Source organism: uncultured Algibacter sp. (genome assembly GCF_947487605.1).
Lineage (GTDB): Bacteria > Bacteroidota > Bacteroidia > Flavobacteriales > Flavobacteriaceae > Algibacter_D.
In genome coordinates this window covers 1-57671 of record NZ_CANKXK010000013.1, presented here as the reverse complement: position 1 = coordinate 57671, position 57671 = coordinate 1, and the positions used below count along the sequence as shown (strand labels likewise).

Here is a 57671-nt window from a genome sequence, read left to right as displayed (position 1 = left end):
GGTCCGCATGCACAGAAATAGCTTTATGGTATGGGTAATCGAATGTCATTCTTGAATACGATTCTAATGTGCTTGCTACTGCCTTAGTAGACCAATCTTCCCAAAGCGGATTACCTTCCTTAGGATACATTGATACAGCCATAATATCCTTACCGCCAATTTTAACCGCCATCATATCCCAAATGAATTTTCTAGAGGTTGCAAAACCAAAATCACGCACATTTTCAGCTTTAAGTTTCCATGTTTTAGTTTCGCTCGAAAACCCTTTTTCTGCAACTTCAGCTTCCTCTTGGGTAACAATTAACACAGGTTCAGTATAGGATTTTTTTGCCTTTAGGTAACGCTCCATCATAGTCTTGGAGAACACTTCTTTTCTATTTGTAAGTACACCTGTACCATCTAAAATATGATCGGCTGGAACTGTTATATTCACTTCATAATTCCCAAAGGGCAAAGCAAATTCGTCACGTCCCCAAAACTGTGAGTTTTGCCATCCTTCAACATCGCTATAAACAGCCATTCTAGGAAAAAATTGGGCAATTACATAAGCCCTATTTCCATCTTTTGGAAAAAATTCATACCCAGAACGTCCATCTTCAACAACATGATCATTGATGTTATACCACCATTTAATAGAAAATGAAAATTTTTCACCAGATTTTAATGCCTTAGGTAACTCGACACGCATCATAGTCCTATTAATCATGTGCTGCAATGGTTTCCCATTAGTATCTTTTACTTCTTGTATGTTAAAACCTCTTTCTAATGGTTGCTTTAAATATTCAGTAGCAAATTGACTTGGTTGAAAAACAGGAGCTATACCACTTCCTTCTATTAAAGGGGATTTAGAATCTTTTGCTCTCTTATTCTGTTCTAACTGAACCCATAAGTATTTTAATATATCGGGAGAATTGTTTGTATATGTAATAGTTTCGTAACCTGAAAGCTTTGCATTTTTATCGTCTAAAACAATATCCATTTTATAATCTGCTTGTTGCTGATAATAAGCAACACCAGGGGCACCAGAAGCAGCTCTATACATATTGGGTGTAGAGAACTCGTCGTAAAGTTGTTTAAATTTGTTGGTGTTTTTATGTCCAACTTTAGGTTTAGAAGCTTCTTCTTGAGAATGAGCGTTAACTCCAATTAATAACACAGAAAATAGGTAAAAGGCAATTTTTTTCATTTCAATTTTATATTATATACAATAAATGGTATTTGTTTTAGATAAGATTTTTTCATTCTCTCTAAAAGCGCTTGAAAATAAGTATTTAAACAGATTAAAGACTATATTTTAATTAAAATTTAACATGGCTGTATTATCCTGTGAAATGAGGATAAAACTTTTTTGTTTTGAATTAATATCTGTTTTAATTATGTTTTTTTGTTCTTCGAATACATCGAACAAAACTTGGTTGGAAATTTCAAAAGAATTTATTTTATCTACGTCTTCAATTTCTAGATAGCACCTTACAATATCTATATCGTACTCTTTACCAATAAATATAAGGTCTGTATCTTTATTGTTAATTTTAATTTTGATTTTCTCACTTAGGTATCTTTCTATGTACAAATCAACGGTTGCTGGTTCGTCTTTATCTGCAAGTGTTATAGATTCATCATAGCGTTCTCTTAGTAATTTTTCAAAATCATCAATAAAAATTCTCGTAATTAATTGTACAGATTGTTTATCCTCAATGTACTCTATTTGCGTAACGCTCATATAGTACTTATGGAAAACCGTAAATGCAAAAAGTGGTACTATAAGTAGGAATAAAAATGGTTTGAAAAATTTCATTTAATAATATTTTTGCTAAAGTAATTATTTAGATTATTCAAAAAGCATTCCAAAAAAATATTAATCTTGAGGTACTCTTTTGTTTTCTTGATACTGTCTGTATTTCATTCTTAAAAATATAAGTATTTGAAAATCTGTTTGGTTCTTACAATGCTTTATAAAATTTGCGTCATCTGTACAGAAATAAAAAAAATCTGCAACTTCATTGTCTTCTAAAGGGTTTGATGCTAAAAAATCCTTTCCTAATCGTGCTTTAATACTTTGCATTAAGCCTTCTTTCGTTTCAATTTCTACTCTGTTTTTTAGCATTTTTGTTCTTCCTGAAAGTCCATTTATTATGGGGTCTAGCGAACCTCCTCCTAATAATATACCAACCAACATTTTTGGTTTAAACTCTCCAGCTTCACTTAATCGCCTTTCACTTTGTGTAGCAATTTTACCTGTATACCCAGGAATACCAAGATCGTAGAAGTTTATTGGTGGATTACCTTCTACATTTTTAATGTCAGACATTAAATCGCCTGTAAGTATTTTGCCTACTAACACCTCATCTAGTTCGTTAACCTGGGCTTCAAGATTTACTAAAATATTTTTGTTTGCAATTATAAGTTCATTAATTGTTACTAAACGTGTTTTATGTTGAATTGATGAAAATTGTAATGTATCATTCAGACTCACATTAATTGTAAAATTACCTTCTTTATTGGAAGTAGTAAAAAGTTGTTTTGTTTTATTTATGACGTGAATGTTTTCAATATTAGATTCACTAATAATGCGCCCATTTATTTCAATTGATTGTGAGAAAACCATTTGAAAATTGAATACTAAAAATAGAATTGTTAAATATTTGAGCTTTTGCACGATTTACCAAAAGCACCAAAGAACGGATATGAAATCTTAAATAAAATGCAATTCTAAATTAAACTTTTGTTAAAGTATCCTACATTACTATTTACTTAAAAACTCTTTACTTTTAATATGAAGCACTTCTAAAAACTCCATTTCTTTTCCATAGTTAAGCAAAGTGAAATCAAAATTATTAGACTCTACAAATCTTATAAATTCTTCTACTCGATGTTCTGGAATATTAAAATTATCTATTAAGAATTCTGAGCCAAAGTAATATTTAATAGATTCAATAGGCACATCAGGTACATTAACATCTTTTTTGTTCTTTACTCCAGATCTGAACAAAGGCAGCAATAGTTGGTCTACCACGTTAACTATATTTAACCCATTAACCATTGGCAAATGCTGCCTGTCCATGGAGATATTTTGAATTTTGGTCTTATTATCGTCTTGAAATTCAAACTCGTCTTTATTTTCTATTCCAAAGTACAAGACGTCTAATTTTGGTTTAAATGGTTGTTTATCAATAATATCAGTATCTAAATTACCTGTTAAACCACCTGATAAAATTACAATCTCATCTAGTTGATTAATCTCTTCTATTAAAAAAATTTTCATCGATCTAGAGTTAATGATATCTTCATTTACTCGAAAGTTTATATTCTGATATTGTAACGCACTTACTTCTATTAAATCGTTCTGTCCAACTTCTAATTTAAATTCGCCATTATCGTCGGTAATAACACCCGTATTTGACGAAGCATTAAATATGGTAATTCCAGAAATATCGTTTCTTTCAACAATTACCTTTCCAATGACGCTTATGCGATCGAAATTTTGTGAAATTACGGGAAGACTAACAAGAAAACAACATAGGAATAACAGTTTATAATTCATTTCTTTTTTTACTAAAAATAACGTTTTAATTCCATGTTTGAAAATTCCAGAGAGATAAAATTTTATTAAATAGCATAAATAACTAGCTTTACATACTAAATAAAATTTAATGAAAAATATTATCATTGCAAGTACTTCTACACTCCATAATGGAGACTATCTAGAATATATTTTAGAAGATTTAGCATTTTTTTTTAAGAGTGCTAAAAAAATTCTATTTATTCCATTTGCTAGACCAAGCGGAATTTCTCATGATGACTATACAGAGAAAGCAAGTTTGGCTTTTTCTAAAATCAATAAAGACATAACTGGTATTCATACACTAGAAAATCCTATCGAGGCTATAGAGAATGCAGAGGCTATTTTTACTGGTGGTGGAAACACCTTTTTATTAATTAACCAGTTATATAAGAATGATTTATTTACGCCTCTAAAGACAGTTGTTGAAAAGGGAATTCCATATCTAGGTACAAGTGCTGGAAGCAATATATGTGGGCTTACTATAAAAACAACAAATGACATGCCTATAATATATCCCCCAAGTTTTAAAGCACTTGGTTTTGTGCCGTTTAATATTAATCCGCATTATTTGGATCCTGATTTAAATAGCAAGCATATGGGTGAAACCAGAGAAACCAGAATCAAAGAATTTCATAATTTTAATACTGAACCAGTAGTTGGACTTCGAGAAGGTAGTTGGTTACATGTTACTGGTAATTCAATTATCCTTAAAGGTGAATTAAGTGCTAGAATTTTTGAATATGATAAGCCTCCCTATGAAGTCAATCCAGAAACGCAATTAAATTATTTAAAATAGCAACAAGTAAAATTATAGTTTCTTTAAAAAATGAAATCCTAAAATATTAAACCCCTCATTATAATAAAATTTATGGGAGCTGGGGTTACTAACGTATGTATTTAACTCAACAGCTTCACAACCTTTTTCTTTTACATGTTTATAAATCCAATTGAAAAATAATTTCCCAATGCCTTTACCTCTATAACCACCATCTATATAAACATGATCTGGCTCAACACTTTTACCAGAATAATGCCTTGTGCAATACCAAAGACCTGTAACACCAATTATTTTATCTCCATCATAAACTACAGCACATTCGTAATTTTGAGTAGTCATTTCAATAAAACGCGTATTTAGAACCTCAGCTGGAATTTTATATTCGTTTAATTTTTCCACCAATGGAACTACTAAAAGGATATTTTCCTTTTCTATGATTTTAAACTCATAATTCATGGTTAAATAATTTTAGTTTATAAAATTAGGCTTGTGACCTTTAAAAATTAATTGTGTCAACAATATATGGATTAGCTAATACATAAATTATATTTTTTTGTAATTTTAGTTACTAAATTTTTTCAATTATGAGAGGAAGAAACCTTAAAGTAAGATTATTAATTGGAGCTGCAATTGCTCTTTTCTTTGTGTTTAAAAGATGTAGCCAGCAGGAAGTAAACCCATATACAGGAAGGACACAAACCATTTCTATGACACCTGATAAAGAAATTGCAATTGGACTTCAAAGTGCTCCGCAAATGGCTGAACAGCATGGTGGCTTACACCCAAATAATCAATACCAAGCATTAGTTGACAATGTTGGAAATAAATTAGTTAATAATAGTATTGCTAGAGAAACTCCATATAAATACGAATTTCATTTATTAGCAGATCCAAATACCATAAACGCCTTTGCGCTCCCTGGAGGTCAAATATTTATAACTCATGCTTTATTTTCAAAACTAGAAAATGAAGATCAATTGGCAGGAGTTTTAGGACACGAAGTTGGCCATGTTTTAGGTCGCCATAGTGCTGAGCGTATTGCAGAAAGCGAATACTGGCAAGGACTTACCACTGCTGGCTCTGTTGGTGCAGATATGGGTGGACTTGTTAGTGGTATTGGTCAAAACACTCTTCTAACTAATGGAAGGGATGACGAATTAGAAAGTGATGATTTAGGTGTAAGGTTTATGATTAAAGCTGGTTACAACCCAGAAGAAATGATTGGTGTTATGGAAATTTTAAAAGCTGCAGCTGGTCCTAACAGAGTTCCTGAATTTCAAAGTACACATCCAGACCCCGATAATAGAATAGAAAAAATTAGAGAAGCTATTAAAAAATATGAAGCCCTATAAAAAAAGCCCTAAATAGGGCTTTTTTAGAGTGACTAGCTCTTTTCTAATAAAAATAACACTCGCGTTATTAACTATTTTTTTTCTTCTTAGACATAGCTTCTTTTAAAACAGCGTATGCATCAGTTGCTTTATGAATTTCTGCATATTTTAAAGCTGTCATTCCTTTCTCTGAACGTACTTTTAATTTAGCGCCCTTAGATATTAAAAGCTTTAAAATATCTGTTCTATTAAATTTTGCAGCGTACATAACTGGTGTCATCCCGTTAGATTTTTCATTAACATCGGCTCCTAAATTAATAAGCTTTTTAACTGTTTCAATGTCTCCTTTTGCAATAGAAACACAAAATGGACTTACCTTAAAAACTGCAGTAGCCTCATAATTATCTACTGGAGTGTTAAATGAATTAGCATTAACTGTTACAATTGAGAAACATAACGCCATAGCGGAAATAATGATTGTTTTTTTCATGATGAAAGATTTTAATTTGATTAATGATTTCGTTTTTTGATATACTAAAGAGACGATAAATTTTGCAATCTGTTACATAAAAAATAAGAAATAACACATTTTTAACTTTTTCTTTATGTTTCTTTAATAGAATCTTAAAATTTTAACATACTCCTAAAATGAGTCAATTCAACTATAATTTAGACTTTATTTACCCTACTATCTTAGTTAACTTTTTTATCTTTGAAGTATCCAAAAATTCAACTTAAAATGAATAAAAAAGTCATCCTTATGATACTAGATGGCTGGGGAAAATCTCCAGATCCAAAAGTATCGGCAATCGACAATGCAAATACACCTTTTATAGATTCTTTATATACAAAATACCCAAGCGCATCACTTAGAACAGATGGTTTACACGTAGGTTTACCTGAAGGACAAATGGGTAACAGTGAAGTTGGGCATATGAACCTAGGAGCAGGACGAATTGTTTACCAAGATCTTGTGAAAGTAAATTTAGCGGTCGAAAATAAAACTCTTAATAATGAAAAAGTTTTAGTTGACGCTTTCAAATATGCTAAAGAAAACAACAAAGATGTTCATTTTTTAGGCCTTTTAAGCGATGGAGGTGTACACTCACATATCAATCACCTTTTTGGATTAATTGATGCAGCCAACGAATTAGGTTTAACAAATACATTTGTGCATGCATTTACAGATGGTCGGGATGTTGGCCCAAAAACAGGAAGCGGTTTTGTTACTAAATTAGAACATCATCTTAAAAAAGGCAGTACTAAACTAGCCTCTGTTACTGGACGCTATTATGCGATGGATAGAGACAAAAGATGGGAGCGTGTTAAATTAGCTTATGATGCTATTGTTAATAGCAAAGGTGATTTATCAACCAATGCCATAGCTTCTATTGAGGACAGTTATAGTGCTGATATTACAGATGAATTTATTAAACCAATAATCATGGTTGATGATAACAACAAACCAATAGCCAATGTAAAGGAAGGTGATGTTATTATTTTCTTCAATTTTAGAACAGATCGTGGTCGTGAACTTACCGAAGCTTTATCACAAAAAGATTTTCATGAGCAAAACATGCATAAATTAAATTTACATTATGTAACACTAACCAATTATGATGATAGTTACAATAATGTTAATGTGATATTCAATAAAGATAATTTAACTGAAACTTTAGGTGAGGTTTTAGAAAAATATGGCAAAAAACAAATACGAATTGCAGAAACAGAGAAATACCCACATGTAACATTCTTTTTCTCAGGAGGTCAAGAAGAACCTTTTAATGGCGAAACACGTATTTTAAGAAACTCCCCAAAGGTGGCTACCTATGACTTAAAACCAGAAATGAGTGCTTATGAACTTAGAGATGCTTTGGTTCCAGAATTACAAAAAGGAGAAGTTGACTTTGTATGTTTAAACTTTGCAAATGGCGATATGGTTGGACACACAGGTGTTATGGAAGCCGCTATTAAAGCCTGTGAAGCTGTCGATATTTGTGTAAAAGATGTTGTAACAACTGCTTTAGATAATGATTACACCACATTGCTAATCGCAGATCATGGAAACTGTGAGACCATGATGAACCCAGATGGTTCACCACACACTGCTCATACCACCAATCCTGTTCCTGTTATTTTAATTGATAAAGAATTAAAATCCATCAAAGATGGCATTTTAGGTGATATGGCACCAACTATTTTAAAACTTATGGGTATAGAACAACCAGAATCTATGACAAGACATTCATTAGTTTAAAAAATTGTAGCTTTACATCAATTGATGTTTTTCAGGTATGAATTTTAGCGAAACCCTAATAATAGCTGTAGATTTTGACGGTACTATTGTAGATGATGCCTACCCAAAAATTGGCAAACCGAAACTTTTTGCATTTGAAACATTAAAAAAACTTCAAGAAGAAGGTCATAGACTAATACTTTGGACTTATAGATCTGGTAATCGCTTGAATGAAGCAGTTAACTATTGTAAAGATCAAGGTATTTCATTTTATGCAGTTAATAAAAGTTTTCCCGAGGAGCAATTCATTAATGAAAATAGCAGAAAAATACATGCCGATTTATTTATAGATGACCGCAATATAGGTGGGTTTCCTGGTTGGGGTAAAATTTATCAAATAATCATAAAAACAACTCCAAATATTCCTAAAAAAAAGAAAGGCTTTTTTAGTTTTTTTAAGTGAATTACTTCAAATTAATTCAAAATACGCCTTATCAATTGTTTCTCTGTGGTCTGGATGTGCAATATCTACAAGTGCTTTTACACGATTTTTTATTGTTTTCCCATATAAATTTGCGATACCATATTCTGTAATAACGTATTGCACATGGGCTCTTGTTGTAACAACACCCGCCCCAGGTTTTAAACTTGGTACAATTCTACTTATTCCTTTTTTAGTTATTGATGGCAATGCTATAATTGCTTTTCCACCCTTACTCAATGATGCACCTCGAATAAAATCTATTTGTCCGCCTACACCAGAGTACATTTTAGACCCAATAGAATCGGCACATACCTGTCCTGTAACATCTATTTCAATGGCAGAATTTATAGCTACCATTTTTTTATTTTGCTTTATAATTGATACATCATTCACATAATCAGACTCACGTATTTCAACAAATGGGTTATCATCCACATAATCATATAATCGTTTTGAGCCTACCAAAAAAGTAGTTAGTGCACGTCCTGGGCTAATTGTTTTATAATTTCCATTTATAACATCATTTAAAATTAAATCGATTACGCCATCAGAAAACATTTCGGTATGAAGCCCAAGGTTTTTATGATTATTTAATCGCGATAATACCGCATTTGGAATATTTCCAACACCCATTTGTAAAGTACTTCCATCGTCAATTAAACTAGCAACATAATCACCTATTTTACTTTCAACTTGAGACGGCTGCCCTGGCGAAATACTTGGTATTTCATCATTACATTCTACAAATAAGTCAATCTCTGTATAGTGAATAATACCATCTCCATGGACTCGTGGCATTTTGGGGTTAACTTGTGCTATCACAATTTTCGCACTATCAATAGCTGCTAAACTAGCTTCCACAGATACTCCAAGAGAACAGTATCCGTGTTTGTCGGGTACAGACACATGTATTAATGCAACATCTATTGGCAATATATTTCGTTTAAAAAGTAATGGTAATTCACTTAAAAAAACTGGCGTGTACGATCCGTTTCCCGCAGCTAAAGTATGCCTAACATTCTTACCTATAAAAAAAGAATTAACATGAAAACTTTCTTTATACTTAACATTAGCATGGGGAGCCTCACCTTCTATATGCAAATGACAAACTTCGACACCTCTCAATTCCGCGTGGCGTTCTGTCATAGCTTTCAATAATCGCTGAGGAGCTGCTGCTGCAGCTTGAACATAAACTCTATCCTTCGATTTAATACTCTTTACAGCTTCTTCTGCACTTACTATTTTGTACATTTTACTATTTTTAGTATCACAAAATTAGTCTTTATTACTTTCAAAAAAACTGTCCAAAGTCATGTTTGGGTAGAAATAAATAAATTTTAATTTAAGTATCTTTGCACATATTTTTAAACAATGATTGTAGTAAAAACAAGGGAAGAAATTGAATTAATGCGCGAAAGTGCTTTAATAGTTTCTAAAACATTAGGTGTCTTAGCAAAAGAAATAAAACCAGGCGTAACTACGCTTCAATTGGACAAAATTGCAGAGGAATATATTAGAGATCATGGAGCTATACCTGGATTTTTAGGTCTTTACGATTTTCCAAATACTCTTTGCATGAGTCCTAACACGCAGGTGGTACATGGATTCCCTACAAATGAACCTTTAAAAGAAGGTGATATAATCTCGATTGATTGCGGTGCTTTAAAGAACGATTTTTATGGGGATCATGCTTATACGTTTGCTGTAGGTGAAATTGATCCTGAAATAGAAAAATTATTGCAAGTAACCAAAGAGTCTTTATATGTAGGTATTAGAGAATTTAAAGCGAATAACCGTGTTGGAGATGTAGGGTATGCCATCCAAAAATATTGTGAAAATCATGGTTACGGGGTTGTAAGAGAACTTGTTGGTCACGGATTAGGACGAAAAATGCACGAAGACCCAGAAATGCCAAATTATGGCAAACGCGGTCGTGGGAAAAAATTTGTTGAGGGTATGGTAGTCGCTATAGAACCTATGATAAATATGGGTACACATCTCATAAAACAACATAGAGATGGCTGGACAATTACAACTTTAGACAACAAACCATCAGCTCATTTTGAACACGATGTTGCCTTAATAAACGGCAAACCAGAGTTACTTTCTACCTTTGCCTATATTTACGAAGCTTTAGGAATTGAAAGTAATGAAGAAGATGAATTTCGTCAAGAAGCATTGGTTCTATAAATATGACTTTTTCATTCTCAAATATACCAATTAAGGAACTTGTTGAAGGTGTTACGGGTAGGTATGTCCATACTAAATCCTTTACAGTTGGATATGTAACCATTGAAAAAGGTGCCATAATGCCCTTACACTCTCATATCCATGAACAAACAACACAAGTTGTTTCTGGGAAATTAGAAATGACTATAGATGGAAAAACTGAAATTTTAGAACCTGGAACAATTACAGTAATTCCTTCAAACGCTTTACATAGTGCTTATGCATTAACAAACTGTGAAGTTATTGACACATTTTGTCCTATTCGAGAAGATTACAAATAATCTCAATTGAAAAAAATTTTCAAGCTCATACTTAACATTATTCCAAGACCTTTCCTTATAAGGTTAAGTTATGTTGTCCGTCCTATTTTAGCTTTTTTCTTAAAAGGTAACACATATACAGACCCAATAGACGGCAAAAGTTTTAAAAGCTTTTTACCTTATGGCTATGGCAAACAGAGAAACAATGTGTTATCGCCATCTACATTAAGTTTAGAACGCCATAGACTTTTGTGGCTATATTTAAAAAATGAAACCGATTTCTTTCTACCTGAACTTGTTTCAGGTTCTTCCGAAAGTGATACTAGAAGAATCATTTTAAGAGGTACCGAACCAAGTTCGGTACTGCGAGTATTACATTTTGCCCCTGAACAAGCGTTTTATAAACGTTTTAGGAAAATGGAAAATCTTGAGTATGTTACAACAGATTTAAATTCACCACTAGCAGATGTTAAAGCCGACATATGCAACCTTCCTTTTAAAGACAACGAATTTGATGTTATTCTTTGCAATCATGTATTAGAGCATATTCCAAATGACATTAAGGCTATGGAGGAATTATTTAGAATTTTAAAAATAGGAGGCATGGGAATATTTCAAATACCACAAGATTTGAATCGGGAGGTTACTTTTGAAGATGATTCCATTACTGATAAAAAAGAACGTGCAAAAATATTTGGCCAATACGACCATGTGCGGATTTATGGTTTGGATTATTTTGATAAATTAAGAAGTGTTGGCTTCAAAGTAAATGAAGTAGATTACACAAAAACACTTTCAGAAGAACAAATAACCAAATATTGCTTAGCAAAAGGAGAGATTATTCCTGTGGTTTATAAAAAATAGCTATTACATAAGAAATAAGTAATACGATTATTTTATTAATTTCTATTTTAAAAGATTCTCACGCTGCGCTCAGAATGACAATTACTTAGGAAAACCATTTAAAGCAAGTGTCTGCAACTCATTCGTTTCATTTTCAAAAATTAAATAAACCTTAAGTTCAGGATGTGCTTCAAGAAATGATTTAACCTTTTCAATTCCCATCGCTTTAAAAGCTGTAGCATAAGCATCTGCTGCCATACAGTTTTCAGTAATTACAGATATGCTTAATAAATTGGTTTTACTTGGATACCCCGTTTTGGTATCAATAATATGGGAATAGCGGTTACCGTTTTCATCAATCTTAAATTTTCTATAAGTTCCTGAAGTCGCCATTGCTTCATTCTTTAAATTAATGGCCTTTAAAATTACCTGCTTTTTATCAAAATTAGGTTCTTCTACTCCAACTTTCCAGAAGCTTCCTTTTGCTGCATTAATTCCTTTTACTCTAATCTCACCCCCTATTTCAACTAAGTAATTTTCAACGTTTTGCGATTCTAAAAACTCGCCTATAACATCGACTCCGTAACCCTTTGCAATAGCATTAAAATCTAAAAAAGTTCCTTTAGGTTTAGTAATGACATTATTTTGATGTAACACTTTATTAAACCCAACAAAGGTCATTAGGCTATCTATTTTTAAGCTATCTATATTTTCAATGACACCCTCTGGCCCAAAATCCCAAGCATTGACAACTGCTCCAATTGTAGGGTCGAATGCCCCTTTAGTTTCTTCAAAAATTTGCTTGGAAGCATTGAAAACTTTTATGAAATGTGTATCAACATTATTATCCTCATTTCTATTTAATTTTGAAATATTTGAGTTAACTTGATACGTGGACATCGATTTATTAATGACGTAAAACAAGCTATCAAATTGCTTTTGAAAGTCAACATCCGAATTATAAATAACTTTGTAAGAGGTCCCAAAAACTAGACCGTTAGCAATAGTATTCTCTACAGAAAGTGTTTTAGCTTGCTTGGTTTCATTTTTACATGAGAAAAAAATCAAACAAAAAAAGACAAATAAGATCTTGTTCATTTAATTCAAATTAGTTTCTAAAACCTGAATTCCGTTATATTCTAGTAGATATTCTTCATTCAAATAAATGGGTAACTTTTCTCCATTGGGATTTCCAATACCAACGCCAGCATACAAAACTTTAGCATCTTTCTCTCTAGCGTGTTTTTTAAAGGCTTCCATCCAAACTACATCATAATTATTAGGGTTATCTGGTAAAACAACCGCTCTTACAATTACAAAAAAATATTGTTTATTCTTATCGATGCAAACAAACTGAGGGTGTTTTTTAAGTTTACTATTTACCGCAATAAACTCAAAACCCCGCTCCTCTAAATCTTGTCCAACATGATTCATGGCTAAATTGTGTAATTCTTGATTGGTAAGTGGTTTACTCATACGGCTAAATTACTATTAATATCTATTTGATTAAAATTTTGATTACATTTAAAACAGATTTAAATTCACAAGCAAGCTATGGTGAAAAACCCAATTACAAAAAGATTAGGCCTCTTTTTAGGTCCGTTATTTTTCATCGTCGTTCAATTATTACCCTTTGATATTCTTTCTAATAATGCAGACACCGTTATTGCAACCTCCCTATGGATGGTAACTTGGTGGATTACTGAAGCTGTGTCTATATCGGTTACATCTTTACTCCCCTTACTACTATTTCCGTTATTTAAAATTATGCCTATAGCAGATGTAGGTTCTAATTATGGAAGTCCAATTGTGTTTCTATTTTTTGGTGGATTCGTTTTAGCATTGGCTCTTGAAAAAGTAAATCTTCATAAAAGAATTGCATTGAATATTATTAAAAAAACGGGAACAACTCCCAATAAAGTCGTTTTAGGATTTATGATTGCCACTGCTTTTATGAGCATGTGGATTAGTAATACGGTGAGTACCGTTGTAATGTTACCTATAGCCATGTCTGTAATTAAATTACTTATTGATGATGAAGACGGTTTTACAAAAAAAGATCAAAATTTTGCTTTAAGTGTGATGCTTGGTATTGCTTTTTCTGCCAACGCTGGAGGTATCGCTACTGTAATAGGCACTCCGCCTAATTCTGTTTTAATAGGCTTACTTGAAAATGAATATAACATAGAAGTATCATTTTTTAAATGGATGCTTATAGGTGTGCCGTTCTCATTCACCTTAATTACTATTATATATTTTGTTTTGGTTAAATGGATGTTTCCTAATGAGGGCTTAAAATTTAGTGCTTCAAAAGATATTATAAATGATGAACTTAAGAAGCTAGGAAAAACCTCTGGAAAAGAGAAACAAGTCCTTATTACCTTTGCAGTTATTGTGTTTCTGTGGGTCTTTAGAAGCTTAATCAACTCATTAATTCCAGGTTTAGGGTTATCTGATACCATGATAAGTATTTTTGGAGCTTTGGCTTTATTTACCATCCCTTTCAATATAAAACAAGGTGATTATATATTAAAATGGAACGATACTCAAAACCTTGCTTGGGGTATTTTAATATTATTTGGTGGTGGTTTAGCACTTGCTAAGGGAATGTCTGATAGCGGCATTGTAGATGTAGTAGCTACAACTATTTCAACCAGTTCGATAAGTATTTTACTAATGGCTAGTTTACTTATTTTATTAATGCTATTTATGACTGAACTTATGAGCAACGTCGCACTAACAGCTGTTTTAGCACCTGTTGTTGCAGGTATTGCCATAGGTTTAGAAATCCCAATACTTTATCTATTAATCCCAGTAACCATGGCAAGTAGTTGTGCATTTATGCTTCCTATGGCAACGCCTCCAAATGCTATAGTTTTTGCTAGTGGTTATGTAAAAGTAAGTCAAATGGCACGGGTTGGTATTGTTCTTAATTTAATATCTGTTGTGCTTTTAGTTTTAATGTTTCAGTTTTTTGTGCCTTTGGTGTTTTAGTGTAGTAAAAATTGTAACTTTAAATCTTTAATGGCATGTAACATCAAGAAGTGTTTACATGCATATTATTATAATCAACGAAAGCTACCCATAGTCAACTTATACTACTTGCAACATATTTTACGAGTACATGATTAAATTCTTTAGAAAAATTCGCCAGAAACTACTGGCTGAAAATCGTTTTAACAAATACGTTCTTTATGCCTTAGGCGAAATAGTTCTCGTCGTCATAGGTATTTTGATAGCACTTCAAATAAATAATCAAAATGAACTAAGAAAAGAGCAAGGGATTACTAATAAATACCTACAAGGCTTTGTTGATGACCTAACTGTAGATAGATCTGTGTTAGACACCTTACTTTATATTCGTAATAAACAACATGTTTGTGCCGATGCTTTAATTAAGTCTGTTGAGCGCAAAGAAATTCATTTAGATTCATTTTATAATAACTACTATTACCTATTTCCCTTTTACAAATTTAGTCCAAACACCAACACTCTTGAAGAAGTTTTAAACAGTTCACAACTAAGACTAATTACCGATGAAAATATAAAAACCAAACTCCTTGAATTACGAAGTTTATATTCAAGAATTAAGGTTGGTGAAGAGCATGTTTATGAAGACCGAACAGTTTATTTATACAACCATAGAACATTGGACCATATTGAATTTAACGGTCTGTATGTAAATGCCGAAAACAAATCGTTTTTAAAAAGTAAGGATGTTGAGCAATATAAAAAAGATGCCGAATATTTTATGAATGACAGGTATTTTAAAAATTTCATGAATCTTTTAAAATTCAATTTAGACTATCAAATCCCCATACTTGTTGAAGCTCGTAAAGAATGTAATTTAATTATAGAGTTAATAAATGCGAAACTAAAAGATGATTAAATTCTTCCGAAACATCCGTAAAAAGCTTTTAGCAGAAGGCAATACCAGCAAATATCTTAAATACGCTATTGGTGAAATTGTTTTGGTGGTTATTGGTATTTTGATTGCTTTACAGATTAATAATTGGAATGAGAATAGATTGGAACAAAATGAAGAAATTAAATTGCTTGAAAATCTAAAAATTGATTTCCAGCAAACCATTCTTGAATTTGAAGGAATGAACAACAATAGAAGAAGCATATTATCAGCAAACTATACTTTAACGGATATTATTTCTAATAGTAATTTTAGTAGTGAAATTAGCATCGATAGTTTATTAGCAACTACCTTTATTGTTCCTACTTTCAACGGAAAATCTGGATCACTTATGGTACTTCTTAATTCTGGAAAAATTAATCTATTAGAAAATGATAAGCTAAAAAGCTTACTTTTTTCTTGGCCATCTGAAGTTGAAGATATGACCGAAGGTGAGATAGATTCAAAATTATTAACGAATCAAAATTATATTCCAATTATACGAAAGTATGCTGATCTTTCATATATCATAAGAGCAAACACGATACTACCTATAGATGTTAAACTAAGAAAATCAAATATAGAAAAGGACTATAATGGTCTTTTTAACAATAAAGAATTTGAAAATCTTTTATATCATTTAGAATTATATACGCTCGATAATATTCAAGAAACCAAAAGCTTAATAGGAATTGCTGAAACGATAGTTGAAATAATTAATAAAGAAATCAAAAGTAAATAAAAACCCAACATTTTCGTGTTGGGTTTTTGTTTTATATTGAGACCTTTCGACTGCGCTCAAGGTGACATTAATTTTAAATTTCGCTTAGCGACCTATCCTCCAAAGTCATCAAATCTAATATGCTCATCTGGGATACCAAAATCCTCACCCATTTTTTGAACAGCTTTATTCATTAATGGAGGTCCACAGAAATACAATTCTATATCCTCAGGGGAGTCGTGCTTGCTTAAATAGTTATCAATAACACAATTGTGTATAAATCCAACAAAACCGTCTCCAGGCGCATCGATATCTTCTTTTACCTTCCAATTATCTTCCGGTAAAGGTTCAGATAAAGCCAAGTAGAAGTTAAAGTTAGGGAAATCCTTTTCTAATTGGTTGAAGTGATCTAAGTAGAATAACTCACGTTTTGAACGTCCACCATACCAATAGGTTACTTTTCTACCTGTTTTCAATGTTTTGAATAGGTGATACAAATGAGAACGCATTGGTGCCATACCAGCTCCACCACCTACATAAAGCATTTCGCTTTCAGACTCATTAATAAAGAATTCTCCATAAGGACCAGAAATCGTTACTTTATCACCTGGTTTTTGAGCGAAAATATAAGACGATGCCACACCTGGATTAACATCCATCCAGCCGTTTTTAGCACGATCCCATGGTGGTGTTGCAATACGAACATTAAGCATGATCTCACGTCCTTCAGCTGGGTAAGAAGCCATAGAGTAAGCACGTTCAACCGTTTCGCTATTCTTCATTACTAAAGGCCAAAGACCAAATTTATCCCATTCTGCTTGAAACTTATCTGGTGTTTCATGCTCTTCTGGGTGCGCTGTAATATCAATATCGGAATATTTTATTTCACACTGAGGAATTTCAATTTGAATATACCCACCCGCTTTGTAACCCATATCCTCTGGAATTTCAACTACAAACTCCTTGATAAATGATGCTACATTATAATTTCGAACAACGGTTGCTTCCCATTTTTTAATTCCAAATACTTCTTCTGGAATGGTAATATTCATGTCTTGTTTTACTTTAACTTGACATGCTAATCGTGCTCCATGTTGCAATTCTTTTCTTGAAAAATGCGGCGTTTCTGTTGGAAGTGCTTCACCCCCTCCTTCAAGGACATGACATTCACATTGAATACATGTACCACCTCCACCACAAGCAGATGGCAAGAATATTTTATTACCTCCTAAAGTAGATAACAATGTACCTCCAGAAGCTACCTCTATTTCTTTTTCGCCATTAATTGTAATCTTAACGGGGCCAGATGGAGACAATTTCTGTTTTACAAATAATAACAATGCTACCAACAACAACGTAATAATTAAAAAGGCTGTTACTGTTGCAATGACTGTTCCTAATGTACTTGCGGCTAATATCATATTACTCATTTACTTTTATGTTGTTAGCTAACACTTTTTTTTGTTCAGGTGTTTCGACAGAGTCTACACTGAGCGCAGTCGAAGTGCTCAACGTGACATCATCTTCTATTTCTTTTTCTACTAAGACTGTTTTTTCTTCTTTTGCCCCTTCGTCATCTCCACCAGTTAACATACCTCCAAAACTCATAAAACCAATAGCCATTAGTCCAGTTATAATAAAAGTAATCCCTAAACCTCTTAAAGCAGGAGGCACATTTGAATATCTTATTTTTTCACGAATAGCTGCAATTGCTAAAATGGCTAAAAACCATCCAATTCCAGACCCAATTCCATAAGTCGTTGCCAATCCTAATGTTGGTATTTCACGAGATTGCATAAATAAAGACCCACCTAAAATAGCACAGTTTACTGCAATTAGTGGTAAGAATATACCAAGAGAGTTATATAATGATGGTGAGAACTTCTCAACTACTATTTCTACTAATTGAACCATGGTTGCAATAGTTGCAATAAACATGATGAAAGATAAAAAGCTTAAATCAAAATCTGCATACTCAGCTCCTAACCAAGATAAAGCACCTGGTTGCAAAAGGTATTGGTCTAACAACCAGTTTAAAGGTACCGTTATAGCTAATACAAATATTACCGCTGCACCTAAACCAACAGCTGTACTTACTTTTTTAGAAACTGCAAGGTAAGAACACATTCCAAGGAATACGGAAAATACCATGTTGTCTATAAATATAGATTTTAAAAATAATTCTAAATGTTCCATTTTTTTAAGTTATAAGTTCATTAAGTGCCTAAAATTTTTCAAACTTGTGTTCTTTCTTTTTCAACTTTAAGTATTTCAGGCACTTTATACTTCAAGTACTTTTTATTTAATGATCTTCTATTAATGCTGTGTTTCTACTACGTTGTACCCAGATAATTATCCCAACAACTATTAATGCCATTGGTGGCATAATCATAAATCCGTTATTTTCATATCCAAAAGCATAAACTCCTGTTTTGTCAATTGGGTCTCCTAAAACTTTAAATCCTAATAAAGTTCCAGCTCCTAATAATTCTCTAAAAAATGCGACTATAATTAATATCACACCATACCCTAAAGAGTTACCAATACCATCTAAAAATGAACGCCAAGGACCATTACCTAAAGCAAAAGCTTCAAACCGTCCCATGATGATACAGTTAGTAATAATTAGCCCAACAAATACAGAAAGCGTTTTACTTAATTCGTAAGCAAAAGCTTTTAAAACTTGGTCTACTATAATTACTAAAGCAGCGACCACGATTAATTGCACTATAATTCTAATTTTAGAAGGAATAATATTTCTCATTAAAGAAATAACAACATTTCCTATTCCTAAAACAAATAATACTGAAATAGACATTACAATAGCTGCTTCTAATTCTGCTGTAATTGCCAATGCAGAACATATTCCTAATACTTGAATAGTAATAGGGTTATTATCTGCTAATGGATCTTTAATTAATGCTGCGTCTTTTTTTGATAAAAGTCCCATAAATTAATTGTTTTTTAAGTTTTCGAAATAAGATACATATTGTTTCAATTCAGACTTAAGCATCGCTGAAACTCCGTCTCCAGTAATAGTGGCACCTGCAATGGCATCTACTTCGTTATCATTTTTATCTGTATTCTTGGGGTCGTTGTTACCTTTAGCAACCGTAATTCCTTTAAAACTACCATTACTCATTAAGCTTTCACCTATGAAATCGTCCATAAAATAGCGTTGCTTAATATTAGCCCCCAAACCTGCTGTTTCACCCTTATGGTCAAAATAAGCACCTTGTACTACCATATTTTCATCCATAGCAACATAAGCCCAAATAGCATCCCAAAGTCCTTTTCCTCTTATAGGTGCTATATAATATGTCTTGCCATCTTTATTACCAACAAATAGTGGCAACCTTCTTTCATTTCCTTCTTTAGCACTTGTTTGCTCTTTCTTCACGTCTATTAAGAAAGCTTCGTTGTCTTCAGACACCTCATTACCCTGAAGCACTAATTGCTTAGTAATATATTTTGAAAACAATTCTGGAGCTTCATCTGTAGAAACAAATATTGCACTACTCTCATCGTTTGCATTAACTCCCATAGCATACAAAATGTTTTGCTGCTTCTCTAAACGCTCGTTGTTATCGATTCTAGGTCTTAAAGCAGAAGCTGTAAACGCTAATAATCCACCAACTACAATTACCATGGCTATTGCAAATAGTATGGTATATAAATTTGAATCCGTTTTATTACTCATGATTAAGCTGTTTTTGCTTTTAAACGTTTCATTCTTTGTTTCACGTTACCCTGAACCACATAATGGTCGATAGTTGGTGCAAACACATTCATTAATAGAATAGCTAGCATAACACCTTCTGGGTAAGCTGGATTAAATACACGTATTAGAATTGATATGAAACCAATTAAAAACCCATAAATCCATTTTCCTTTATTTGTCTGTGACGCCGTAACTGGGTCTGTTGCCATAAATACGGTACCAAATGCAAAACCACCAATTAATAAGTGATGCCACCAAGTGGTACTCATTAATCCATAAAACTTACTACTTTCAGTAATCCATCCAGAATCAACAACACCATTAAAAATTAATCCCATAGCAATTGCTCCAAGAGCAGAGGACAACATAATTCTCCAGCTTCCTATTTTAGCGAATATTAAGAATAAACCCCCTAAAATAATAAGCAATGTAGACGTTTCTCCAACTGAGCCAGGTATAAACCCTAAGAACATATCTGAAACCGAATGAGTTACCTCTTTACCTTGAGCTAAAACGCCTAAAATAGTTTCGCCTGATATAGCATCTAAATTTTCTCCAGCAGCAATAAGTTGATCTCTTTCAACAGCGCCTTCTACCCAAACCTTATCTCCAGACATCCATGTTGGATATGCAAAGAATAAAAAGGCTCTAATAGTTAATGCAGGATTTAAGATATTCATTCCTGTTCCTCCAAACACTTCTTTACCTATTACTACACCAAATATTACAGCTACAGCTAACATCCATAAAGGAATATCTACTGGAACAATAAGTGGCACAAGCATTCCTGTTACTAAGTAACCTTCTTCTACCTCATGACCTTTAATGATAGCGAATATAAATTCAATTCCTAAACCTACACCATAAGATATTATTACTAATGGCAATATTTTCCAGAAACCAATAGAAAAGTTAGCCATTGTCCAAAATTCTGAACTAAAGAAACTTCCAGCTACCGCTTGAATATCTCCTACCGCTAAATTATGTTGGTAACCAGCATTAAACATTCCAAAAATTAAACATGGTATCATAGCCATGATTACAGTATTCATGGTACGCTTTAAGTCGTCGGCTGCTTTTATATGTGTTCCACCATGGGTGGTTTCATTAGGTAAGTATAAGAATGTATGAATCGCGTTAAACGCAGGCGCCATTTTGGTGCCCTTATACTTCATTTTTAATTTGTGTAAATTATTTTTTAAACCCATTACCCTATCTCTTTTAGCATTAAGTCCAATCCTTCTCTTATAATTTTTTGATGTGGTTGCTTAGACACACATACAAATTCTGTTAATGCAAAGTCTTCAGGAGCCACCTCATACATCCCTAAAGCTTCCATTTCATCTAAATCTTGATACATGCAAGCTTTTAATATTTGCATTGGGTAAATATCTAAAGGAAAAACCTCTTCATAAGTCCCTGTAGTAACAAATGCTCTATGCTCGCCATTTGTATTTGTATTTAAATCATATTGTTTCTTAGGGCTCAACCATGAAAAAGTTAACGCTCTAGAAGTTGATATTTTATTAAAAACAGGTTTGTTCCAACCAAAGAAATCGTAATCATCGCCTTCTGGGATAACAGAAATTACATTGCTGTAATAATCTAAACTACCATCTGGCTTTATTTGTTTTCCGCTTAAAACATTTCCTGAAATAATACGCGCATTAGCATCTTGAGCAATCCCTTTATCGTAGATAATAGTTGCAACTTCACTACCTATTTTAGTCCTAAAGTATCTTGGTTTTTCTACTGAAGAACCAACTAATGCTACAACACGTTCTGCATTAAATTTACCAGTTAATAAAAGTTCACCAATGATAACTAGGTCTTGTGCATTGACCGTCCAAGCAACTTCTCCTTTGTTAATAGGGTCAACTTTATTAATAAGTGTTCCTACATTACCAGATGGATGCGGCCCAGAAACTTTATGTGTTGTAACTCCAGTTAAACCAGCTAATGGCGAACTAGAATTTTTACCAACAGCTATATGTACAGCACCTTCAGTTAGCTTACCTAAAGCTACCACTGCTGCTTGTAATTCGGCTTCTTTAGCTTTTAAAGTAAAATCTAAATCTGCAGCTAATGGCGCACTTGCATATCCTGAAATAAATATCGCTTTCGGCGACTTCTCTGGGTTTGCAATAACATCGTATGGGCGTTGCTTTATAAATGGCCAACATCCAGAAGCTAGCAAATGTGCTTTAACTTCGTCTGCACTTGATGCTTCTAAATTAAACTTACCTAAATCTTGATAAACTTGAGTTTTGTCTGCTTCAATTTTAATAGCATCGATGCGTCTCTTTGGCCCTCTTAACACTTCAATTACTTTTCCAGAAACTGGTGATGCAAATTTTATTACTTCTTTCGATTTATCGAAAAACAATGTCTCCCCTGCTTTAACAACAGCGCCTTCTTTTGCAACAAGTTTTGGAATAGTACCGTGAAAATCTTCTGGTCTTATGGTGCAGTAGTTACTGATAATCGCTTGTTCAACGGTTTTTTCAGCTTCACCTTTAAGTTTAATGTCCAGACCTTTTTTAATACGAATGTCGTTTGACATATTTATTTTATTGAAATTAGTTGTCTAAAAATCGGTGCAAAAATACGAATTAAATAAACAGTTTTCATAATTAATTACTTAGAAATTTATTAGCATTGAAAGAAGTTTAGTTTTAGGCATTATATTTGTTTTATATTTACAAAAAACATGATTTTAATGTCATTTAAGTCCTTTTTATTACTTCTTTTAATCTTAATTCCTGTATGCTCTTTTTCTCAAGTTGAAGAAGTAAATCCGCCTGACTATATTAAAACTATAAAGTTTAAAGGAGATACTCCAGAGAGTCAATTACCTGTTTTAAAACTAGGAGAATATTTGGTTCTAGAGTTTGATGCTTTAAATGGCGATGAAGAAGATTTTTATTACAAAATTAAGCATTATAATTTCGATTGGACACCATCTGTGTTAGTACAATCTGAATTTTTAAATGGTTTCGACAATCAACGTATTAGAAATTACGAAAACTCATTAAACACCTATCAAATTTATTCAAATTACAAGCTTAGTATTCCCAATCAATACACAAGAGGCTTAAAGCTTTCTGGGAATTACATGCTTGAAATCTACAATAGCTATGACGAACTAGTTTTTTCTAGAAAATTCATGATTTACGAAGACAAAACAAACGTTGGTGTAAGCATAAAAAGATCTAGAGATATTCAATATATTGAAGAAAAACAACGTGTAGAGATTGTTATTTCCTCTAACAACATGCAACTAAATAATCCTAATCAAACAGTTAAAACGCTTATAGTTCAAAATAACAATTTAAACACTGCCATTTCTGGATTAAAACCTCAGTACACTATTGGAAATCAACTTATTTACAGATACGATACAGAATCGAGTTTTTGGGGCGGTAACGAGTACTTGTTTTTTGAAAATAAAGATGTACGAGCGGCTAATACTGGAATTCAAGGCGTCGATTTAAAAGACATTTACCATAATTATTTGTTTACCAATTTTGAAAGAGCCTCGCGTATTTACACATACAACCCAGATATTAATGGGAACTTCGTTGTCCTTAATATAGACGCCGAAAACCCAAGTATTGAAGCCGATTATGTTTGGATGCATTTTTCACTTTTACCTCAAGAAAGTTTTAAAGATAACGACATCCATGTATATGGTAATTTTAACAATTATACCATAGATGAAAGCACCAAACTGTTTTACGACGACTATGATAACGTGTACAAAACTTCAATACTCCTAAAACAAGGGTTCTATAATTATAAATATGTTCTTGTTAATAAGAATGGAGACCTAGAGGAAGGTGCTATAAGCGGAAACTTTTATCAAACAGAAAACAATTATAAAGTTCTCGTTTATTATAGAGACTTAGGTGGTCGATACGATAAAATTATTGGGTTAGGCGAAGGAAGCTCCATTAATATCTCTAATTAAAACTGCATTTTAACCGATTTTTATATCAAATACGTTAAAATTTATCGTTAACCACTTAATATTTACTATTTTAGACCCCGTAACCAAATCCCATATTTATCATTAACAATGGTACAACAAGTAACAAGAGGCATAAAAATTTCGGTTATTACGAATTACGAAGGTTCATTTTATAAAAATTATAAAATACAATATGCCTTTGAATATACTATAACTATAGAAAACCAGAGTAAAGATTCTGTGCAATTAAATGCACGCCATTGGGAAATTTTAGATGCTTTAAATAATATTGAAGTTGTTTCTGGAGAAGGTGTTATTGGCAAAAAACCTGTTTTAAAACCAGGCGAGTCACACACCTACACATCTGGTTGCTTACTAACATCGCCATTTGGGGCTATGCAAGGACACTACAGCATGATTAATTATACAACTACTAGAAAGTTTAAAGTAATTATCCCAACATTTAAGTTGAGTGCTCCTTTTGCTATAAATTAATTCTTTTTATACTTCTTAAACATCCAATCCATCATCATAGTATCACTATAAGCGGCAATCCATGAAAAATGTCCAGCTTCAGGATATTGTGTATATCCAACTTGCGCTCCAGCTTTAGTTAAAGCATCAACCATCATTATTGATAAACTTACAGGTACTACATCATCAAGCGAGCCATGAAAAATCCAAATAGGGATGTGTGCTATTGAAGAAGCTTTTGAAATATCTCCGCCTCCACAAACAGGAACAGCTGCAGTAAATAAGCCTGGATATCTAGAAATAGCATCATAAGTACCAAAACCACCCATTGAAAGGCCTGTAATATAAATTCTATCGGGATCAATTGGCATTGTTTCTATAGTTTTATTGATAAGTTCTATCAAAAGTTTCATGGGTTTAGTAGGTGTTGATTTAAGCGACATATCCTCATAAGAAAAATTTCCCCAAGTCGTATCCTTTGGACACTGAGGTGCAATTACTATAGGACGATGATTCATCATAATATCATTGGTAGCAAAATTCATTACACCCCATTTTAACTGAGATTCATTATCGTTTCCTCTTTCACCTGAACCGTGCAAAAAAATAACTAATGGGTATTTGGACTTAGAATCGTAATCTGAAATCAATTGCCTGTATTTCAGCGTATCACCTTTAGTGCTAATATACTCTTCATAACTAAAGAGTGATGATTGCGAAAATGAATTCATAGAACTAATTAGATAAAAAAATATTAAAAACAACGCAGATATATAGTATTTAAAAGGTTTCATTTTGTTTTTTTTAAGCATAGAACGCTATACTAAGTTAAGTCAAAAATCTCATAAGACCAAAGAGTCTATCTTTTAAGAAAAATTATGCTTTTTATCAAACCTAAAAACCTTATCACCCTGTTTCACATGAAAGAATTTACAATTTGAATAATGAATAAATTCAAATTGTAAATCATAATCAAACGAGTGGTCATCAACCACAAACTTATCGTGTACATCAATATTTCCATAGGGCGAAATACGCTTAAAATAGTACTCGACATCATGCCCTGTTTTATGCAACTCAAACCACGCGCCAGCTGCTATTCCAGATAACCATTGTGCTTTATCATGTAATCCATCAACAAGTCTTGGCTTTAGAGTCCCAATCAAATTAACTTCATGGTCTTTCAACTTATCTAAAAAACAGCGGATATTTTCACTTTTTTGCGAACCCATAAATTGAGAAATTATGCCCGTTTCAGTAACTTCATAAGCATGATTTTCTGTATCTGCAAGTAACACATTCCCAACTGTACTTGGTGTAAACCATTTAGAATCCCTAAGTCGTTTGTTTATACCAGTATCTGTAACCGAAGCAATTAAAGTATCAGTCACAAAACGCGCACAATTACAAGCATTTTTTATAAAAGCCGCATACCTAATAAAATGCCTTTCTTGCATTTGGGTAATATGAGCTCTTGCCTTTTTATAATCAACAGCACAACAAACAGATGCGACTAATTTACCATCACCATGTGTTAATTTAGGGTGTGTGCCTAAGAACTCTAATATTTCATTTAAGTTTTCAATTTTATCGTTTTTAATTTTGGCTTTCAATGGAAAATCAAGTTCATTATCGGTGTCCTTCCCTCTAACTCTACCATTAGGTTCAGATGTAATATAACGTCCAAAATCATGATATTCTAATTCTCCTGTATCCTTATTTATTAATACCAGAGCAGCATGTCCAGCTCTTAAATAATTCTTTTTTCCAACCCCTAAATACCTTAAGAAAGGAGAAAACCATTCTTCTGAGACCATAACAATTGTGTCTGGATACGCCAATGTTAAAATAATCCCAGTGTTATTCATTGACTACTTGTGGAAGTTTGAAGGTTTTTGTAGTAACAGTTTTATCTTGAAGATTTTCATATTGCATTATGCAACTTTCTCTTGTTTTTCTAATTTGAGTAATACTCGTTGTTTTTACAAATCCCCGATTCATAACAACACCATAATCTTCATTATCTATCCCTGCCATTTTATGAAAATTAAGAATACTACCAGCATTTAAAGAATGTTTCAATTTAAAATCTTCAAACCACTCTTGTCTTTCTTTTTTCATTTCTTGAGAATATAAAGTAGATGATGACCAGATTCTTGGCTCTAAAGGCAATTGGGTAAAGTATTTATTTATACCATCCCAAACTAGCTCATAAAATTTCAACTCTTGATTCCAGTCTATAATTACCATGGTAAAAGGCTCAATGTCTATTAAATTATAAGCTTGAACTGTCTCCACTAATTTATCTGAAATCATAAAATCGTTAGCCACAATCCCACGACTCATTCTATAATTTTGCTTACGCTTATGAAAAGTTAATGCTCCGTTTAAGACACAAACAACGCGGTTCTTTTCACTTACACCAATCCAAGTACCACCTTTTTTGTCTTTTGGAAACAATAACTTAGTACCACCTAGAGTATAAAAATCTGGAATTAAAGACACTCTATTTGGTGCTTCATCACGATTTGAAGTTAAAATAAAGTCGGTTTTCTCTTTAGGAATTATTGTTACTGTACACATAAACCAGTAGTCTTTAAACAAAATGGCAACTTACAAAAAATAAATAAAAATTAACGTCATTTTAAGAAAGCTTGCTATTATTTAATCATTTAATAATTCGTAAATTTGCACCTCATTTACTGAAAATTCAATAACAAAAATTAACAAATCATGGGAAAAGGTTTTTTTAATGTACCAATTGCTGTTAACGAACCTGTTAAAAGCTATGCTCCTGGGTCTCCAGAAAGAGCTGCTGTTTTAGATGCTTATAAAACAATGTTTAATAGTAAAATTGATGTTCCTTTATACATAAATGGCGAAAATGTAAAAACTGGAAGCACAAGAACCATGTCACCTCCACACGACCACCAGCATATTGTAGGAACCTATCATCTGGCTGAACAAAATCATGTTCAAGATGCTATCAATACGGCATTGGAAGCCAGAAAAACTTGGTCTCAAATGCCATGGGAACAACGCGCAGGTATCTTTTTAAAAGCTGCCGAATTGATTGCAGATCCTTACAGAGCTAAAATAAATGCAGCAACTATGATTGCCCAATCTAAAACCATTCACCAAGCTGAAATTGACGCTGCTTGCGAGTTTATAGATTTCTTGCGATTTAATGTTCAGTTTATGACGGACATTTATATGGAGCAACCAGAAAGCACAAGCGATGCATGGAATAGAATTGAATATCGCCCACTCGAAGGATTTACCTATGCAGTTACACCATTTAACTTTACCGCTATTGCTGGAAACCTACCAGCATGCATGGCTTTAATGGGGAATGTTGTGGTTTGGAAACCTAGTGACAGCCAAATATATTCTGCTAAAATTATTATGGATGTATTTGAAGAAGCAGGCGTGCCTCCAGGAGTTATCAATGTGGTATTTGGAGACCCCGTTATGATTACGAATACCGTAATGGCAAGTCCAGATTTTTCAGGATTGCACTTTACTGGTTCTACCTTTATCTTTAAAGAACTATGGAAACAAATAGGAAATAATATTCATAACTATAAAACCTACCCACGCATTGTAGGTGAAACGGGTGGCAAAGATTTTATCGTTGCACACAAATCGGCCAATGCCAAACAAGTTGCTACGGCTATTGTTCGTGGTGCTTTCGAATTTCAAGGCCAAAAGTGTAGTGCTGCTTCAAGAGCTTATATTCCACAGAGTCTTTGGACAGATGTAAAAAAATATGTTGTTAAAGATGTAAACTCATTTAAAATGGGCTCTCCAGAAGATATGAGCAATTTTATTACTGCTGTGATTCACGAAGGCTCATTTAATAAATTAGCTAAATATATTGATGGTGCAAAAGCAGATGCAGATGCAGAAATATTAGTTGGTGGTGGTTACGATAAAAGCAAAGGGTATTTTATTGAGCCTACAGTTATTATAACTAAAGACCCAAAATATACAACTATGTGTACCGAGTTATTTGGCCCTGTAATTACTATTTATGTTTATGAAGATGACGCTTATGCGGAAACTTTAAAGCTTGTAGACGAAACAAGTGAATATGCATTAACAGGGGCTATTTTATCTAAAGACAGATATGCAGTAACACAGGCTACTGAAGCCTTACAAAACGCAGCTGGAAACTTTTATATAAACGATAAACCAACTGGTGCTGTTGTTGGTCAGCAACCATTTGGTGGTGCTCGTGCATCTGGAACAAATGACAAAGCAGGTAGTGCTCAAAACTTATTACGTTGGGTGTCACCTAGAATGATAAAAGAAACCTTTGTAACACCAACGGATTATAGATATCCTTTTTTAGGGGAATAAACTCCTAATCGAGAAACAATAAATTTATAAATGAGACTGTCTAAAATCTAGGCAGTCTCTTTTTTTATATATTTTGAATTTAATCCATTTGACTTTGTCAGAAAAATTTTATAACTTCGTTTAACGTTGAATATAAATCATTGAAACGGATTCATATTCTTAAATTGTGAGTCATTATGAGAAACATTCTACTAACATTAAGTATTTCTATTATTCTCTTGAGTTGTAAGAAAGAAAACAACTATGAGAATGATGCTGAATTGTGCACAATTTTAGCTGAAATGATTGAAAGTGACCAAAGCATTAGAAATTTACCTGAACTGACTGACCCATTTTTTGAAATTTTGGATTCCATAAGAACACCGAATAATTTAACCCGAGAGGTTTACTCGAATTTAAGTAAAGAAGAGCAATTGAATTGGGGGAAAATAGCAAGAGAAATAGCCGAAAAACGACCTAAAGGTTCAAAAAAAGTTAGAGATTCATTATGGCAAATCCAAACGGGAATTGATAAAAAAAATACCAAACTTTTAATTGATATAACTAAAAAAAGAGGTTGGGTAAGTAAAGATGGCTTGGGCTGTACTGAATATATTGCGCCTGTCATTATTTTTAGACATGCACCTGAAGAATTTTGGGAAGAAATTAAACCTCTGATTGACAAAGAATACGCTGAAAAACGAATGGGAAGTGGCGACTACGGATTTATAGATAATCATCTACGTGGGCGACCAATGGATTTTGGGAATGGAATTGAAATCAAAACTGAATAAATAACGTGTTACAACAACGTGTAAAAATAATTGCTTGGTTCTCGCCTACTTGGAAAATCCTACGGATTTTCCTCTGGTTCGTTCCATTTTTATTAAGTTAGTTGCTGAAACACGCAACTATCCTTACACAAGACCGTTAAACGAACCTTTCTAAAAAACACCTCTAAGCAACTTTTTATTCCCACTCAATTTAGATCTTTGTCTTCACAGGAATTTATTAAATTTGAAAAACCTGTCCCCTTCTCTCTTTTAGCATACGTCTTAACTATATAAACTTTAAAATATATAATTATGAAAGAATTTATGATGATTTTCGTTGGAGCTGATTACATGGACCTTGGACTTTCCCCTGAAGAACTTCAGGGTAGAATGGGAAAATGGTTTGCATGGAATGATAAAATGACACAAGCAGGCATTGTTACTCACGGCAATGCATTAACGCCTCAAATACGCCGCGTAGTTGGCGCTAACAGAACTGTAACCGATTTAACATCAGCAGAGGTTAAAGAAATTGTAGGCGGCTACTACATAGTTAAAGCTAACAATTTTGATGACGTTCAAAAAATCGCTGAAGACTATCCAGACTACGATTTAGGCGGCACGGTCGAAATTCGCGAAATTATGGTATTCGATCAATAATGGAACCTAAACTTATAGACCATCTTTTTCGTTATCACAGCGGAAAGATGGTTTCTGTTTTAACACGTATTTTTGGGCTTAAACATCTCGATATTATTGAAGATGCCATTCAAGACACTTTTATAAAAGCAAGTATAAGTTGGCGAACCAAACAACCCGAAAACCCTGAAGCTTGGTTAACTCAAGCGGCTAAAAACAGAGTTTTTGATATTTTTAGGAAACTAAAAACACAACAAAAGCATTTTCCAAATCTTCATCAAGGTACCAATACTATTGCTATACATGACCTTTTTTTAGATAATGAAATTGCAGATGCACAACTTCGCATGATTTTTACAGCATGCCATCTAAAACTAGACCCTAGAGATCGCATATCATTTGCTCTAAAAACAGTTTCAGGATTTAGCATCAAAGAAATTTCATCTGCCTTACTTACTAAAGAAGACACCATAAAAAAACGCTTGTCTCGTGCAAGAAAGACTATTCAAGAATCGCATATTAAGTTTAAAATACCCCAAGGTAAAGGATTAGCAGAACGCCTAGAAAGTGTTTTGGAAGTACTGTATTTAATATTCAATGAAGGCTTTCATTCTAATAAAAAAGAACAATTAGTAAGAAAAGAACTCTGTCGTGAAGCACTACGCTTAACCCAAATACTGCTAAAAAATAATATTACGCGTGTTCCAGAAGCATATGCGCTTTGTGCACTTATGTGTTTTCATTCGTCAAGATTAGAAACTAAAACAAATACTGAAAATGAACTTTTAGATTTAAAACATCAAGACCGGTCTAAATGGTATTGGCCTTTAATAAAACTTGGCAATAGCATGATGAATAATGCCGTTGAAACCAATGAGTTTTCATGTTATCATTATGAGGCTGCGATAGCTGCAGAACATTTGCGAGCAAGAACTTTTGAAGACACTAATTGGGATAAAATTCTCTATTGGTATCAATGCTTAAGCTTACTACAGCCAATGCCTATACATGTTTTAACAATGGCAGTTATTAGTATGCAAAAGCAAGACTTTAAAATGGCAAAAAACTATTTAGATCAATTGAAGCCAGAAAATTTTGAGCAACGTGCTTATTTGTTTTATGGTACTAAAGCAGATTATTACATAGGTAGAAAAAATAAGCAAAAAGCACTCGAACAAATAGACCTTGCTATAAACTTGGTAAATAATAATCTTGAAAAGGACTATCTACTAAAAAAGAAAGCACAACTATTAATCAAGGATAAGTTTTAGTTTACTTTCTCCTTCCCATTGTCAAAATAAATTGATTTAACATAATTTCCTTTTTCATCATAATATTTCCACTCACCGTGCATCAGGCCTTCTTTAAGTTTTCCTTTTTTATAAAGTTTTCCATTTTCGTGATAAGATTTTAGCACGCCAACTCCAATACCTTCTTTATAAGTTCCTTGTTGGTTAATATTTCCGTTTTCATAAAAAGATGTCCAAATGCCATTTCTAATGTTATTTGAATAATTTTCTATTTTGGATAATTTTCCGTTTGTATTGTAATATTTCCATTTACCAATTTTCTGTTCACCATCCAATTCTCCTTTATATAATAATTTTCCATCAGCACTATAAAAAGTACATTCTCCAACTGGATTTCCATCAACAACTTGTCTTTTATAAAATTCTTTATCATTATAATAAAATGTCCATTCACCAATTGGTTTATTATCATTTAAAAGTCCAAAACTAGAAACCTCTCCATTTTCATTATAAACATTCCATATTCCAACTTGCTTTCCTTTTTCATAAACACCAGAATGACTTAATTGACCTTTAGAATTATAAAATTTCCATATACCAGACTTTTTACCATCTATAAGCATTCCTTCATGTGTAACATCTCCTTCATGATTATAATACTGCCAATTACCAACTATCTTCCCTTTTTCAAATAAACAACTTCGAAATAAAACACCTTTTTCATTAAAATACTTGCATTTACCCGTTTTTTCATTATCCAAATAATAGGCTATTACTGTTATCTGGTTTTTATTATTATAGTATTTCCATTCTCCTGTTTTATTACCATCTACATAATTGCCTTCGCTTTTTTTGCTCCCATCTTTACGATGATATTTCCATTTGCCAACTTTTTTTATTTTGACTTTCCCTCCCTCTTTATATTCATAATTAAAGCCCGAGCTTTTAGTGTTTCATTTTCAAAAAAATGCATGTATTGACATTTCTCATGATTTTCAGTATGAATTCTGCGAGCTTTTAGTTTACCTGATTCAAAATATTTCAAATCTTCTTTTTTATCTTGAGCACAAAGTGAAAAAGAAAATAATGCAATAATTATTATAAATCTATAATGCATATAATAAATTTTTATTCATTTTAAATGTACTATATTTTGCTTAATTTCAAAAGACACCTTTACTCTAATATTTACACAAAGTTTATTAAAAAAATATCATGAAGAATAACCATATAAACTACATAGAACTATACGCTAATAATATAGAGCATATAAAAGACTTTTACACAACTTGCTTTGATTGGGAGTTTACAGATTACGGCCCAGATTATGTTGCTTTTTCAAATAGTGGTCTTGCTGGAGGTTTTGAAAAAACAGATAAAAAAATAGTTAATGGGGCATTAGTTGTATTATTTTATAAAGACCTCAACAAAATTCAACAAAAGATAATTGAAGCTGGAGGTGCAATATCAAAAGCTATTTTTTCGTTTCCTGGTGGAAGAAGGCTTCATTTTATGGATCCAGATGGCAACGAATTAGCCGTTTGGTCTGATATATTGGAATAGAAATTAAGCTAAGCGTTTTTCAAATTAAAAAGCGGTATATTTTTTGCTATCTTTATTTTAAAATTCTAAATGAAGAAAATTACAATTGTCATATTTGTTCTTTCTCCTATTCTTTTTTTTGGGCAAGCTAAAAAAATTTATAGACAAGCGTTAAGAACTACTATTCTAAAAGAAAAAATAGAATTGCTTAACCAAGTAATAGAGCTTGAACCTAATAACCTAGATGCTTATTTCCATCGTGGATTAGCAAAAAATGATTTGGGTGACTATCATGGAGCAATTGTAGATTACTCGAAGATAATTGTTGAAGAACCCGATGCCGACACTTATTTTAATCGAGGAAACTCTAGATACAACCTTGAAGATTTCACTGGTGCAAAATCTGATTATGCGAGAGCAGTTAACTTAGACAAAAGCTTTATTGATGCTAGATACAGTCTAGCATGTGCAAAGTATGATTTAGGAGATTATGCAGAAGCAATAAAAGATTTTAACGCGGTAATTAAAGTAATTCCAGATTTACAAATTGCTTATACATTAAGAGCCTCTGCTTATGCTGCCTTAGAGGATTATAAGAAGGCTCTTAAAGATTATTCCACGGCTATTTTAGTTACACCAAATGCAGATGCCTTTCTTAACAGAGGTTTATTTTATTTAGATATTAATTATTACCAAAAAGCAAATGCCGATTTTAACATTGTTATTAGGTTAGATAAACAAAATGCTTTTGGCTATTTTTATCGTGGAAATACATTTTTATTTCTTGGAAAATATAATGATGCCGTAATAGACTTTAATAACGCACTCAAATTTGATTCATTAGATTTTGATGCCCTATTGGGATTGTCGATTGCTTATTATAAATTGGGTGATTTAGGCAAAGCAAAATCATACTTTAAAAAGGCTCAAACTATTCTTAAGAATGAGTCAAGTGTCGAAAAGCCTATTGAACAATTCGCTACATCATATTGGTACTTAAAACAAATAATGTTCTTTAAAAGTGTTTTTTACGATTTGAATAAGTTATAGAGTAACCCTTATTGAAAAACTACCTTCTTGCTAATAACACCACTTTCTGTTTTTATATTTAATATATATATTGAAGTTTCTAATGTAATTGCTATTGAAACTTCATGATTGTTCACCTCTGTATAATTTACTATATGTCCTTGTAAATTATAGATAGATACATCCAATATGTTTTCTTCAGAATTACTTGAAAGATTTAAAATTGAAGTTTCAGAATTAAAATAAACGGAAATACCATCTATGGTTTCTTGTTCAGTTGTAATAATGCTTTCAGATTTTGCTTGAAACACTAACTTAAACCTATCTTCATAATATCCAGCTTCCAAATTAATTTCCAAACCAGTATCATTTATCAAATACGTTTGGTTTGTCTCTAGGTCAAGAATATATACCCCTGCATCAAAATTTTCAAGAGTGTCTATTTTAATTGAAATCATACCACTATCGCTTACTTTAAGACCAAGTGGATATTCATTAGTTTCGTTAAAACTGGAAACAGCTTGGATAACAAACTTATTATCATCTAAAATCCAGTACATATCATCTTTATTAACATCCACTAAAGGCGCATCATATCCTAAATCAAACTCATCTGTAGCTTTACCATCGGCACCAATTAATAACTGCCTCTTAAAACCAGTTGAAGAATTAAATTGTAATCTTATTTTAGATCGTTCGTCTTTTTTTGCAACGGTTTGCTCTACTTTTTTATTTGAATTAGATTTAAAAAATACAGAACCATCATTGATGCCAGTAACCCCTTCTCGAACAAAAACACGTTGACTATTTTTAAATGTAAGCGTTCCTCCTTCAACCGTTGTTGTATTACCACTAACTCCTGAAGGCAAAGTGGTACTAACAAAAAACCCTTGTCCTACAGGGATGTATTTTTCTGGAATTTTACCGCCTCCAACTAATGGTGTCGAGTTGTCTATCAATGCATCTGTTGAATAGGCTTCTGTACCACCCATAAGTGTATACGTTGCATACCCTCCTATATAATCTTTTAAATAATGAGAATCTACATCTCCAAAGTGGTGCCAGAAATATAGTGCCCCGTTTATAATATTATTTGTATTTCTTCCAGATTCTCCATTTATAGTCTCAGTCGTTTTAATATTGTCTAAAATGAATTCATCGGCATCAATTGCAGAAGGATAAGGATTTCCTACTAATCGCTCAACATCACCAGAAGATTTATCTATTTCCAAGGTAATATCACCATTATTTGGAAGACCTTTAAACACATAATTTTGAGTGCTACTAATCGCAATAGAACCCGAAGTTCCTTTCATGGTGTAACCTTCTCCAGGAAGAATTGGCGAGTTTTCATTTAAAGATTCCCATGAGTTATAATCTCCAGAAGCACCATAAAATTTATAAAGCCAATAAGAACTAATTACTCTTGGATTTGAAGGTGTATCAGAATCGGCTGCTCTATAATTACTATTAAATGTTACACTTTGATATGAATTAGAATCTGTACCATCCATAAGAACACCTGCCACTGTAAAATTAGCATTGGTTCTTGATACGCCCGTTCCTCTTGTTCCAGTATTTCCACTTATTGGACCAACCGATGATGACCAATAATTATAATTAAATCCATTTGCGGTTCCTTGTTGATCTCTTTCAATATAGCCACCACTATCTGCATCTATTATACTACCTTCTTCTTGAATTAATTGAGATTCGCCAACCAAATCTATCACTCCGTCTATCTCTAAATAATGCGATATAGTCAAACTTTGCCCATCGTTATTCTCTATAGGTGTGGTTACTGTTGGGTCTGCAATTGTTAATTTACCAGCTGTTTGCTTTAACCCTAAAACAGATATGTCCTTATCTCCTGAAGTTATATCGTGACTAATTTCAACAATATTCCAATCTATGTATGTTGTTCCATCTAGGCTTAAAGAATTAGGAATAACTTGATCTGCACTATTGCTCCATGTTCCAGCATTTCCCCATTCGCCATTTGCGGCAGATACATATGGTACAGGAATACTTTGATCTTCTAATAAAGTTTTATCTTTCATTAAATATTTTAGACGCAGAAAATTTCTAGCATCTGTTTTACCTTCGGTTGTCGAACCATAAAACGTATTAAAATCGTAATAAGCTTTTAACTTACTCCAAGGTATTGTGGCCACTTCATTACTTGTCGCATCTTGAGGTAACGTTTTTCCTGTTACAAAATCGCCCGTACCCTTTTCGATTTCTTGGTTCATTAGATATTTTACTTGAAACTCTGTTAGACCTTGATCCCAAACGTAAATTTCGTCAATATCTCCTAAAAATGGATTGGTAATATTATCCTTATCAATATATACTGCTCCAACCGAAAATCTATTAAAATTAGGTGACGGAGCTACAACATCTTGTTCAGATTTATCTAAAACACCATCTACATAAAGAAAGATAGTACCGCTATTATAGACAAAACTCACTTGATGCCATTTGTTATCATTTAACATCATTGTAGAAGTGAATCTAGGAGTAGTTGTATCGTCAACCATCACTTCAATTTGATGCGAACTATTTAATCGCAACTGCAACTTACTACCTTTTGCCATGATAGTTCGTGTGCTTGTTTGCGTATTATCAGCTTTTACCCACGCAGAGATTGTAAAATCATTAACATTCAAATTAAGAGCATATTCACCAACTAAGTAATCTCCAGAAGCAATATTTATGGCATGATTTTCATCTAATTTAGCAAGCTTTCCGAAGGTAAAATACTTAGTATCATCAAAGTCATACCATGTTTGCAAATTCGAGTTTCCATCTGGTTTTAATGGAATAACATCAATAATATCGCCGTCTGAAAAATTGGCATCATCTGCAACTATTAAGGCATACTCTTCGTCGGTACCTATAGTAAAACTGCTAAAAGCAGCAGAAGGAATTGAGACAAATACATTACCAACATCACTACCCGAAACCTCAACAGATTCTACAATTTTCCATTTTCTATCAATTCTTGTTAACGATGTGGTTATACCACTAGCAATAGTTACAGTGTTTGTATTAGACCCTGTATAAGAACTATTGTTACTTCCCCATACAAGGAAATCGCCATCTGTAACAAACTCATTAATATTCGTGCTATTAGTTGAAGAAATACCGTTTAAGCCAATAGTTACTTCATTTGAAGTGTTTAATGTTTTAGATTGCTTCTGGTTTAAATCTGAAATAGAATCTCTTCCAATTCCTGCAACATGATAATTATACCCTGTATTTGCTGAAATATCCCAGACTGAAGTTCCAAAAGAATTGATATAATCTTTTTCTGCTTCTGTTGAAGCACCTAATGTAATCCCATATTTAACAGCTAAATATGATTCTATTTTCTGTCTGTCAACATCTGTTACACGCTCAGCAAATGTGAAAACTTCTGCTACGCGTCCATTTAAACTTCCTTGAACATCAAGATTTCTACCAATCCAATACGCTGTTCCAGAAACAATATCTGGATTTGGTGGGTCTGGTATAAGAGATCCTACATTTGCAAATGGAATATCATTAACCGATGATGTTGTTAATACATCAGAATTATACAAAATATCTTGACCAGTAGGAGAGCTAGCTGCATTGTTTCTAATGTTTATAATACCTGCTTTTGAGTAAGATTTAGATGTACTAATTTCTGCTTCTCCATTATAACTTACACCTCCTGGAATATTTTGATTATAGGATAAAATTTCATTAGTGAATTCTGAAGAATAATTCCCCAAACCAACACCTGTAATATCTCCAGCACTTCCAGAAGAAGTTCCTGCAAATATAGTGTTTTGAGAAGATGTGTTATCTATTGTGGTATCTGGAATCATTACAATAAATATATCTTGACTATAAAATCCGTTAGTAGCGTTGTACATATATTGTTCTGTAGAACCTCCATCATTTTCAAACTTAACAACAGGATTAAAATTTATGTTATCTGTAGCAGTATCTATATAAGTAGGTTCTTTTCCTAATACTGTGGTTGCATCCTTTCCGTTTGAACCTAGGTCCAACCAATCTGTTACACTTGTTCCAGAGGTCACAATTCCTCTAGTGGCTTTCAACCATAGTCTAAAATCGGCAGTAACACCACCTGGTCCTGGAATATTAAAATCGAACATTTCTGCGCTTACATCGAAAGTAAACGTTGTATTAGCAGTATTCGAAATACTTATAGTAGAAGTTATTGTTCCCGATCCACTTACTGGACCAGTAAAAGTAACAGGCAATAAAACGTATGAACCAGGGTCTACACTCGTAGTAAAAAAGGATGGCGTAAAGTCTGGCAACAATACGTATGATGGTATCGTAAAATCTACTTGAGAGCTTGAAACACCCGAAATATCTAAAGGACAACTTCCAGTATTAGATATAATATAATATCTTGTTTCACTCACACCTTCCTCTATAACCCCAAAATATGTACCATTGGTAGCCGAAGTAGTTGTTGAGCCATGTAATATATCTGCTGAGGGACTTCCCCCTAATAAGTTAATTTCTGGGGAACCACTTATTGTAAACGTAAACAAAAAATCTGGATCACTATTGCTTGTTATTGTTACACCTGTTGAAGCTCCACAGTTACCACTCGTATTTGTAACCGAAAAATCTAAATATTTAGTTCCATTTCTACAATGTGCAGGTTTAATATTTTTTGGGAGTGACAAACTAGAAAGAGAAAAGTCAGTACTATTAGATAAACTTATATCTTGTATTCTAAGGTTTGCACAACTAGTAGCCGTTGTAGTAATTCTAAAACTAATTGAGTTTCCAGCAGAAATAGAAATAACATCAGTTTGCGCAATAGTAGAACCTCCAATGATTTCTACTTTAATGTTTTGAGCATTACCAATAAAATTAATTAGTAATAAAGCTATCACAAATTTTAGCTTTAAAAAATTGAGGATTGGGGCTATTCTCATTTTAACTTTTTTTTAAATGTTAAACTTATTCTGAGAGAATAGCAATTCAAAAATACGATTAAATGCGTATTTCATCGACGAAATTACTAAATATTATTCATTTTACAAATAATTTCCTACTTATTTTTAAAATTAATTAATAATTAAATTCAAAGCGAATTAGTTAAATCGTAGTTTTTGTATAAAAATTAAGTATTAAACTAAGAGGTTAGCCTCTATATTTCAAAGGAAGATGCACTAATTTTTTGGTTTCAAAAAAGTCTTCAGCATAGAAATCGCTCAAATTGTAGATAGTTGCTTTTTTATAATCTTGAAGTTCTTCAGCTAAATCTCCTCCTTTTAAGTATAAAATACCATTCTTAAGTTCATGGTTATGTTTTTTTGCAATTTTGCCTTTTGTCCAATGCACAAAAGTTGGCATTGCAGCAACCGCACGACTAACAATAAAATCGTAAGTTTCGTTAATAGCTTCTACCCTACTATGTGTTGTTTTAACATTAGTTAAACCTAAGCCTTCAACAACCTCGTTCACTACTTTTAGTTTTTTTGCAATACTATCTACTAAATGAAACGAACACTCTGGAAATAAAATAGCTAAAGGAATCCCTGGAAATCCACCACCAGTGCCTACATCAAGTATTTTACTACCATCTTTAAAAGATATTAGCTTTGCAATGCCTAAAGAATGTAAAACATGGCGTAAATACAACTCATCTATATCCTTACGCGAGACCACGTTAATTTTTAAATTCCAATCTTGATATAATGATTCTAATCGCTCAAATTTATCTATTTGATCTTCAGTAAGGTTAGAAAAATACTTTAAAAGAAGTTTCATTTGTTTTGCTTTTTTTAAATCTATTGGATGTAATTCACATAAAAAACATCTCTACAATCATAGAAAACTTTAATTATATGCATTCTATTCATGTTAAATTTTAAACAAAAATATACTTTTTATATGCATATTTTTACAAAAAAACGTTATTACTTCAACTGCTTTATACCTATCTTTGCCGCAGGTATGATCAATAATTTTTATTTTTAATCATATTAAATTTTAATAGCATGACTAAACAGACATTATCCTTTTCGAGGAAAGACTCTGCGAAATTTTTTAAGACTCTTAACAAACGAGTTAACGACTACTTTAAAGAAAATAATCTTAAACGTACTGGAAACTGGAAGTTATACACTAAAGCAATTTTTATGTTTGCTCTGCTTGTTATACCTACGGCATTAGTTTTAAGTATTAATTTACCTGGTTGGGCACAAATTTTATGCATGATTATTACTGGCATTGGAATGGCTGGTGTAGGCATGAATGTTATGCATGATGCAAATCATGGCTCTTTTTCAAGCAAGAAATGGGTTAATAAATTGATGGGAAGTAGCATCTATATTTTAGCAGGTAATGATTATAATTGGAAAGTACAGCACAATGTACTACATCATACTTATACCAATATTCAAGGCCATGATGAAGATATTGATGCAGGTAGAATTATTCGTTTCTCAAAACACACAAAATGGCAAAGGTTTCATAAATACCAAAAGTATTATGCTTTCTTTTTATACGGTTTACTAACAGCAAATTGGGCTATAACAACAGACTTTGTTCAAACATATCATTACCTTAAAAGGAAACTTGCCTATGGTAAATTTCCTAACCCTGCTACGCAATGGACTAAATTAATCATTGGAAAAATAGTATACTATTCTATTTGGGTTGTATTACCTATTTCACTTGGTTTTGCTTGGTGGCAAGTATTAATTGGCTTCATAGTTATGCATTACACAGCTGGAATCATATTAAGCGTTATTTTTCAATTAGCGCATGTTATGCCAAATACGGAAATGCCATTACCAGATGAAGATGGTAACATGAAAAACACTTGGGCTATTCATCAATTACTAACAACCTCTAATTTTTCTCCAAAAAGCTGGTTAGCAGGATTCTATACTGGCGGATTAAATAGACAAGTAGAACACCACCTGTTTGCACATATTAGTCATATACATTATGGTAAAATAGCTAAAATTGTTAAGCAAACGGCAAATGAGTTTAGCTTACCTTATAATGAATACAATTCGTTTTGGCAAGCTGTAGCTGAGCATTACAATCAATTAAAACAATTGGGGCAGAAACCTAGTTTCGCCTAAACTTTCACTTACCTATAAACAAAATACATAAATGCAATTACTATCTGATAGAATTTTAAACATGGCTACGTCTGCTACATTGGCAATGGCAGCTAAAGCTAGAGAACTTAGAGGCGAAGGAAAAGATATTATCGGGTTAAGTCTTGGTGAGCCAGACTTTAACACACCAGATTTTATTAAAGAGGCAGCGATACAAGCAGTTAACGATAATTATAATTCATATACCCCTGTTGATGGTTACGGCGAATTAAAAGAAGCTATCATTACCAAGTTTAAACGTGATAATAGTTTAAGTTATTCACCATCTCAAATTGTTGTTTCCACTGGTGCTAAGCAGTGTTTAGCAAATATTGCTGGTGTGATGCTTAATGAAGGTGATGAAGTTTTATTACCATGTCCATATTGGGTAAGTTATGCAGATATTGTAAAATTATACGATGGTGTACCTGTTGAAGTAAAAACGTCTATTGACACCGATTTTAAAATGACTGCTGAACAACTTGAAGCAGCAATCACACCAAAAACTAAAATGATTTGGTTTAGTTCTCCTTGTAACCCAAGTGGCTCTGTTTATAGTAAATCTGAATTACGCGCACTAGCCGATGTATTAGTTAAACATCCTAATATATATGTAGTTTCAGATGAAATTTACGAGCATATAAACTATGGCCAAGGACATGCTAGTATGGCTGGATTTGAAGACATGTACCATAACACTATAACTGTTAATGGTGTTTCAAAAGCTTTTGCAATGACTGGATGGCGTATTGGATATATTGGTGCTCCTGAAAAAATTGCTAGAGCTTGTAATAAAATGCAAGGTCAAATGACAAGTGGTGCCAATTGTATTGCACAACGAGCTGTTATTACTGCTTTAAACGAACCGCCTTCTCGCGTGCAATATATGATTGACGAGTTTAAAGAACGTCGTGATTTAATATTGGGGCTAGTTAATGATATTGAAGGTTTTAAGGCTAACACACCAGATGGTGCATTTTATGTATTCCCAGATGTGACATATTACTTCGGAAAAACATTACGAGGAAAAACAATAAATAATGCAACTGATTTCTCTTTATACTTATTAGAAGAAGCCCTTGTAGCAACAGTTACTGGTGAAGCTTTTGGAAATCCTGATTGTATAAGAATTTCGTATGCTGCTTCTAAAGAACAAATTATTGAAGCCATGAAACGTATTAAAGAAGTTGTCAGCTAAATAAAATCATCTATTACAATTTTTTAAAAAGCCGCTGTTAAGTGGCTTTTTTATTTATTGCTATTCAATTAGTTAAAAACAAGTAAGATCAAAGCAAGAAATAAAGATAATTTCAAGGTTGTTTCTGCGGCAGTAGGTGAACTAAAAAGATGACTCTTTACCCGTTGTCTAATTCCAAATACCGAAGCACTATTTTGCTTAGTATAGTTTTGCTTCACAATGTTCTTATAAGAAGAATTTAAAAAGTTTGAAGGCTTGACAATCAAGTCTTCTTTTTGACTAGGTAATGGTTCGACATTTTCTGATGATAAAACTAATTCCATGATATAAATATTTTAATTGGTTATATTATTATGACGTTTAATAAGGTAAAATGTTACAACAAGCCATTTTGTAACTATCTAAAAATCAAAACAAAAAAAAACCAGAAACACCTATAAACATTAAAGGAGTTTTAAAAAGTAAAAAAAAGAAAATTATCTGTTTCTCCAGAAAAATGGTGTAAATAAAACCAAAACTGTAAACAATTCTAAACGACCAATAAGCATTAAAAATGAAGACCACCATTTTCCTAAAGGCGGTAATGCTGCATAATTATTTACTGGCCCAAAATCACCCAATGCAGGTCCAACATTCCCTAAACTTGAAGCAGATAAACCAATAGCAGAGACAAAGTCTAATTCGAACATGGAAAAGACCAAAGCCCCTATAATAAAAGAGAGCATGTATAAAATAAAAAACGCTAAAACATTAAATACAATATCGCCAGAAATAGACTTTGTATTATAACGCACAGGCAAAATAGCATTAGGATGTAAAGAACGTTTAAACTCTAAAAAACCATTCTTTATTAAAATTAAGTGTCGAACTACTTTAACACCACCAGAGGTACTTCCTGCAGAGCCACCTAGAAACATTAAACCAAAAAAGAAAACCATTAAAAATGGTGTCCACATAGTAAAATCGGCTGTAACAAAACCAGTTGTTGTAATAATAGCAAGCACTTGAAAAAGGGCATGTCTAAAAGCACTTTCTCCTTCTCCCCATACCATTGGATGATCTACAGATGAAGCAGAAACATCTGCTCTAAAATAAATAATCAATGCTGCTATTATAGTAAATATCGCAATAAACTTAAAGTAAAGTTTAAATTCTTCATCTCTAATTATTTTTTGAACTTTCCCTTTAAAAGCAAAATAACTTAAAACAAAATTTGTTCCAGCTAAAAACATAAACACAATAATAATATACTGTATTATAGGTTGCCCATTCCAGTAAGCGATACTTGCGTTTTTTGTAGAAAATCCACCAGTAGACAAGGTACAAAGTGCATGATTTATGGCATCGAAAAAATTCATACCTGCTACTTGAAGTAAAATTGTTTCTGCCGCTGTATATCCAAAGTAAATAAGCCAAAGTCGCTTAGCTGTATCTGTTATTCTTGGATGTAATTTATCGGCACTAGGCCCTGGAGCTTCGGCAGCAAACAATTGCATACCACCAATTCCTAATAAAGGCAAAATAGCTATGGCAAGTACAATAATTCCCATTCCTCCTATCCAATGTGTCAAACTACGCCAAAAGAGAACCCCTTTAGGAACAACTTCAATATCATTTAAAATTGATGCTCCTGTTGTAGTATAACCAGACATGGTTTCGAAAAAGGCATTAGTGAAACTTGGAATACTTTGCGTAAAAATATAAGGTAATGTTCCAGATAACGTCATAATAATCCAGCCAAAAGCAACAACAATGTAGCCTTCGCGCTTATTCATTTCTTTAACATGCTTTCGAGTAAAAAGCATTGACAAAATACCCACTATTAAAGTTATAAGAGCAGCAGATAATAACTGTAATGTAACGCCGTCTTTATAAAGAAAACTTACCAAAGTAGATAACAGCATAAACCCACCATTAAACAAAACAAGCAAGCCTAAAAAATGAAAGATTATTTTATAATTAAGTTTCATGTACTAAAGGAATAATTTTTCTACACCCTTAATAGAACGTAAAAGACTGCATACTACTACTCGATCGCCTTCTTGAATTTTAAAATCTCCTAGAGCTATTAACCCAACACCGTTTCTAATGACACCTCCAATAATAGCAGATCTTGGAAAATCAATATTTTTTATAACCTTATTACAAATAGCAGATGTTGCTTTAACTTCAAACTCTAACAATTCAGCATTCATATTGCTAAGTTTAGTCATAGCAACCACCTCACCTTTTCGTATGTATCTAAAAATATTATTCGCAGCTAATAGCTTTTTATTAATAAGCGTATCTATACCAATTGAATGCGATAATTCGAAGTAATCCATATTCTCCACTAGTGCAATGGATTTTTTAACACCCTTAGTCTTTGCAACCAAACAAGACATAATATTAGTTTCAGAATTGTCACCAACTGCAATAAATGCATCCATATCGCTAATACTTTCTTCATCTAAAATATCAACATCACGACCATCACTATTTATTACAAGTACATTTGGCAAATTATCTGCAATTTCAAAAGCACGTTCTTTACTTTGCTCTAAAAGCTTCACATTAAAACCTTTATCACTCAGGTCTCTTGCAGTTTTATAGCCAATTTCGGTGCCACCAAGAATCATGACACTTTTAATTTCCCTATTTATTTTCCCTGTAAGCTTACATAATTCTTCTGCACCTCCTTCCGATGTAATAAAAACCACGTTGTCTCCTTTTTTAAAAACCGTATCCCCCCGAGGAATCAAAGTGTATTGCGTTCCTGCTCTTTGAATGGCTATAGGAACAAAATGTAATTCTGGAAATATCTGTGCTGCTTCTTTTACTGTTCTGCCAACAAATTGTGCTTCCTTAGATAATGTTAATCCCGCCATTGTTAAGGCACCTTCTTCAAATTCGTAATTATCATTAAATGAAGATTGCTTTAAAGACAATTCAATCTCGGAAGCGGCTAATGCTTCTGGTGAAATTAATTCGTCTATTCCAAATTTTGTAAAACCAACTTCATCTTTATGATTAATAAACTCGGTATTTGAAATTCTAGCTATGGTTCGCTTAGCTCCTAATTGTTTTGCTAAAACGCAAACTGTAATATTTATGGTTTCGGACGAAGTAACCCCAATAACCAAATCGCTAGATGCAACACGCGATTCTTTTAAAATGGCAATTGAAGTAGCATCACCTTTTATAACTTTAATATCTAAATGGTTATCGGCATAAGCTAGACTATCTTTATCTGTATCTATTAAAGTAATCTCTTGAGACTCGAAGGACAGTAATTTTGCTAAATGAAACCCTACTTCACCAGCTCCAGCAATAATTATTTTCATTATTTAATTATCATAAAAAAGAGTAACAAATATACTATAAAATACACACTGCGTCATTAATTTGATACAATATAAATTTGTACACTAGTTCATTAATACTTTCATAAAAGTTTATATTTCCCTCTAATGTGTTGATTTTATATTTTTAATTCGGATAACAAATTCAATATATTTTGGCTTTACTTGATATAATAAAGTAAAAATATATTGAGTATGTTTGCATCAAAATTTACAGATTTGTCAAAAGTAAAACCCTACAAAAATAGTGCCTTAGGTAAAAAAGAACAGGTCACCAAAATGTTCGATACTATATCAGGAGACTACGATGGTTTAAACCGAGTTATTTCCTTTGGAATTGATGTGAAATGGCGAAAAAAAGTTGTTAAAATAGTTAAAGAAAGTAATCCTGAAACCGTTTTAGATATAGCAACTGGCACAGGAGATTTAGCTATAAATTTAGCAAAAACTAATGCTGAAAAAATTATTGGTTTAGATATTAGTAGTGGCATGCTTGACATTGGTAAAGAGAAAATTAAAAAGAAAAACTTAGAATCTAAAATAGATATGGTTTTAGGAGATTCTGAAAATATGCCGTTTGAAGACAATTCCTTTGATGCGATAACAGTAGCTTTTGGCATTAGAAACTTCGAAACTTTAGAAAAAGGCTTAAAAGAAATTCTACGTGTATTGAAGCCTAATGGAACTTTTGTGATATTAGAAACTTCAATGCCCAATAAAACACCGTATAAGCAAGGGTATAATTTTTACACTAAAAATATATTACCCTTAATTGGTCGTCTCTTCTCAAAAGACAGAAGTGCTTATAAATATTTATGCGAATCGGCATCTGTTTTTCCTTATGGTGAAGCTTTAAACAATATTTTACGCAAAATTGGGTTTATTAATGTTAAAGATTTTCCGCAAACCTTTGGAGTTGCTACAATTTACACGTCATCTAAACAATAATATGAGAAAAGTTTTTATTTTAATATCATTATTTTTTGTTTTTAAACAAGCTAATGCTCAATTATTTACAAAAAAAAAGGTACAGTATGATGCCAATCAAGGTAAACGCTCTACAGATAATGATTTATTAAGATGGGGTTATTTTCTGGGTATAAATAATTACGATTTCAACTTTGATTATAATAACGACTTGCGTGATGTATATGTAAAGCGAAGTCCAGGGTTTAGTGTTGGATTAATTGGGAATTTACGTATTAATGATTTTATTGATGTGCGCCTAGAACCTGGATTAATTATTACTACTAGAGAATTACATTACAGTACTAGTTATTTTCAAGGCGTTGGTTTTTCTGAATCGGACTTAATGCGTGAAGTAAAGTCAACATATATTCATATTCCTTTATTGCTTAAGTTTTCTACCAAACGTATTAATAATTTTAAACCCTTTATTGTTGGTGGTTTTTCTACAGCGTTAAATTTATCGAGTAACGAAAACAACCCAAACGACAATAATAATGGACAGTTTAGAACCACAAAAAACAACCTGTTCTACGAATTAGGATTTGGAATAGATTTCTACTTCTATAATTTTAAATTCTCACCTTCTATTCGTGGTGTTTTTGGTATGAATGACGAATTAGTAAGAGATAAAGACCCTAATAGCCCTTGGACAAGTAATATTGCTAGTATGAAAACAAGAGGCGTTTTTGTAAACTTAACGTTTCAATAAAAAACGCTAATTTCTTCTAAATTCACTCAATAAAATGGCAGTTGCTGTCGCTACGTTTAAGCTTTCGGTTTCTTTAATATCGCCAAATTGAGGAATAGAAACTTTTTTAGAAACGAAACTTTCAATTGCAGTTGAAATGCCATGAGCTTCGTTACCCATAACTAAAATTCCATGGCTAGGTAATTCTGAAGTATATACATTTTCACCTTCCATGTAGGCACCATAAACAGGTAAATTTGTGTTTCTTAAAAAATCGTCTAACTCAACATAACTAATATTAACTCGGGTAATAGAACCCATAGTGGCTTGAATTACTTTCGGGTTATAACAATCTACGGTTTCTTTGCTACAAACCAAATCTTTTACACCAAACCAATCGCAAAGTCTTATTATAGTTCCCAAATTCCCTGGATCTCTAACAGTATCAAGCGCTACTAACAACCCATTTTCTTCAATTAATTCCGACTTAGGGATTTCAAAAACTGCCAAAGCTTTATTTGGTGTGGTAAAAAAACTAATTCGTTTTAATTCAATTTCTGTAATTAAAATTTCCTTTTTGGCATCAAAATTGAGTGATTCTGTCGTATATAAACTGTGTAAAACTAAGTCTGAACGTAATAATTCGGCTATAGTTTTAAGGCCCTCAACAACAAAAAGTCCATGTTGCAGTCTAAATTTTTTTTGCTTTAGACTGGTTATTAATTTTATTTGACTTTTTGAAAGCATTACAATCTAATTTTATTTTATAAAGAAAATGAAAAAATCCATGAGTTTACTAACAAGAATATAAGATTCTTTTAAATATTTTTTTCGATTCAAATAATGTATTTTTGAAATCAAGAATATCAACTTTTTAAATCGTCAAAAACTAAACTCAATTTTCAATTTATACTTGAATTAATTTCATATTTATTTGAAACAACAACTCTTTAAAATATTAATTCTTGCTATTCTTGCATCATATCTTTCATCTTGTGATGCTGTGAAAAGAGTTTCAGAAAACGAATATTTACTTACAGATAACAAGGTTATTGTAAATGGTAAAAAGGAAAGTTCTGAAACCATTAACAACCTCCTATACCAAAATCCAAACAGAAAAATATTAGGTATACCATTACGCTTACATATATACAACGCTGCACGCCCAAATATTGATTCGACTTTACAAGCAAAAATATACGATGATGAAGAAAAAGTAGCACGTAAAACAAAATTATTATCTCGAAAACAGTTAGATAAAGATGTCGAAACAAGAAAGGGGTTTAATTCTTGGCTAAAAAAAACTGGTGAAGCACCAGTAATAGTAAGTGCTAAAAAAACGGGGAAATCTATAAAGCGCTTTAAAGATTACTATTTTAATAATGGCTGGTTTGATGTGGATGCCACATTTTATATTAATAAAGATGAAAACAAACGCGCTAATATCGATTATTATATAACAACAGGAAAAGGGTTTTTAATTGATTCCATTTCTAAAAAAATAACCTCCCCTTTAGTAGAATTATTATATGAAGCCAGCGAAAAAAACTCGCTTATTAGAGTTGGCGAACAATATAGAACTCAAAATTTTGAACAAGAGCGCGAACGAATCTCTAACGAATTAAGAAATTCTGGTTTATATCATTTTAATCAAGACTATGTTACTTTCGAAATCGATACTATTGGAACCAATAAGAATGTTAATGTTGGAGTTCAAATTCAGAATCGAGCTATTAGAACTCCAGATTCGCTATTAAGAACACCCTTTAAAATATTTAAAGTAGACAAGGTTAACATTATTACAGATGATGCTTTTGTAAATAGAAGCAAACCTTTTAAAGATTCTATAACCTACGAGGGTTATAATCTCTATAGTTACGGAGACATGCGCTACAAGCCTAAAGCGTTAACCGATGCTATTTTTATTACTCCAAATACTGTTTTTAAAGATATTGATAGAACCCGGTCTTACAGGTATTTAAGCGAACTACGAACTTTTAAGTATCCCGACATTAAGTATGTTGAAGAAACCGACTCTACCCTTACAGCCAATATTTTTCTATCACCCTTAAAGAAGTTTAGTTTAGGTTTTAGGGCAGAAGTTTCACAGAGTAACATTCAATCGGTTGGGTTTGGTTTAAACCCTAGCCTTTTAATACGTAATATTTTTAAAGGTGCCGAAACATTTGAAATTTCAGGGATTGCATCAGTTGGATCATCAAAAGATAAAAATGACGAAAGCGATCCTTTTTTCGATATTAATGAAATTGGCATCGACTTAAAACTAACCATTCCAAGAATTTTTTCACCATTTAATACCGAAAAAATAATCCCTAAACACATGTCTCCAAGTACCAGAATAGGTTTATCAACAACAAGTCAAACAAATATTGGGCTCGATAAACAAACCTTTAGTGGTAATTTTAATTATAAATGGTCTCCGTCTAAAAAAATTACAAACAGTCTAGACCTTTTCAATGTTCAATATGTTAGAAACTTAAACGTTGAAAACTATTTCAGGGTTTATGAAACGTCATTTAACTCGCTCAACCAAATAGCACAAGATGTTAATTTTATTAACCCTTCAACAAGTTTAAATATTCCAAATGAAGCTAATGCATTCATAGAATATGCCCTAGCTAATCCTACTCCTAACGAAATTTCAAGCAATCAACTTCTTACTATTAACAGTATAGATGAAAGAAAAGGTAGGTTAACAGAAAACAATCTTATTTTTTCTTCAAGTTTTGGCTTAACAAAGGATGGAAGAACCAATTTAATTGATGAAGATTTTTCGATATTTCGTTTTAAACTTGAGCTAGCAGGAAATTTACTTGCCAATACTTCCAAATTATTAGGGTTAAAAAAAGATACAGATAATCGCTATGAAATATTTAATGTAGCATTCTCCCAATATGTGAAAACCGAATTCGATTATATAAAACATTGGGACTTGGGCAAAAAAAATGTATTAGCTATGCGTAGTTATTTTGGCATTGCCATCCCCTATGGCAACTCTACAAACATTCCCTTTTCAAAAAGTTTTTTTGCTGGAGGTGCTAACGATAATCGTGCTTGGACCGCATATAGCTTAGGCCCGGGGAGCTCTGAAACCTCCAATGAATTTAATGAAGCAAACTTAAAAATTGCTTTAGGTTTAGAGCAGCGTTTTAATGTTTTCGAAAATCTTAATGGTGCTGTTTTTATAGATGCTGGTAATATTTGGAATGCTCTCGATGACGTAGATGATGATCGAGCCACATTCACAGATTTCAATTCTTTAGAAGATATTGCTATCGGTTCTGGTTTTGGTTTACGTTATGACTTTAGCTTCTTCGTATTTCGTTTTGATGTAGGTTTTAAAACTTATGATCCTTCTTATCGCAATGAAAATCGATGGTTTAATGATTATAATTTTGCAAATGCTGTTTATAATATAGGGATTAACTATCCTTTTTAATTATAAAAAAGGCATCTACATATTAATTAAAATCTCATTTAACCCAATGTGCATTTTGAGGGAAATTTGTATCGAGAATAAAATTTTTCATTTCAAAACCTGTTCTCGATACAATTCCGATGAAAAATTGGAATCACTCGAACTGACATTTAGTTGAGCCAAATAAATTAAAATGCACAATAGGTTAATTTAATATCCATATTCTTTTTTTATTTTGCTATTTAGTTTTCCTTTAAAAACTATAACGTTTTAGTGCCACATTACTCTTTTCAAGTTACGAAACCACAGTTATTTATTTAAAATTTGATTACTTTTGTTGCTCAATAATTTAGAAATCATATTAAAAAAATGGGACACAATATTAAACCAGGCGTAGCGACAGGACAAGAAGTTCAGGCTATTTTCAATCATGCTAAAGCTAATAATTATGCACTTCCAGCAGTTAATGTTATAGGTTCGGACACTATAAATGGTGTTTTAGAAGCTGCAAGAGACTTAAATGCACCTGTAATTATTCAATTTTCTAATGGTGGAGCTCAATTTAATGCAGGTAAAGGCTTAAGTAATGATGGGCAAAAAGCTGCCATTGCTGGCGCTGTTGCGGGTGCTAAACATGTACACACATTAGCTGAAGCATATGGTGTTCCTGTAATTTTACACACAGACCACTGTGCTAAAAAATTATTACCTTGGATAGATGGACTGCTTGACGCTAGTGAAAAACATTTTACTGAAACAGGAAAATCATTATTCAGTTCTCACATGATTGACCTTTCTGAAGAGCCAATCGAAGAAAACATCGAAATCTGTAAGCAATATTTAGAAAGAATGTCTAAAATGGGTATGACTTTAGAAATCGAACTTGGTATTACAGGTGGTGAAGAAGACGGTGTTGATAATACAGATGTTGATGATTCTAAATTATATACACAACCAGAAGAAGTAGCATATGCTTACGAAGAATTAAGCAAAGTAAGCCCTCAATTTACAATTGCTGCAGCATTTGGAAATGTACATGGAGTTTACAAACCAGGTAATGTAAAATTAACTCCAAAAATCTTAAAAAATTCTCAAGAATATATTACAAAAAAATATGGTGTTGAACATAATCACATCGATTTTGTATTCCATGGTGGTTCTGGATCTACAGTTGAAGAAATAAGAGAAGGTATTAGCTATGGTGTAATTAAAATGAACATTGATACCGATTTACAATACGCTTTTATGGCTGGTATTAGAGATTATATGGGTGATAAAGCTGAGTACTTAAAAGCTCAAATAGGTAATCCTGATGGTGACGACTCTCCAAACAAAAAATATTATGACCCAAGAGTTTGGTTAAGAGAAGGTGAAAAAACTTTTGTAGCTAGATTAAAAAAGGCTTTCGAAGATTTGAATAATGTAAACACATTATAATTATAAGTAAATTTACTACAAATATTATATAAAAAAAACTCTGTTTAAAACAGAGTTTTTTTTTACCTAACTGTAACACAAATAGTTGCACCTATCGAATTAATAAAATTACAAGGGTGCTACTACAAATTTAAAAAAAGGCTTAATTTTGCAATTAGTCATTTTAATTAGCTAGCTAAATCCTTAACGCTAATATTGAAAAGAAAATTAATTTTCAATATTATTAAAATCATAAATCACTATGTCTTGGTTTAAAAGAAAAGATAAAGGAATACAAACGTCTACTGAAGAAAAAAAAGACACCCCTAAAGGTCTTTGGTATAAATCTCCTACTGGTAAAATAATTGACACAAAGGAACTCGAACAAAATTTTTATGTAAGTCCAGAAGATGGTTACCATGTTAGAATTGGCAGTAAAGAATATTTCGAGATTTTGTTTGATGATAATAAATTTAAAGAGCTAGATGCAAATTTAGAATCTAAAGACCCTCTTAAATTTGAGGATACTAAAAAATATCCTGATCGTTTAAAAGCAGCACAAGAAAAGACCAAACTTAAAGATGCTGTTCGAGCAGCAGTTGGAAAATCTAAAGGAAAAGATTTAGTAGTTGCTTGTATGGATTTTGCTTTTATTGGAGGTTCTATGGGAAGTGTTGTTGGCGAAAAAATTGCCAGAGCAGCAGATTATGCCTTAAAAAACAACATACCTTTTATGATTATCTCAAAATCTGGAGGAGCTAGAATGATGGAAGCAGCTTTATCGCTTATGCAATTGGCAAAAACATCTGTTAAATTAGCACAACTTGCAGATGCTGGAATCCCATATATTTCATTATGCACAGACCCAACTACGGGTGGTACAACAGCATCATTTGCTATGTTAGGAGACATCAATATTGCAGAACCAGGAGCCTTAATAGGTTTTGCTGGCCCAAGAATTGTTAGAGACACCACTGGTAAAGAATTACCAGAAGGCTTCCAAACATCAGAATTCTTGTTAGAACATGGATTCTTAGATTTTATTACAATTCGTAAAGAACTAAAAAACAAGGTTAATCAATATTTAGATTTAATTTTAAATCAACCTTTAAGAGCTTAAATATCAATAAAATAAGTTTAGACCTGTCTGGTTTTAAAAACCAGGCAGGTCTTTTTATTTAAAATACTATCAAATCATTAAAAATTCCTATATTTGCCGCTCGAAAGAAAAGCTTTCGTGTACATAACAATCATTTACAATAATATTAGCATGTATTTAACAAAAGAAGAAAAAGAAGAAATGTTTGCAAAACACGGTAAAGGTAAAACTGATACTGGTAGTGCAGAAGGACAAATTGCGTTATTTACGCAACGCATTAATCACTTAACAGAGCACTTAAAAAATAATCGTAAAGATTATAACACTGAGCGTTCATTAGTAAAACTAGTAGGAAAGCGTCGTGCTTTACTAGATTACTTAACTAAGAAAGATATTTTAAGATATCGTGCGATAGTAAAAGAATTAGGATTAAGAAAATAATCTTAAAAAAATAAAAGACCACGCTTTTGGCGTGGTCTTTTATTTTTTGCGTTAGGGATTGCAGTGGAAAGCCCACAGCGAGGTACGAGCGAGGACTTGTAACGTAAAGCCCGACCCTTTTCGGGTAACGCCCAAATAATATAACTCGAGCGTAGGAGTTTAAACCACGCATTAGAAGAAGCTAGTTATAGTTTTTCATTGGTCATACACACAACAACTACACACAACACAACGACCATTGTTTAACATGATTTGAGCATATTTATGCTTGAATTACAAGAAAAAATTTATGATTCCAAAAGTTTTTAAAGAGGTCATTGACCTAGGTGACGGTAGAGAAATTTCTATTGAAACTGGAAAATTAGCAAAACAAGCGCATGGTAGCGTTGTGGTGCAATCTGGAAAATGTATGTTATTATGTACAGTTGTTTCCAATTACAAACAGGCAGATGTTGACTTTTTACCCTTAACGGTAGATTACAGAGAGAAATTTGCTGCTGCAGGACGTTACCCAGGTGGTTTCTTCAAAAGAGAAGCTAGACCTAGTGACGGAGAGGTTTTAACGATGCGTTTAGTAGATCGTGTTTTACGTCCGTTATTCCCAAAAGATTATCATTCTGAAACTCAGGTGATGATTCAATTAATGTCTCATGATGATGATGTTATGCCAGATGCTATGGCAGGTTTAGCAGCATCGGCGGCTATTCAATTATCTGATTTCCCATTTGAATGTGCTATTTCTGAGGCTAGAGTTGGTCGTGTAAATGGTGAATTTGTTATCAACCCAACAAGAGCACAGTTAGAAGAATCTGACATCGACATGATGATTGGAGCATCTGCTGATTCTGTGATGATGGTTGAAGGTGAAATGGATGAGATTTCTGAAGAAGAAATGACTGAAGCTATTAAGTTTGCTCACGAAGCTATTAAAGTACAATGTGCTGCTCAAGTAAAATTAGCTGAAGCTTTTGGTAAAAAAGAAGTACGTGAGTATGAGCCCGAAAGAGAAGATGAAGATTTAGCTAAAAAGATTCATGATATGGCATACGATAAAGTGTATGCTGTAGCAAGAGCTGCTTCTGCTAAACATGAAAGAAGTGCTGCATTTGCTGAAATTAAAGAAGACATAAAAGCTACTTTTTCTGAAGAAGAATTAGAAGATTTTGGTGATTTAGTTTCAAAATACTACTCTAAAGCTGAAAAAGCAGCGGTTAGAGATTTAACATTAAACGAAGGTTTGCGTTTAGACGGACGTAAAACTGACGAGATTAGACCTATTTGGTGTGAGGTTGATTACTTGCCTTCTACTCATGGTTCTTCAATATTTACTCGTGGAGAAACTCAAGCTTTAGCTACGGTAACTTTAGGAACTTCTAGAGAAGCTAACCAAATAGATATGCCGTCTTATGAAGGCGAAGAGCGTTTCTATTTACACTATAACTTCCCTCCTTTTTCTACTGGAGAGGCTAGACCTATTCGTGGAACATCGCGTAGAGAAGTTGGACATGGTAACTTAGCGCAACGTGCTTTAAAAGGTATGGTGCCAGAAGATTGCCCTTATACAGTACGTGTAGTTTCAGAGATTTTAGAATCTAATGGTTCTTCTTCTATGGCAACAGTTTGTGCTGGTACAATGGCGATGATGGATGCTGGTGTACAATTAAAGAAACCTGTTTCTGGTATTGCTATGGGATTAATTACAGATACTGAATCTGGAAAATATGCTGTGCTATCTGATATTTTAGGTGATGAAGATCACTTAGGAGATATGGACTTTAAAGTAACTGGTACTGAAGATGGTATTACGGCTTGCCAAATGGATATTAAAGTAAAAGGATTAAGTTATGAGATTTTAGTTAATGCACTAAAACAAGCTCGTGATGGTCGTTTACATATCTTAGGTAAGATTACTGAAACTATTGAAACACCAAATGCAGAAGTTAAGGATCATGCGCCTACCATGGTTACTAGACGTATTCCTAACGAATTTATTGGTGCTTTAATTGGTCCTGGTGGAAAAGTAATTCAGGAATTACAAAAAGAAACTGAAACGACTATAGTTATTAACGAAGACCCTGTTACTGAAGAAGGTGTTGTTGAAGTATTAGGCGTGGGTAGTAAAGGTATTGATGCTGTAATGGCAAAAATAGATTCTTTATTATTTAAGCCAGAAGTTGGTAGTGTTTACGAAGTAAAAGTCATTAAAATACTTGATTTTGGTGCTGTTGTTGAATATGTTGACGCTCCAGGAAACGAAGTACTTTTGCACGTAAGTGAATTGGCTTGGGAACGCACTGAAAATGTATCTGATGTTGTAAACATGGGCGATGTATTTGATGTGAAGTATTTTGGTATAGATTCTAGAACGCGTAAAGAAAAAGTATCTAGAAAAGCTATTTTACCAAAACCAGAAGGTTACGTAGCAAGACCACCAAGAGAAAATAATGATCGTGGTGGACGTGGTCGCGATAACAGAGGTAGAGATAATCGTGGACGTGATAATCGCAGAGACGATAGAAGACCTAGAGAAGATAAGAAGGAAGATTAATTCTTAATTCTTTCGAAGAATTCAATAGTTTTTAAAAGCCTGATTCAAATTACGAATCAGGCTTTTTTCTTACAAAAATAAATAGTAAATTGTATGGCTCATTATCATCATAATTATGACTTCAATTACTTTAGTGCCCTTCGTGCATAACAACAAAAGCTGTATTGCCATAAAGTTCCCTTATAACTTTGAGGTTAAAGAATATCTAAAAAAATTTGATGGTGTACGATGGACAAAGACACACCATACTTTTTACATATACTATAATGAAGTTAGACTTAAAGACATTAAAAATTACATTAAAAAAGGTGGTATAAATTTAATAGACAATCGTAAGCTTAAAATATCACCACGTTTCAGTAGAGGTATTAAAATAGAACTTGCCCCACTAAATGAGGAAAAAACTTCTGTCTTTCGCCATTTTTTAGCGTTTCTTAAAGGAAAAAGGTTTAGCGATAGCACAATTGCTAGTTATAGTGGATTTATACTTGAATTTTTACGTTTTACAGGTGAAAAACCTATTAATAATCTTGACGAAAATGATGTAAGGCATTATATAGAATGGGCAGTAACTAAGCTAAATTATGCTATTAGCACTCACAGGCAAATGGTAAGTGGCTTAAAACATTTTGCATATTTTTACCCTGCTTGTTCTATAAACATAGACAAAATATATATGCCTAAAAAAGACAAAAAACTACCTGTTATTTTAAGCATTGAAGAAGTATTACTAATATTACAATCAACCAAAAACTTAAAGCATCGTGCAGTAATTGCCATGCTATATTCGGCAGGTTTAAGAGTAGGAGAAATAATTAATTTAAGGCTGAGTGATTTTGATTTTAAGAGGAATCAATTACATATTAAAAACTCAAAAGGTCGTAGAGATAGGTATGCGACTATAGCCGAAAGTCTATTTCCTTTGCTAAAAAACTATCATAACACATTCAAGCCAAAGGTTTACTTTATTGAAAACCCAAAAGGAGGTAAATATAGTGCAGAATCTATTCGTGCCTTTTTAAGAAAAAGTGTAAAAGCTGCAGGAATATCTAAAACAATAACACCACATACACTAAGGCATAGCTATGCGACTCACATGTTAGAACAAGGCATTGATATACGCTACATTCAAGAACTACTAGGTCACTCTAGACCAGAAACAACCATGATATATACACATGTAACCAGAAAAGATTTACAGCAAATAAAAAGTCCTTTAGATAATGCTTTAAAAAAATTATATTTACAGGATAACAGTAACAAAAAACTTATGATAACCTGACTTATTTACGGGATATCGGTAATAAAAGTT

At 32.6% G+C, this 57671-nt stretch carries 53 protein-coding genes (1 of these 53 running past the window's edge); 28 read left to right on the top strand and 25 right to left on the bottom strand.

The genetic code is table 11. From position 1 onward, the window contains the following. The 4 genes from Q0739_RS13840 to Q0739_RS13825 all read right to left on the bottom strand — a co-directional run. On the bottom strand, nucleotides 1–1186 hold the 5' portion of the coding sequence (locus Q0739_RS13840) for a M1 family metallopeptidase (RefSeq protein WP_298239327.1). It extends 1118 nt beyond the left edge of the window; 1186 of the gene's 2304 nt are visible here — the first part of the coding sequence; it begins with the start codon at nucleotides 1184–1186; its stop codon lies off the left edge, out of view. A gap of 108 nt (nucleotides 1187–1294) precedes the next feature. Beyond that, nucleotides 1295–1798 carry a DUF6702 family protein gene (locus tag Q0739_RS13835; protein WP_298239326.1) on the bottom strand — a complete coding sequence of 168 codons (504 nt, stop codon included), beginning with the start codon at nucleotides 1796–1798 and terminating at the stop codon, nucleotides 1295–1297. A 60-nt stretch (nucleotides 1799–1858) separates the two neighbouring features. Further along, complete coding sequence (locus tag Q0739_RS13830) at nucleotides 1859–2659, bottom strand: hypothetical protein (protein WP_298239325.1); 801 nt, start codon at nucleotides 2657–2659, stop codon at nucleotides 1859–1861. A gap of 87 nt (nucleotides 2660–2746) precedes the next feature. Then, nucleotides 2747–3544, bottom strand: coding sequence for a carboxypeptidase-like regulatory domain-containing protein (locus Q0739_RS13825; RefSeq protein ID WP_298239324.1), 798 nt, complete (start codon nucleotides 3542–3544; stop codon nucleotides 2747–2749). Between the two features lie 109 nt (nucleotides 3545–3653). Between Q0739_RS13825 and pepE the strand changes: the two genes are divergently transcribed. Continuing rightward, nucleotides 3654–4361, top strand: coding sequence for a dipeptidase PepE (gene pepE / locus Q0739_RS13820; protein WP_298239323.1), 708 nt, complete (start codon nucleotides 3654–3656; stop codon nucleotides 4359–4361). A 12-nt stretch (nucleotides 4362–4373) separates the two neighbouring features. On the opposite strand, the gene Q0739_RS13815 is transcribed toward pepE, so the two are convergent. After that, nucleotides 4374–4799, bottom strand: coding sequence for a GNAT family N-acetyltransferase (locus tag Q0739_RS13815; RefSeq protein WP_298239322.1), 426 nt, complete (start codon nucleotides 4797–4799; stop codon nucleotides 4374–4376). A gap of 128 nt (nucleotides 4800–4927) precedes the next feature. Between Q0739_RS13815 and Q0739_RS13810 the strand changes: the two genes are divergently transcribed. Beyond that, complete coding sequence (locus Q0739_RS13810) at nucleotides 4928–5695, top strand: M48 family metalloprotease (RefSeq protein WP_298239321.1); 768 nt, start codon at nucleotides 4928–4930, stop codon at nucleotides 5693–5695. 67 nt (nucleotides 5696–5762) lie between these two features. Here Q0739_RS13810 and Q0739_RS13805 read toward each other — a convergent pair whose 3' ends face one another. Further along, entirely contained in the window at nucleotides 5763–6164 is a 402-nt protein-coding gene (locus tag Q0739_RS13805; protein ID WP_298239320.1) for an ankyrin repeat domain-containing protein, read from the bottom strand. Between the two features lie 249 nt (nucleotides 6165–6413). Here Q0739_RS13805 and gpmI point away from each other — a divergent pair, with 249 nt between their 5' ends. Beyond that, the gene (gene gpmI, locus Q0739_RS13800) at nucleotides 6414–7931 is read left to right on the top strand and encodes a 2,3-bisphosphoglycerate-independent phosphoglycerate mutase (RefSeq protein WP_298239319.1); all 1518 of its coding nucleotides are present in this window, start codon (nucleotides 6414–6416) and stop codon (nucleotides 7929–7931) included. Nucleotides 7932–7968: 37 nt separating this feature from the next. After that, nucleotides 7969–8373: a BT0820 family HAD-type phosphatase gene (locus Q0739_RS13795; RefSeq protein ID WP_298239318.1), complete on the top strand. Its 405-nt coding sequence runs from the start codon at nucleotides 7969–7971 to the stop codon at nucleotides 8371–8373. A gap of 6 nt (nucleotides 8374–8379) precedes the next feature. Here Q0739_RS13795 and Q0739_RS13790 read toward each other — a convergent pair whose 3' ends face one another. Next, on the bottom strand, nucleotides 8380–9645 hold the full coding sequence (locus tag Q0739_RS13790; protein WP_298239317.1) for an acetyl-CoA hydrolase/transferase C-terminal domain-containing protein: 1266 nt from the start codon (nucleotides 9643–9645) through the stop codon (nucleotides 8380–8382). A gap of 120 nt (nucleotides 9646–9765) precedes the next feature. Between Q0739_RS13790 and map the strand changes: the two genes are divergently transcribed. From map to Q0739_RS13775, 3 genes are read left to right on the top strand one after another with little or no spacing between them, the layout of a single operon-like run. Continuing rightward, the gene (map, locus tag Q0739_RS13785; protein WP_298239316.1) at nucleotides 9766–10584 is read left to right on the top strand and encodes a type I methionyl aminopeptidase; all 819 of its coding nucleotides are present in this window, start codon (nucleotides 9766–9768) and stop codon (nucleotides 10582–10584) included. Between the two features lie 2 nt (nucleotides 10585–10586). Next, on the top strand, nucleotides 10587–10904 hold the full coding sequence (locus Q0739_RS13780; RefSeq protein ID WP_298239315.1) for a cupin domain-containing protein: 318 nt from the start codon (nucleotides 10587–10589) through the stop codon (nucleotides 10902–10904). A 6-nt stretch (nucleotides 10905–10910) separates the two neighbouring features. After that, on the top strand, nucleotides 10911–11747 hold the full coding sequence (locus tag Q0739_RS13775; protein WP_298239314.1) for a class I SAM-dependent methyltransferase: 837 nt from the start codon (nucleotides 10911–10913) through the stop codon (nucleotides 11745–11747). Between the two features lie 81 nt (nucleotides 11748–11828). Here Q0739_RS13775 and Q0739_RS13770 read toward each other — a convergent pair whose 3' ends face one another. Next, nucleotides 11829–12824: an FAD:protein FMN transferase gene (locus tag Q0739_RS13770; protein ID WP_298239313.1), complete on the bottom strand. Its 996-nt coding sequence runs from the start codon at nucleotides 12822–12824 to the stop codon at nucleotides 11829–11831. Further along, nucleotides 12825–13202 carry a Na(+)-translocating NADH-quinone reductase subunit F gene (locus tag Q0739_RS13765; RefSeq protein ID WP_298239312.1) on the bottom strand — a complete coding sequence of 126 codons (378 nt, stop codon included), beginning with the start codon at nucleotides 13200–13202 and terminating at the stop codon, nucleotides 12825–12827. It abuts the gene before it with no gap. 78 nt (nucleotides 13203–13280) lie between these two features. Between Q0739_RS13765 and Q0739_RS13760 the strand changes: the two genes are divergently transcribed. From Q0739_RS13760 to Q0739_RS13750, 3 genes are all read left to right on the top strand, one after another. After that, complete coding sequence (locus tag Q0739_RS13760; protein WP_298239311.1) at nucleotides 13281–14720, top strand: DASS family sodium-coupled anion symporter; 1440 nt, start codon at nucleotides 13281–13283, stop codon at nucleotides 14718–14720. Nucleotides 14721–14850: 130 nt separating this feature from the next. Then, on the top strand, nucleotides 14851–15615 hold the full coding sequence (locus Q0739_RS13755; protein WP_298239310.1) for a hypothetical protein: 765 nt from the start codon (nucleotides 14851–14853) through the stop codon (nucleotides 15613–15615). Then, a complete protein-coding gene (locus Q0739_RS13750; protein WP_298239309.1) occupies nucleotides 15608–16372 on the top strand; it encodes a DUF6090 family protein in 765 nt (254 codons plus the stop codon). The genes Q0739_RS13755 and Q0739_RS13750 overlap by 8 nt, the downstream gene beginning before the upstream one ends. Nucleotides 16373–16464: 92 nt before the next feature. Here the strand turns inward: Q0739_RS13750 and nqrF are convergent, their stop codons facing one another. From nqrF to Q0739_RS13720, 6 genes are all read right to left on the bottom strand, one after another. Then, nucleotides 16465–17772 carry an NADH:ubiquinone reductase (Na(+)-transporting) subunit F gene (nqrF, locus tag Q0739_RS13745; RefSeq protein ID WP_298239350.1) on the bottom strand — a complete coding sequence of 436 codons (1308 nt, stop codon included), beginning with the start codon at nucleotides 17770–17772 and terminating at the stop codon, nucleotides 16465–16467. Between the two features lies 1 nt (nucleotide 17773). Beyond that, on the bottom strand, nucleotides 17774–18547 hold the full coding sequence (nqrE, locus tag Q0739_RS13740; protein ID WP_298239308.1) for an NADH:ubiquinone reductase (Na(+)-transporting) subunit E: 774 nt from the start codon (nucleotides 18545–18547) through the stop codon (nucleotides 17774–17776). A gap of 106 nt (nucleotides 18548–18653) precedes the next feature. Further along, on the bottom strand, nucleotides 18654–19301 hold the full coding sequence (locus Q0739_RS13735) for an NADH:ubiquinone reductase (Na(+)-transporting) subunit D (RefSeq protein ID WP_298239307.1): 648 nt from the start codon (nucleotides 19299–19301) through the stop codon (nucleotides 18654–18656). A 3-nt stretch (nucleotides 19302–19304) separates the two neighbouring features. Continuing rightward, on the bottom strand, nucleotides 19305–20051 hold the full coding sequence (locus Q0739_RS13730) for a Na(+)-translocating NADH-quinone reductase subunit C (protein ID WP_298239306.1): 747 nt from the start codon (nucleotides 20049–20051) through the stop codon (nucleotides 19305–19307). A gap of 2 nt (nucleotides 20052–20053) precedes the next feature. Beyond that, on the bottom strand, nucleotides 20054–21280 hold the full coding sequence (locus Q0739_RS13725) for an NADH:ubiquinone reductase (Na(+)-transporting) subunit B (RefSeq protein WP_298239305.1): 1227 nt from the start codon (nucleotides 21278–21280) through the stop codon (nucleotides 20054–20056). Further along, nucleotides 21280–22635 carry a Na(+)-translocating NADH-quinone reductase subunit A gene (locus Q0739_RS13720; RefSeq protein WP_298239304.1) on the bottom strand — a complete coding sequence of 452 codons (1356 nt, stop codon included), beginning with the start codon at nucleotides 22633–22635 and terminating at the stop codon, nucleotides 21280–21282. Before Q0739_RS13720 ends, Q0739_RS13725 begins: the two co-directional genes overlap by 1 nt. A 156-nt stretch (nucleotides 22636–22791) precedes the next feature. On the opposite strand from Q0739_RS13720, the gene Q0739_RS13715 reads away from it, so the two are divergent. Together Q0739_RS13715 and apaG are read left to right on the top strand one after the other, a co-directional pair. Continuing rightward, a complete protein-coding gene (locus tag Q0739_RS13715) occupies nucleotides 22792–24042 on the top strand; it encodes a DUF5103 domain-containing protein (RefSeq protein ID WP_298239303.1) in 1251 nt (416 codons plus the stop codon). Nucleotides 24043–24150: 108 nt separating this feature from the next. Then, on the top strand, nucleotides 24151–24537 hold the full coding sequence (gene apaG, locus Q0739_RS13710) for a Co2+/Mg2+ efflux protein ApaG (RefSeq protein WP_298239302.1): 387 nt from the start codon (nucleotides 24151–24153) through the stop codon (nucleotides 24535–24537). Here the strand turns inward: apaG and Q0739_RS13705 are convergent. The 3 genes from Q0739_RS13705 to Q0739_RS13695 all read right to left on the bottom strand — a co-directional run bounded on the left by Q0739_RS13705 (nucleotide 24534) and on the right by Q0739_RS13695 (nucleotide 27099). Then, nucleotides 24534–25247: a prolyl oligopeptidase family serine peptidase gene (locus Q0739_RS13705; protein ID WP_298239301.1), complete on the bottom strand. Its 714-nt coding sequence runs from the start codon at nucleotides 25245–25247 to the stop codon at nucleotides 24534–24536. The genes apaG and Q0739_RS13705 overlap by 4 nt on opposite strands. Before the next feature lie 135 nt (nucleotides 25248–25382). Next, entirely contained in the window at nucleotides 25383–26384 is a 1002-nt protein-coding gene (locus tag Q0739_RS13700) for a DUF6695 family protein (protein WP_298239300.1), read from the bottom strand. Then, on the bottom strand, nucleotides 26377–27099 hold the full coding sequence (locus Q0739_RS13695; protein WP_298239299.1) for an NRDE family protein: 723 nt from the start codon (nucleotides 27097–27099) through the stop codon (nucleotides 26377–26379). The genes Q0739_RS13700 and Q0739_RS13695 overlap by 8 nt, the downstream gene beginning before the upstream one ends. 150 nt (nucleotides 27100–27249) lie before the next feature. On the opposite strand from Q0739_RS13695, the gene pruA reads away from it, so the two are divergent. The 4 genes from pruA (at nucleotide 27250) to Q0739_RS13675 (ending at nucleotide 31540) form a co-directional block, all read left to right on the top strand. Continuing rightward, the gene (gene pruA, locus Q0739_RS13690) at nucleotides 27250–28878 is read left to right on the top strand and encodes an L-glutamate gamma-semialdehyde dehydrogenase (protein ID WP_298239298.1); all 1629 of its coding nucleotides are present in this window, start codon (nucleotides 27250–27252) and stop codon (nucleotides 28876–28878) included. A gap of 176 nt (nucleotides 28879–29054) precedes the next feature. Then, nucleotides 29055–29651, top strand: a complete 597-nt coding sequence (locus tag Q0739_RS13685; RefSeq protein ID WP_298239297.1) for a hypothetical protein — start codon at nucleotides 29055–29057, stop codon at nucleotides 29649–29651. 303 nt (nucleotides 29652–29954) lie between these two features. Next, entirely contained in the window at nucleotides 29955–30290 is a 336-nt protein-coding gene (locus Q0739_RS13680) for a YciI family protein (RefSeq protein ID WP_298239296.1), read from the top strand. Then, entirely contained in the window at nucleotides 30290–31540 is a 1251-nt protein-coding gene (locus Q0739_RS13675; protein WP_298239295.1) for a sigma-70 family RNA polymerase sigma factor, read from the top strand. The genes Q0739_RS13680 and Q0739_RS13675 overlap by 1 nt, the downstream gene beginning before the upstream one ends. Here Q0739_RS13675 and Q0739_RS13670 read toward each other — a convergent pair. Continuing rightward, nucleotides 31537–32280 (bottom strand): hypothetical protein, encoded by a 744-nt coding sequence (locus Q0739_RS13670; RefSeq protein WP_298239294.1) that lies wholly within the window; start codon nucleotides 32278–32280, stop codon nucleotides 31537–31539. The genes Q0739_RS13675 and Q0739_RS13670 overlap by 4 nt on opposite strands. A 454-nt stretch (nucleotides 32281–32734) precedes the next feature. On the opposite strand from Q0739_RS13670, the gene Q0739_RS13665 reads away from it, so the two are divergent. Together Q0739_RS13665 and Q0739_RS13660 are read left to right on the top strand one after the other, a co-directional pair. Next, a complete protein-coding gene (locus tag Q0739_RS13665) occupies nucleotides 32735–33082 on the top strand; it encodes a VOC family protein (RefSeq protein ID WP_298239293.1) in 348 nt (115 codons plus the stop codon). Between the two features lie 69 nt (nucleotides 33083–33151). Next, on the top strand, nucleotides 33152–34111 hold the full coding sequence (locus Q0739_RS13660; RefSeq protein WP_298239292.1) for a tetratricopeptide repeat protein: 960 nt from the start codon (nucleotides 33152–33154) through the stop codon (nucleotides 34109–34111). An 8-nt stretch (nucleotides 34112–34119) separates the two neighbouring features. On the opposite strand, the gene Q0739_RS13655 is transcribed toward Q0739_RS13660, so the two are convergent. Next, nucleotides 34120–38997 carry a LamG-like jellyroll fold domain-containing protein gene (locus Q0739_RS13655; protein WP_298239291.1) on the bottom strand — a complete coding sequence of 1626 codons (4878 nt, stop codon included), beginning with the start codon at nucleotides 38995–38997 and terminating at the stop codon, nucleotides 34120–34122. Between the two features lie 250 nt (nucleotides 38998–39247). After that, on the bottom strand, nucleotides 39248–39877 hold the full coding sequence (gene rsmG, locus Q0739_RS13650) for a 16S rRNA (guanine(527)-N(7))-methyltransferase RsmG (RefSeq protein WP_298239290.1): 630 nt from the start codon (nucleotides 39875–39877) through the stop codon (nucleotides 39248–39250). Between the two features lie 230 nt (nucleotides 39878–40107). Here rsmG and Q0739_RS13645 point away from each other — a divergent pair, with 230 nt between their 5' ends. Both Q0739_RS13645 and Q0739_RS13640 read left to right on the top strand, forming a co-directional pair. Then, the gene (locus tag Q0739_RS13645) at nucleotides 40108–41202 is read left to right on the top strand and encodes an acyl-CoA desaturase (protein ID WP_298239289.1); all 1095 of its coding nucleotides are present in this window, start codon (nucleotides 40108–40110) and stop codon (nucleotides 41200–41202) included. Between the two features lie 31 nt (nucleotides 41203–41233). Next, nucleotides 41234–42418: a pyridoxal phosphate-dependent aminotransferase gene (locus tag Q0739_RS13640; protein ID WP_298239288.1), complete on the top strand. Its 1185-nt coding sequence runs from the start codon at nucleotides 41234–41236 to the stop codon at nucleotides 42416–42418. Nucleotides 42419–42486: 68 nt separating this feature from the next. On the opposite strand, the gene Q0739_RS13635 is transcribed toward Q0739_RS13640, so the two are convergent. The 3 genes from Q0739_RS13635 to trkA form a co-directional block, all read right to left on the bottom strand. Then, nucleotides 42487–42741, bottom strand: coding sequence for a hypothetical protein (locus Q0739_RS13635; RefSeq protein ID WP_298239287.1), 255 nt, complete (start codon nucleotides 42739–42741; stop codon nucleotides 42487–42489). Nucleotides 42742–42894: 153 nt separating this feature from the next. After that, the gene (locus tag Q0739_RS13630) at nucleotides 42895–44388 is read right to left on the bottom strand and encodes a potassium transporter TrkG (protein ID WP_298239286.1); all 1494 of its coding nucleotides are present in this window, start codon (nucleotides 44386–44388) and stop codon (nucleotides 42895–42897) included. Nucleotides 44389–44391: 3 nt separating this feature from the next. Next, complete coding sequence (gene trkA / locus Q0739_RS13625; RefSeq protein ID WP_298239285.1) at nucleotides 44392–45741, bottom strand: Trk system potassium transporter TrkA; 1350 nt, start codon at nucleotides 45739–45741, stop codon at nucleotides 44392–44394. Between the two features lie 213 nt (nucleotides 45742–45954). Here trkA and ubiE point away from each other — a divergent pair, with 213 nt between their 5' ends. Together ubiE and Q0739_RS13615 are read left to right on the top strand one after the other, a co-directional pair. Next, nucleotides 45955–46707 (top strand): bifunctional demethylmenaquinone methyltransferase/2-methoxy-6-polyprenyl-1,4-benzoquinol methylase UbiE, encoded by a 753-nt coding sequence (gene ubiE, locus Q0739_RS13620; protein ID WP_298239284.1) that lies wholly within the window; start codon nucleotides 45955–45957, stop codon nucleotides 46705–46707. A gap of 1 nt (nucleotide 46708) precedes the next feature. Then, the gene (locus Q0739_RS13615; RefSeq protein WP_298239283.1) at nucleotides 46709–47437 is read left to right on the top strand and encodes a porin family protein; all 729 of its coding nucleotides are present in this window, start codon (nucleotides 46709–46711) and stop codon (nucleotides 47435–47437) included. 6 nt (nucleotides 47438–47443) lie between these two features. Here the strand turns inward: Q0739_RS13615 and Q0739_RS13610 are convergent, their stop codons facing one another. Further along, nucleotides 47444–48163, bottom strand: coding sequence for an RNA methyltransferase (locus Q0739_RS13610; RefSeq protein WP_298239282.1), 720 nt, complete (start codon nucleotides 48161–48163; stop codon nucleotides 47444–47446). Nucleotides 48164–48350: 187 nt separating this feature from the next. Here Q0739_RS13610 and Q0739_RS13605 point away from each other — a divergent pair, with 187 nt between their 5' ends. From Q0739_RS13605 to Q0739_RS13580, 6 genes are all read left to right on the top strand, one after another. Then, complete coding sequence (locus tag Q0739_RS13605) at nucleotides 48351–50876, top strand: BamA/TamA family outer membrane protein (RefSeq protein ID WP_298239281.1); 2526 nt, start codon at nucleotides 48351–48353, stop codon at nucleotides 50874–50876. Between the two features lie 348 nt (nucleotides 50877–51224). Further along, nucleotides 51225–52292, top strand: coding sequence for a class II fructose-bisphosphate aldolase (fbaA, locus tag Q0739_RS13600; protein ID WP_298239280.1), 1068 nt, complete (start codon nucleotides 51225–51227; stop codon nucleotides 52290–52292). Nucleotides 52293–52533: 241 nt separating this feature from the next. After that, the gene (gene accD / locus Q0739_RS13595; RefSeq protein ID WP_298239279.1) at nucleotides 52534–53391 is read left to right on the top strand and encodes an acetyl-CoA carboxylase, carboxyltransferase subunit beta; all 858 of its coding nucleotides are present in this window, start codon (nucleotides 52534–52536) and stop codon (nucleotides 53389–53391) included. Between the two features lie 150 nt (nucleotides 53392–53541). Beyond that, nucleotides 53542–53811, top strand: a complete 270-nt coding sequence (rpsO, locus tag Q0739_RS13590; protein ID WP_298239349.1) for a 30S ribosomal protein S15 — start codon at nucleotides 53542–53544, stop codon at nucleotides 53809–53811. A gap of 289 nt (nucleotides 53812–54100) precedes the next feature. After that, complete coding sequence (locus Q0739_RS13585) at nucleotides 54101–56359, top strand: polyribonucleotide nucleotidyltransferase (RefSeq protein WP_298239278.1); 2259 nt, start codon at nucleotides 54101–54103, stop codon at nucleotides 56357–56359. A gap of 115 nt (nucleotides 56360–56474) precedes the next feature. Further along, nucleotides 56475–57641, top strand: coding sequence for a tyrosine-type recombinase/integrase (locus Q0739_RS13580; protein WP_298239277.1), 1167 nt, complete (start codon nucleotides 56475–56477; stop codon nucleotides 57639–57641). Nucleotides 57642–57671 lie beyond the last annotated feature (30 nt).

Excerpts from the sequence above, each read along its gene's own strand:
- Q0739_RS13835 (WP_298239326.1), bottom strand. The coding sequence starts at position 1,798 with ATGAAATTTTTCAAACCATTTTTATTCCTACTTATAGTACCACTTTTT.
- Q0739_RS13825 (WP_298239324.1), bottom strand. The coding sequence starts at position 3,544 with ATGAATTATAAACTGTTATTCCTATGTTGTTTTCTTGTTAGTCTTCCC.
- pepE (WP_298239323.1), top strand. The coding sequence starts at position 3,654 with ATGAAAAATATTATCATTGCAAGTACTTCTACACTCCATAATGGAGAC.
- Q0739_RS13815 (WP_298239322.1), bottom strand. The coding sequence starts at position 4,799 with ATGAATTATGAGTTTAAAATCATAGAAAAGGAAAATATCCTTTTAGTA.
- Q0739_RS13810 (WP_298239321.1), top strand. The coding sequence starts at position 4,928 with ATGAGAGGAAGAAACCTTAAAGTAAGATTATTAATTGGAGCTGCAATT.
- Q0739_RS13805 (WP_298239320.1), bottom strand. The coding sequence starts at position 6,164 with ATGAAAAAAACAATCATTATTTCCGCTATGGCGTTATGTTTCTCAATT.
- gpmI (WP_298239319.1), top strand. The coding sequence starts at position 6,414 with ATGAATAAAAAAGTCATCCTTATGATACTAGATGGCTGGGGAAAATCT.
- Q0739_RS13795 (WP_298239318.1), top strand. The coding sequence starts at position 7,969 with ATGAATTTTAGCGAAACCCTAATAATAGCTGTAGATTTTGACGGTACT.
- Q0739_RS13790 (WP_298239317.1), bottom strand. The coding sequence starts at position 9,645 with ATGTACAAAATAGTAAGTGCAGAAGAAGCTGTAAAGAGTATTAAATCG.
- map (WP_298239316.1), top strand. The coding sequence starts at position 9,766 with ATGATTGTAGTAAAAACAAGGGAAGAAATTGAATTAATGCGCGAAAGT.
- Q0739_RS13780 (WP_298239315.1), top strand. The coding sequence starts at position 10,587 with ATGACTTTTTCATTCTCAAATATACCAATTAAGGAACTTGTTGAAGGT.
- Q0739_RS13770 (WP_298239313.1), bottom strand. The coding sequence starts at position 12,824 with ATGAACAAGATCTTATTTGTCTTTTTTTGTTTGATTTTTTTCTCATGT.
- Q0739_RS13765 (WP_298239312.1), bottom strand. The coding sequence starts at position 13,202 with ATGAGTAAACCACTTACCAATCAAGAATTACACAATTTAGCCATGAAT.
- Q0739_RS13760 (WP_298239311.1), top strand. The coding sequence starts at position 13,281 with ATGGTGAAAAACCCAATTACAAAAAGATTAGGCCTCTTTTTAGGTCCG.
- Q0739_RS13755 (WP_298239310.1), top strand. The coding sequence starts at position 14,851 with ATGATTAAATTCTTTAGAAAAATTCGCCAGAAACTACTGGCTGAAAAT.
- Q0739_RS13750 (WP_298239309.1), top strand. The coding sequence starts at position 15,608 with ATGATTAAATTCTTCCGAAACATCCGTAAAAAGCTTTTAGCAGAAGGC.
- nqrF (WP_298239350.1), bottom strand. The coding sequence starts at position 17,772 with ATGATATTAGCCGCAAGTACATTAGGAACAGTCATTGCAACAGTAACA.
- nqrE (WP_298239308.1), bottom strand. The coding sequence starts at position 18,547 with ATGGAACATTTAGAATTATTTTTAAAATCTATATTTATAGACAACATG.
- Q0739_RS13735 (WP_298239307.1), bottom strand. The coding sequence starts at position 19,301 with ATGGGACTTTTATCAAAAAAAGACGCAGCATTAATTAAAGATCCATTA.
- Q0739_RS13730 (WP_298239306.1), bottom strand. The coding sequence starts at position 20,051 with ATGAGTAATAAAACGGATTCAAATTTATATACCATACTATTTGCAATA.
- Q0739_RS13725 (WP_298239305.1), bottom strand. The coding sequence starts at position 21,280 with ATGGGTTTAAAAAATAATTTACACAAATTAAAAATGAAGTATAAGGGC.
- Q0739_RS13720 (WP_298239304.1), bottom strand. The coding sequence starts at position 22,635 with ATGTCAAACGACATTCGTATTAAAAAAGGTCTGGACATTAAACTTAAA.
- Q0739_RS13715 (WP_298239303.1), top strand. The coding sequence starts at position 22,792 with ATGTCATTTAAGTCCTTTTTATTACTTCTTTTAATCTTAATTCCTGTA.
- apaG (WP_298239302.1), top strand. The coding sequence starts at position 24,151 with ATGGTACAACAAGTAACAAGAGGCATAAAAATTTCGGTTATTACGAAT.
- Q0739_RS13705 (WP_298239301.1), bottom strand. The coding sequence starts at position 25,247 with ATGAATTCATTTTCGCAATCATCACTCTTTAGTTATGAAGAGTATATT.
- Q0739_RS13700 (WP_298239300.1), bottom strand. The coding sequence starts at position 26,384 with ATGAATAACACTGGGATTATTTTAACATTGGCGTATCCAGACACAATT.
- Q0739_RS13695 (WP_298239299.1), bottom strand. The coding sequence starts at position 27,099 with ATGTGTACAGTAACAATAATTCCTAAAGAGAAAACCGACTTTATTTTA.
- pruA (WP_298239298.1), top strand. The coding sequence starts at position 27,250 with ATGGGAAAAGGTTTTTTTAATGTACCAATTGCTGTTAACGAACCTGTT.
- Q0739_RS13685 (WP_298239297.1), top strand. The coding sequence starts at position 29,055 with ATGAGAAACATTCTACTAACATTAAGTATTTCTATTATTCTCTTGAGT.
- Q0739_RS13680 (WP_298239296.1), top strand. The coding sequence starts at position 29,955 with ATGATGATTTTCGTTGGAGCTGATTACATGGACCTTGGACTTTCCCCT.
- Q0739_RS13675 (WP_298239295.1), top strand. The coding sequence starts at position 30,290 with ATGGAACCTAAACTTATAGACCATCTTTTTCGTTATCACAGCGGAAAG.
- Q0739_RS13665 (WP_298239293.1), top strand. The coding sequence starts at position 32,735 with ATGAAGAATAACCATATAAACTACATAGAACTATACGCTAATAATATA.
- Q0739_RS13660 (WP_298239292.1), top strand. The coding sequence starts at position 33,152 with ATGAAGAAAATTACAATTGTCATATTTGTTCTTTCTCCTATTCTTTTT.
- rsmG (WP_298239290.1), bottom strand. The coding sequence starts at position 39,877 with ATGAAACTTCTTTTAAAGTATTTTTCTAACCTTACTGAAGATCAAATA.
- Q0739_RS13645 (WP_298239289.1), top strand. The coding sequence starts at position 40,108 with ATGACTAAACAGACATTATCCTTTTCGAGGAAAGACTCTGCGAAATTT.
- Q0739_RS13640 (WP_298239288.1), top strand. The coding sequence starts at position 41,234 with ATGCAATTACTATCTGATAGAATTTTAAACATGGCTACGTCTGCTACA.
- Q0739_RS13635 (WP_298239287.1), bottom strand. The coding sequence starts at position 42,741 with ATGGAATTAGTTTTATCATCAGAAAATGTCGAACCATTACCTAGTCAA.
- Q0739_RS13630 (WP_298239286.1), bottom strand. The coding sequence starts at position 44,388 with ATGAAACTTAATTATAAAATAATCTTTCATTTTTTAGGCTTGCTTGTT.
- trkA (WP_298239285.1), bottom strand. The coding sequence starts at position 45,741 with ATGAAAATAATTATTGCTGGAGCTGGTGAAGTAGGGTTTCATTTAGCA.
- ubiE (WP_298239284.1), top strand. The coding sequence starts at position 45,955 with ATGTTTGCATCAAAATTTACAGATTTGTCAAAAGTAAAACCCTACAAA.
- Q0739_RS13615 (WP_298239283.1), top strand. The coding sequence starts at position 46,709 with ATGAGAAAAGTTTTTATTTTAATATCATTATTTTTTGTTTTTAAACAA.
- Q0739_RS13610 (WP_298239282.1), bottom strand. The coding sequence starts at position 48,163 with ATGCTTTCAAAAAGTCAAATAAAATTAATAACCAGTCTAAAGCAAAAA.
- fbaA (WP_298239280.1), top strand. The coding sequence starts at position 51,225 with ATGGGACACAATATTAAACCAGGCGTAGCGACAGGACAAGAAGTTCAG.
- accD (WP_298239279.1), top strand. The coding sequence starts at position 52,534 with ATGTCTTGGTTTAAAAGAAAAGATAAAGGAATACAAACGTCTACTGAA.
- rpsO (WP_298239349.1), top strand. The coding sequence starts at position 53,542 with ATGTATTTAACAAAAGAAGAAAAAGAAGAAATGTTTGCAAAACACGGT.
- Q0739_RS13585 (WP_298239278.1), top strand. The coding sequence starts at position 54,101 with ATGATTCCAAAAGTTTTTAAAGAGGTCATTGACCTAGGTGACGGTAGA.
- Q0739_RS13580 (WP_298239277.1), top strand. The coding sequence starts at position 56,475 with ATGACTTCAATTACTTTAGTGCCCTTCGTGCATAACAACAAAAGCTGT.